Below are 57,671 nucleotides of genomic sequence, written 5' to 3'. Positions count from 1 at the left end.
GTGGCTTCTAACTATTCTAGAACACATATAGAGACGTATATCGTTGTTGAAGAACAATCAGAAAATGAGAAAAATTTTCATAAGATGATGGATGTTCTCACACACAAACGTTGTGTAAATTGTCATCCAAATGATAACATTCCGAAACAAGGCGAAGATAGTCACCCTCACTATTTTGGCATCTCTGGCGGACAAAATAATATGGGTTACCAAGCTACAAAATGTACTACTTGTCATCAATCAGAAAATAATGATTATGCTGGCGTTCCTGGAAATCCAGAATGGGCCTTGGCACCACATAGTATGAAGTGGGAAGGTCTAGACCGCTATGAAATTGCAGCGTCAATATTAGACTCTAAACGAAATGGTGGTAGAACAAATGAAGAAACCATGCATCATTTAACAGAACATTCTTTGGTTTTATGGGCTTGGAATCCGGGTATAAACGCAGCAGGTATTCCTCGTGAAAAACCACCTGTACCTCTAGAAGAATATAAAAAAGTAGTGAAACAGTGGTTTAAAGACGGTGCAATTATTCCTCAAAAAAAATAACGCTAATGACAATATCATTCTCTATAAATAACAAACCATCAACTATAGAAATTGAAGATGAAAACACACCACTACTTTGGGTAATACGTGACGTACTAAATCTAAAAGGTACTAAGTTTGGTTGTGGTAAAGCCGCTTGCGGCGCATGTACGTTGCATGTTAATGGGCAAGCTGTTCGGTCTTGTTCCTATGCTATAAAATATGCTCAGGGCAAGAATATTACTACCATAGAAGGTTTAGGAACTCCAGAAAATCCTCATCCTGTACAACGAGCTTGGATTGAAGAGGTTGTTCCTCAATGTGGTTATTGCCAACCAGGTTTTATGATGGCTACAGCTGCTTTATTAAATGAAATCCCAAATCCAACAGACAAAGATATAGACAACAATATTGTTAATATTTGCAGATGTGCTACCTACTACAGAATACGTAAAGCCATACATAGAGCAGTAGATTTGCATAAAACCAACTCTAAAACTGATAAAAATGACTAAGAAAATATCTCGCAGAAAATTTTTAGTTAGAGGTGGATTAAGCACTTTGGGTGTTCTTGCCATAGGCACTTATGCATTTAGAAATCCTCTTAGAAGAAAAGTTTTGGGTATGGTAGAAACCTTACCTCCCACTTACGTGGGAAGCGGAACTGAACCCAATTTATGGTTTGAACTCACCGCAAAAAACACCCTTATTTTCCATTCTCCCAAAGTAGAAATGGGACAAGGTGCTTTTACAGGCTTTGCTCAAATGATTGCTGATGAAATGGATTTGAGAATAGACCAAATAGAAGTTATTGGTGCAGCAACAAAAACAGGAATTGTAGATGCTTTAGCCACAGGCGGTAGCTTATCTGTAAGTAGTTTATGGACACCACTTCGAGAACTTTCTGCCACCATGAGAGAAATGTTGAAAATTGAAGCCGCTAAAAAATTGAATACTGATATTGCATTACTAACTACAAAAGAAGGGCAAATTTCTAACGGAAAAGAAACCATTGCCTATGCTGCAATTGCCAATGGAATTACGGAATGGGAAATACCAGACACACCTGATTTAAAACCCGTAAAAAACTATAAATTTATTGGTAAACCTATTAAACGTATAGATTTAAATGCAAAAGTTTTTGGTGATCCTATTTTTGGTTTAGATGCAACAATGCCAGAGATGTTATACGCTAGTATAATTAGACCAAGTGTTGTAGGTGCTACTTTTAAAAAGGCAAATTTTTCTGCTGCTAAATCTATGAGTGGTGTTGTACAAATTGTTCAAATTGATGATTGGGTTGGTATTATTGCTAAATCGTATCCGCAAGTTTTGGCTGCAAAAAGAACTATAGAAATAGATTGGAACATTGAAAAACTTTGGACAGAAGAAGAATTAAGAGAAATGCTTAAAGTAGGTAAAGGCAAACAGATGATTACCCAAAAAGAAGGAAATGCACTAGACATTAATGATAAAGATACCACAAGCATTCAATTTACAAGCCCTTTAGGTGCACATGCTCAAATAGAACCAAATGCAGCTGTAGCCAATTATAATCATGGCAATATTACAGTAATTTTATCTACTCAAGTTCCTGGTTTAACACAAAATGCAGTTGCAAAAGCATTAGATGTAAATAAAGAAAATGTAAATATTATTCCTACTTACCTCGGTGGTGGTTTCGGAAGAAGGTTAAATACCAATCATGCAATACAAACCGTACAGCTTTCTAAAGTCGTGGGTAAGCCCGTAAAATATATCTTTAGTAGAAAAGAAGAATTTCAGAACGATTTGTTTAGACCTCCTACACATCATATCGTTAAAGGAAAACTTAACAAAGAAGGCTTTTTAGATACTTTAGAACATCATTATGCTAGTGGAGATGTTTCTGTCAATTCTATTATGATGCCTAAAATTGCTACTACTGTTTTGGGTACAGATATTGGCGCCATGCGTGGTGCACATATTATGTATGACAAAATACCCAATTATAGAGCTGTTCAATGGCATCAGACCTTACCTTTTGCAACAAGTTGGTGGCGTAGTTTAGGGTTGTTGGCAAATACTTTTGCTATAGAAAGTTTTATAGATGAAATGGCTATAAAAGCAAATAAAAATCCTATCCATTTTCGTTTGGCTAGTATTGATAATAAAGGCAATCAGAAAAGACTGTATAATGTTATAACATTGGCTTCTGAAAAAGGAAATTATAACGATAACATTACAAACGGAAAAGCAATGGGTTTTGCTGCTTCTATAGATACAAACTCGCCTGCCGCTCATGTTGTCGAAGTTTCTATAGAAAACAATCAAATTAAAGTGCACAAGGTAACTTGTGCTTTTGATTGCGGTGTTATTGTCAATCCAGATCAGGTTAAAGCGCAATGTGAAGGTGCCATAATTATGGGAATGAGTGCTGCCATGTTTGAAAAAATGACACTTAAAGATGGTGCGTTACATCCAACCATATACGGGCCTTATGACATGGCACTAATAAAACATGCGCCCAAAGAAATAGACATCCATTTTATTCAAGGAAAAGATATTCCTTTACCTGTTGGAGAGCCCCCTATGGGACCAATTGGAGCAGCCATTGCTAATGCAGTGAGAAGATTAACAGGAAAAAGATTAACCAATTTACCATTACAATTACATGAATAAAAAGATAGGTTTAGGTACAGCTGCTTTAGGAAGACCTCAATACATAAACATTCGTCTTGAAAATTGCGATAATTCTGATGTTTCAGCATTTAGAGCACAAAGTTTTTCTGTCTTAGAAGAAGCGTACAAAGCAGGCGTACGATATTTTGATACTGCACCTGGTTATGGTTTAGCAGAAGAATTGTTATTAGAATGGTTACAAACAAAAAATGACAACAGCATACAAGTAGCTACAAAATGGGGATATACATATACAGCAAACTTTAACGCCAACGCAAAAGTACACGAGGTTAAAGAACATAGTTTGCAAAAACTAAATGAGCAATGGCATTTTTCTAAACAACTTTTGCCTTATTTAAAGGTATATCAAATTCACTCAGCAACATTAGACACAGGAGTTTTAGAAAATTCTGAAGTTTTAAAACAATTGGCATTTTTAAAAAAAGAGTACAATTTAAAAATCGGCATCACTACTTCTGGATCAAATCAAGTAGAAATCATAAAAAAAGCATTAGAGGTTCTAGTAGATGAATCTCCTATTTTTGACGTTTTTCAAGTTACTTACAACTTTTTAGATCAAAGTTTTTTAGCTATTGCTAATGAATTGATTCGTCAAAAAAAGTCGATAGTGATTAAAGAAGCTCTAGCAAATGGTAGAGTTTTTCCGAATACAAACTATCAAAACTACACAGCTATGTATGGCAAGTTGAAAGATTTGACATTAAAATACAATGTTGGTGTAGATGCCATTGCATTGCAGTTTTGTTTGCAAAGCATACCAAATGCAACTGTATTGAGTGGTGCAAGCTCTACAAAACAGTTGCACCAAAACTTAAAAGCATCTTCTTTGTTGCTTTCTGATGAGGATATGAAAACATTACAATCTTTTAATATTTCTCCAGAATTTTACTGGTCAGAAAGAAAACAATTGCAATGGAATTAACTAGAATTGCTTTTGGAGGAGGTTGTCATTGGTGCACAGAAGCCGTTTTTCAATCTCTAATTGGTGTTGCCAAAGTAGAACAAGGTTGGGTAGCTTCTTTACATGATAACGCTACTTTTTCTGAAGCAGTTGTAGTACATTATAATGAAAATATAGATTTAAAAACATTACTGCACATCCATTTATTAACTCATAAAAGTACTAGCAATCATTCTATGAGAAACAAATATCGTTCTGCAGTTTACTATTTTTCTGAGCATCAAAAAAAAGAAATTGAACCACTTCTTAAAGCATTTCAATCAAAATTTTCTAACAAAATTATAACTCAAATATTGGCTTTTCATCAATTTAAACCCTCTACGGAAGAATTTCAGAATTATTATTTAGCCAATCCTAAAAAACCTTTTTGTCAAAATTATATAGATCCTAAGCTAAAATTATTACTTCAAAAATTTTCATCAAAAATAGATACTAGTAAAGTAAGTCATTTGATTTCGACTACGTAAAAAACCAACCTTATGAATACAATTAGACTTGAAATTGAAAACAAAAAAGGACTAAAACTAAGAGCTTATTTAGAGTTACCTGCCAATCAAAAACCAAATCATTTTGCAATTTTTGCACATTGCTTTTCTTGCAATAGTAATTTTAATGCTGTAAAAAACATCAGTCGTTCTTTATCTAATCACAGTTTTGGGGTTGTAAGGTTTGATTTTACAGGTTTAGGAAGAAGTGAAGGTGATTTTTCTGACAGCCATTTTTCTGCCAATGTAGATGATTTACTAGCTGTAAATGACTACATAACAAAACATTACAAGTCTCCTAGTTTATTAGTAGGGCATTCTTTAGGTGGTGCTGCAGCTATTGTAGCTGCTTCTAAATTAAAAAATATTAAAGCAGTGGCAACTGTTGGTGCGCCTGCAACTGTGGGGCATGTAACGCATTTATTTTCTCATGCAGTAGAAGAAGTTGCAGAAAAAGGAGAAGTTGAAGTTACAATTGGTGGAAGACCCTTTGTTATAAATCAAGATTTTGTAAAAGATTTTCATAAAACAGACTTACCAAAAATTATAAAAGAACTTAGAAAACCTATTCTGGTCATGCATGCTCCTTTTGACAATATCGTGGGTATAGAAAATGCACATCAAATTTATCATAATGCAATGCATCCAAAGAGTTTTATTAGTTTAGACGATGCAGATCATTTGCTTTCTAAGAATTCTGATAGCGTATACGTGGGCAATTTAATTGGTACTTGGGTAGATAAATACTGTGAACCCGAAGAAAATGAAATGTTACAAATAAACGGAGAACAATTGGTAGCGCATTTAAATATACAAGAAGATAATTTTACAACTTCTATACAAACCAAAAAACATTCTTTTATTGCTGATGAACCTGCTACCATTGGAGGTGATGATTTTGGTCCGTCTCCATACGATTATCTAAGTGCTGGTTTAGCGGCTTGTACAGTTATGACCTTAAAAATGTATGCAGAACGTAAAAAGTGGGACTTACAAGAAGTATTTGCTTACATAACCTATTCTAAAAAACATAGTGATGATTTAGGGATAGAATTAGACAAACCTACACGTTTAGATCATCTTCAAAAAAAGTTAAAATTAGTAGGCAATTTAGATGAAACGCAAAGAAAAAGACTTAAAGAAATTGCATCTAAATGTCCAGTTCACAAAACATTATTAACCACTACTATTATAGACACAGAATTGATTTAAAAATAATATCTTCGTAAAAAGAGTTTTTGAAGAAACAGTATGTTTTTCAAGAAATAAAGATGTAGTTTTTAATGATTCATGAACTTAAAGAAATACTAAAGCAAAGTGTTATCAATCAACAAAAAGGATTGAAAAATGTGTTGGCTTCTGTGGTTCATTTAAATGGTTCTTCTTATCGAAAACCTGGGGTTAGAATGTTAATTTCTGAAGATTTAAACTATGTAGGAGCCGTTAGTGGTGGTTGCGTAGAAAAAGAAATCATACAAAGAAGCACCTCTGTTTTTTTAGATGGAAAATCAAAAATTATTACTTATGATGGCAGATATAGATTGGGTTGCGAAGGAATTCTATATATTTTAATTGAACCTTTTTTTGTTACTGATAATTTTTTAGCCTCGTACTCTAAAGCAATTTTAAATAGAGAAACTTTAAAAATTGAAAGTTGGTACGCATTACAGGATGAAAGCTTTGGAACTTTTGGTTCTCAAATTACTTTTAACAATAAGCAACAATTTACATTTTCTAACAAATTTGAGCCTAAAAAAAATACAATCTCTTTTACACAAATAGTACAACCTGCTTTTAGACTTATTATTATTGGTGGTGAGCATGATGCTGTTAAACTTTGTAAAATTAGTGCAAATTTAGGATGGCAAGTAGACGTAATTACCGCTGCAAAAGACAGCAAACAATTGCATGATTTTTCTGGAGCAACTACCGTAGTTGGAGAAAGTCCAGAAACTATTCAGTTTTCTAATATAGATAAACATACGGCTATTGTAATTATGAATCATAGTTACGTTCAAGATCTAAAATATGTTATCCAATTGGCTAAACATCAAGCAAAATATATTGGTATTTTAGGTGCTCCTAAACGTCGAGAACGTTTATTCTCTGATCTTTTTGATTATGTACCTGATATTTCTGATGCTTTTTTAGATACAATTTATACTCCTGCTGGTTTACATATTGGCGCTCAAACCCCAGAAGAAATTGCCGTTTCTATTCTAGCAGAAATCTTATCTGTAGTTAGAAAAAAAGAACCTTTTTCTCTAAGAAATTTGAATGGAAAGATACACAGTTCTTAAATGAAAGATATTGCTATTTTACTTTTAGCCGCAGGAAAATCATCAAGAATGAATGGTATTAAACAACTTCTTAAAGTAAACCACAAAACGCTTTTAGAAATTACTATTGATAAAGTAAAAGCACTAAAAAACAGCACCGTGTTTTGTGTTTTAGGAGCAAACGCAAACCGTATCCAAAAAGAAATTAACACAAATGAGCTAAAGTATATTATAAACCCTAACTACAATGAGGGCTTAAGTTCTAGTATTATAGCTGGTCTACGTCATGTAAATACTAATACACATAGTTATAAAGGTATTTTTATCATTTTAGCAGATCAACCCGCAATATCTTCAACCTATTTAGCTAAAATGATAGCTATCTTTAACAACAATACTTCTAAAATTGTTGCCTCAAATTATCAAGGTAAAGCAGGTGTTCCTGCTATCTTTCCGTATACATACTTTAAAAAGTTATTGAAAATTACGGGAGATAAGGGCGCTAAAGAATTACTAAAAAAAAACGAAAAAGATATTATTTTCTGTAACTTGCCTACAAATTTAGTTGATATTGATACTCCTGAAGATTATTTAAATTACCTAAATAGTATTTAACTTATGAAACTACACAAACTTCTCTTTTTTATCACTATAACAATTTTATTTGTTTCTTGTGCAACCCTTAAAATGCAAGTTGTAAATGATCATCAGTTTACACCAAAAAAAGATAGTTTAAATGTTTTACATTCTTTCTATTTAATAGGTGATGCTGGTAACTCAGATTTATATAAAAAAGATTCTGCATTAGCTTATTTAGATAAAGAAATTTTAAAGGCCAAAAAAAATGCTACACTAATTTTTTTAGGAGATAATGTATATCCTAAGGGAATTCCCGATAAAAATTCTAAAAATTACAAACTTGCCAAACATAGGTTAAAAGTACAAACCGATATTGGTAAAAAATTCCCAGGAAAAACAATTGTAATTCCCGGAAATCATGATTGGTACAATGGTTTAAAAGGGTTAAGAAGACAAGAAAAGTTAGTAGACAAAGCACTTGGTAAAAATTCTTTTCAACCAGAAAAAGGGTGTCCTTTAGAAAAAATTGAAATTAATGATGAAATTAATGTCATTGTTGTAGATTCTCATTGGTATGTTACCAATTGGGACAAACATCCTGGAATAAACGATGATTGCGAAATAAAAACAAGAAAAAAGTTTTTTGAAGAATTTGAAAGTTTAATCAAAAAATCTCAAGGAAAAACAACGTTGGTTGCGCTACATCATCCTGTTTTTACAAATGGTCCTCACGGTGGGTATTATTCTTTAAAAAGTCATATGAAACCGCTACCTATTCTAGGCTCTATCCAAAATATTTTGAGAAAAACATCTGGTGTCACAAATACCGATCAGCAAAACTTTAAGTATAATGATTTACGAAAAAGAATTATTACCATTTCTCAACAAAACGAAAAAGTAATTTTTGTTTCTGGTCATGAGCATAGTTTACAATACATTGTTAAAGAAAATTTACCACAAATTGTAAGTGGTTCTGGCTCTAAACTTACTGCTGTAAAAAATGTTAATGGTGGTGTTTTTGGTTATGGAACCCAAGGTTTTGCAAGACTAGATGTTTATGAAGATGGATCTTCTACAGTGCATTTTTACACTGCAAAAGAAAGAAAAATTGTTTTTGAAGCCAATGTGTTTGATAAAGATAGTGTAGCCAAGTTTTCAGATTTCCCTAATGTAAATCTTACACACAAAAAAGCCTCCGTTTACACTCAAAAAGAAGTAGATAAAAGCAAACTCTATAAACTTCTTTGGGGTAAGCGTTACAGACAATATTTTGGTACAAAGGTAAACGTTCCTACAGTAAGTTTAGATACGCTATATGGAGGGTTAACTCCAGTAAGAAGAGGTGGTGGGCATCAATCTAAATCATTACGATTAAAAGATAAAAAGGGACGCGAATACGTTATGAGAGCATTGCGTAAAAATGCGGTTCAATATTTACAATCTGTAGTTTTTAAAGATCAATATGTAGAAGGTCAGTTTGAAGGTACTTTAACACAAGATTTACTTATGGATGTTTTTACGGGCTCTCACCCTTACGCTCCTTTTACAGTTGATAAATTAGCAGAAGCTATAGATATTTATCATACAAAACCAGTTCTGTTTTATGTACCAAAACAAAAAAAATTAGGAGAGTTTAATTTAGATTACGGAGATGAATTGTACATGATTGAAGAAAGAACTGATGAGGGTCATGGAGATAAAAAGAATTTTGGATACTCTAACAATTTGATTAGTACAGACGACTTAAGAAAAAATTTAAAGAAAGACGAAAAATATATCTTAGATGAAGAAACCTACATAAGAGCTCGTCTTTTCGACATGCTTATTGGAGATTGGGATAGACATCAAGACCAATGGAGATGGGCAGAATTTAAAAAAGGTGATAATATAGTATACAAGCCTGTACCAAGAGATAGAGACCAAGTATTCTCTATTTTTGGTGATGGTTTTTTACTCAATTTTTTAACTAATGCTTTACCAGGTTTAAAAGGATTGCGTTCTTATCAAGAAGATTTAAAAAATCCAAAGTGGTTTAGCTACTCTGCTTATCCGTTAGATATGATGCTAATAACAAGATCTGGAAAAGAAGTTTGGAAACAACAAGCTATTAGAATTCAAAACCAAATTACAGATGATGTTATAGATAGCGCTTTAGCAAAGTTTCCTAAAGAAGTACAAGATGAAACTATTAATGATATCAAAAAAAAATTAATAGGAAGGAAAAAAAATCTAAAAAAAATTGCCGAAAGATATTTTAAATACCTTAATGATTTTCAAGTTGTATTAGGCACTAACAAAGACGATTGGTTTGATATAGAACGTTTTGAAAATGGAGATACCAAAATAACTGCATACAGAATTAAGGATGGAAAAAAAGCAGATGTTTTACTGCAAAAAACATACTCTAATACCATTACTAAAGAAATATGGATATACGGTCTAGACGATGATGACATTTTTAACGTGAACGGAAAAAAAGGTAAAAACGCAATTAAACTAAAAATTATTGGTGGTTTAGATAATGATACTTATGAAGTAAATGTAAAAAACAAGGTTAGGGTGTACGATCATAAAACCAAAAAGAATACATTTAAAACCAAGCGTATTCATAAAAAATTAACAGACAATTACAAAACAAATACATACGATTATACCAAGACAAAAAGTACTACAAATTTAATATCGCCTGCAATTGGTTTTAATCCTGATGATGGAGTTAAACTAGGGCTTAAAAAAACAATTTTAGTAAATAATTTTGAACGAAACCCCTTTACCTCTAAACATGTTCTTTCTGGTTTCTATTATTTTGCTACAAGAGGATATGAATTGAAATATACTAGCGAGTTTGCTAACATTTTTGACAAATGGAATTTAGGCATAGCATCTAACTACACAAGTCCTAATTTTGCAAGAAATTTCTTTGGTTTTGGAAACGGATCTATAAATACAGAAGCAAATAAAGATGACCCTAATTTAGATTTCAATAGAGCAAGAATTAGACGTTTTAATGCGGGTTCTTTTATTAAATGGAGAGGAGATTTAGGTGCAAAAATTAAAATTGGTATTCAATATCAAAATTTTGATGTAGAGAGAACTCCTGGTCGTTTTATAGACAATCCTCAGTTTCCTGCAAAAAATAGAATATTTTCTATTCAGCAGTTTTTAAATGCAGAGGCAAGTTATACATATGAGCACTCAGACAATGCATCTTTTCCTACTTTAGGAGTCTCTTTTACTTCTAAATTAGGCTTTACCAATAACATACAAGAAGCAAGAAGTTTTGCTTATAATATTACCTCATTAGCCATAACTCATAAACTAATTCCTAACGGTAAATTAGTCTTAGCCTCAAAAGCAAAAGGGCATTTTATTATTGGTAGAGATTTTGAATTTTATCAGGCAGCAAACATTGGTGCTAATGAAGGATTAAGAGGTTTTAGAAATGAACGTTTTAATGGAAAAAACTCTTTTGTACAAACTACAGATATAAGATGGAATGCTAGTAAACTAAAAACAGCATTGTTACCCTTAAATCTTGGTTTTTATGGCGGGTTTGACTACGGTAAAGTTTGGGGTACACCAAACTCATTATCTGCAAACGCAATAAATAGCACTACCCTTCATACTTCTTATGGTGGTGGATTTTTTATAAATGCTGCAAACATGTTTGGAGGAACAATAGGTTATTTTGGTAGTAAAGATGGCTCTAGAATAGAAATAAGTTTAGGTTTTGATTTTTAATTATAAATGAATACAATTGCATTAGTTTTCGGTGCTTCTTTCGGCACTTTATCAGTCATTTTTGGAGCTTTTGGAGCCCACTTATTAAAAAAGAAATTAACAACAGCACAATTACAAAGTTTTGAAACTGGTGTAAAGTACCAAATGTATCATGCTATTGTTTTAGTGTTACTTGGGTTTCAATTAAGTAAAGATATAGCAATAAACAATTATATTATTTGGAGCTTTATTGTAGGAGTTTTACTATTTTCCTTTTCAATTTATGGCTTGGTGATTTCTTCTGCTCAAAATAAAAAATTAAAATTTTTGGGTCCTGTTACACCCTTAGGTGGTTTGTTTTTAATTTTGGGATGGGTCTTATTGCTTTTTAAATATTTATAATCTATTCTAAACTTAACTCATACAAATTACCTCCAGAATTTCTCGCAAATTCATCTGTTACTAAAAGAGTATTGTTATCTTTAAAACAAACACCTTCTTTCTGAGAGCGGTATGATAATTTAATTTCTTTTACATCACCTGAAAAAAAATTATCTCCTCTAAAATTAGAGAATACAAGAATATTTTGTTGTGATAATAAAACTACTTTATCTCCATTTGGAGAAATATCTGCAGAAGTTATCCAGCAATCATTATCCTCACAATTGTCATATTCTCCAACCAATTCAGCAACATGTTTCCCTTTTTGAGCAGGAATCTTGTATAAAAAAGTTTTTCCAAATTTATTTTTTACCCTACTTTTAGTAAAAATGTAAAAGTTATTCTTAAAATAGAAAAAAGATTCTGTATCAAAGAAACGGTTTTTCTTTTTGGGTGGAAATTTTTTTTGATTTGGATAACTAAATTCAATTTTTGTTACCTCAGCACTATTTGTGGTTAAATACTGTTGGTCTACTTTTAATATTCGTAAATTTTTTCTTCTGTTTCTATTATTTCCAAAATCACCAATATAAAGATTACCTTTATTATCAGAAGTTAAATCTTCCCAATCATGGTTTTTGGCCTTAACATCAACCACTTTTATAATTTTTCCTTTTTCTGAAACTAAGTATAATTTAGACGAATTACCTCCATCATTATGCACCCAAATAAGGTTAGAACTACTCACAAATTCTACACCAGAAACCTCTTTCAAGTCACTGGGTAAATCTCCAAGTATTTTAAGTTGACCAAAGTTTTGACAACTAAATAAAATTAATAAACCAAATAGTACTGCAACCTTTTTCATAATTATTCTTTTATAATTTACCATCCACCAGAGGCACCACCTCCACCAAAACTTCCACCACCAAAACCGCCACCAAAACCGCCACCAAAACCACCACCTCCAAAACTTCCGCCACCAGAAGAACTTCCAAAGCCTCGTCCGCCTCTACCTGCATTACTTAAAATAATGGTTTCTAAAATACTGCCTGCTACAGAACCTCTTCTATAACCTCGTCCTCCTCCTCTATTATTTTTATTTCCTTTAGAGATTAACCAAAAAAGAATAACAATAAAAATAATGAAGACAATAATTCCAGGGTCAAAACCTTGTGCATCTCTTTTTCGAGTTCCTTTAAACTCTCCGTTTAATGTTTTAAAAATATAATCTGCTCCGTTATTTAAACCTGCATAATAATCATTGCGTTTAAAATCTGGAATGATAATACTTTCTATAATTCTTTTAGATTGAAAATCTGTAAGTAAATGCTCTACACCTTTACCCGCTTGAATAGTTATTTTTCTGTCGTCTTTTGCCAACAACATTAAAATTCCGTTGTCTTCCTTTGCTTGACCTATACCCCATTTTTCTCCCCAGTTTGCGGCTAAATATGCAATATTTTCACCTTCGGTTGATGCGATAATTGCGACAACTATTTGGGTTGATGTAGTATCTGAATAACGAATCAACTTATTTTCTAAACTCTTTTTCTGAGCACTAGACAACAGGTTTATATAATCGTAAACACTAGTTTCAAACTTAGGTTTTTCAGGAATTTTATATCCTTGAGAAAAGAGCGCTATTGAACATAACAGAGTGAGTAAAAAAATATTTTTTTTACCAAAAACCAAAAATTGAACATAACTCTTTTTTTTGAATATCATCCTTTTGAGATTTCATTAGAAAGTTCATTTATATCATCAATTTGCCAAGGAAAATGAACCTTTAACTCTTCACCCGCTTTTAAAATACCGTCTATAAGACCTTTCTTAAAATCTTTGTGCTTAAAATGATTTTGCATTACATCTTTAGTTGCATTCCAAAAATCTTTAGAAACTACTTTATTGATGCCTTCATCTCCATAAATCACAAATTTTTTATCATGCACTGCTACGTATATCAAAACACCATTTTTATCTTTTGTATTGTTCATTTTAAGCAAATGAAATACTTCTAACGCACGTTGATAATGATCTTTTTCTGAAGAAGATTCTATATGTACACGTATTTCGCCAGAAGTATTTTGCTCTGCAATTCTAATAGCAGCAATAATCTCTTCTTCTTCTTGTGGAGTAAGAAAGGCTTCTACTTTAGACATTTATTGTTTTTTATTAAAATCAAAATTAATGTCTGGTGCATTCTCCGAACCAGGATTTGATTTGTAGCGAGACATTTCATCAAAATTAAAAATACCTGCTAAAAATGAGTTTGGAAAAACTTTAATATGCTTGTTATATTTGTTTACACCCTCATTAAAACGATCTCTGGCAACATTAATTCTGTTTTCAGTACCTTCTAACTGGCTTTGTAACTCTAAAAAGTTTTGATTTGCTTTTAAATCAGGATAACGCTCTACAGAAACTAATAACTTAGATAAAGCCCCTGTTAAACCAGATTGTGCTTGTTGAAACTGCGCCATTTTATCTGGAGTTAAATCACCTGCATTTATGTTTACAGAAGTTGCTTTAGCTCTTGCATTAATAACATCTGTTAGCGTACTTTTTTCAAAATCTGCTGCTCCTTGTACAGTTTTTACCAAGTTGCCTATCAAATCGTTTCTACGTTGGTAAGCACTCTCTACATTAGACCATGTTGTTTTTGCATCTTCTTGCAACACAACAGCTTCATTATTAAACCCTTTAGCCCAATTGTAAATACCAAATACAATAACTGCGATGACAATTACTGGAATTAACCATTTTTTCATAATTTCTAAATTTAATTTTGTTGATTTTCTGTTACACAATATTACCCAATAATCTTGAGAAAGTAAAACATATTTACGTATACCAATCTATTAGTAGTATAATTTACGTTTTGTTACAGTTGATTTTTAATTTTAATCAACTCTGCTTTTACAGCCTCTAACCTATTGATGATTTCTTGAGTATCATAAATAGAGTCTGGGTTTTTCTTTAATTTTTGTTTGGCCCCATCAAGCGTAAATCCGCGTTCTTTCACCAAATTAAAAATCAACTTGAAATTATTGATATCTTCTTGTGTAAAAAGACGATTTCCTTTTGCATTCTTTTTAGGTTTAATGATGTCAAATTCTTTTTCCCAAAACCGAATTAATGATGCATTTACCTGAAACGCTTTGGCAACTTCTCCAATTTTGTAGTACCTTTTTTCGGGTAAATCTATATGCATTTTTAGTTGATAAAAGTTAGTTGAAATACAGCTATATAGAGCTTATAAAGCTATTTAATCGTAAGATTGTCCTTCTTCTTCTGCTGCTTTTTGCATTGCTGCAAATTCTTCTGGAGTTAAATCTCCGTAATAAAAATTAATAGGATTTAATGCTCTATTGTTTTTATGCACCTCATAATGCAGGTGAGAAGAAACAGACCTACCTGTATTGCCTACATAACCTATTAAATCTCCTCGTTTTACTTTTTCTCCTCTTTTGGCTTTTATTTTACTCATGTGGGCATAAATAGTTTTGTACCCATAACCATGATCTATATATACTACTTTTCCAAAAGTAGGACTTCTTTGTGCTCTAATTACAGTTCCGTTTCCTGAAGCATAAATTGGTGTGCCTATAGGGGCTGTAAAATCCATCCCCTTATGAAACTTTCTTATTTTTAAAATAGGGTGCATTCTCCATTTATAACCAGAAGCCATCCTTGTCATATCTTCTAATTTAACCGGTAAAATTGCAGGAATAGAAGCTAACATTTTTTCTTTTTCTTTAGCCAATTCAACAATTTCATCTAAAGATTTAGATTGTACAACCAATTGTTTAGAAAGTACATCTATATCTTTGGTTAACTTTTTAACCATGGTAGAATTATCAAAACCGTCTAAATACTTATACCTGTTTACACCTCCAAAACCAGCTTTTCTTTGCTCATCAGGTATTGGGTTTGCTTCAAAGTATGTTCTATAAATATTGTTGTCTCTTTCTTGTAGTTGTGCTAAAATCTCATTACTCTCTTGCATTCTTTTAGACAATAGTTCATAATGCAATTTTAAATTTTCTAGCTCTCTTTTTTGAGCACGTTCTGTAGGAGACATGATAAACTGACTAAATACAATAAAACCAATAAATGCAATTAAAAACACCCCTAAAATACCAAAGATGGTTTTCTTATAATAAGCACTCTTTTTTACAGTAATTTTTCTGTAAGAAAGGGTATCTGCATCGTAATAATATTTTACTTTCGCCATAATAGGATTTATACTATTTTTGCTCTATTATTTATGATTTAAGTTTAAAAATCATTTTTAATAACTCACAAATTTACAAAATGTTTTACAACTGCATTTTTAGAGCAGTTTTTATTAAAATAAATTAACATCATCCAACTTGTTGGAAACTTCTTTTTTATGAAATCACAAGATATTCGTTCCACATTTTTAAATTTTTTTCAAGAAAAAAAACATCTAGTTGTTCCTTCTGCTCCAATGGTAACTAAAGATGACCCAACTTTGATGTTTGTAAATTCTGGTATGGCACCTTTTAAAGAATATTTCTTAGGTAATGGAAAGCCAAAAAAAAATAGAATTACAGATACACAAAAGTGTTTACGAGTTTCTGGAAAACATAATGATTTAGAAGAAGTAGGTTATGATACCTACCACCATACGTTGTTTGAAATGTTAGGCAATTGGTCTTTTGGAGATTATTTTAAAAAAGAAGCAATTGCTTGGGCTTGGGAATTGCTGACCGAAGTCTACAAAATTGACAAAGACATTTTGTACGTTACTGTTTTTGAAGGAAGTGATGATGCCGATAATTTAAACATGGATACTGAAGCGTATGACATTTGGAAGCAATACATTGCAGAAGATCGAATTTTAAAGGGTAATAAAAAAGATAATTTTTGGGAAATGGGAGATCAAGGACCTTGCGGACCTTGTTCTGAAATTCATGTAGACATTCGTTCTGCTGCAGAAAAAGCTAAAATTGATGGAAAAACCCTAGTAAATGAAGATCATCCTCAAGTGGTGGAAATCTGGAATTTGGTGTTTATGCAATACAACCGAAAAGCAAACGGAAGTTTAGAAGAATTGCCTAACAAACACATAGATACAGGAATGGGTTTTGAACGTTTGTGTATGGTTTTACAAAACGTTACCTCTAATTATGATACAGATGTTTTTACACCAATTATTAAAGAAATTGAAGCCATAACAAATAGCAAATACAATACTGATGAAAAAGTTGACATTGCTATTCGTGTAATTTCAGATCATATAAGAGCTGTTGCATTTTCTATTGCAGATGGCCAATTACCAAGTAATAATGGAGCAGGTTACGTAATTCGTAGAATTTTAAGACGTGCTGTACGCTACGGTTTTACTTTTCTTGATAAAAAAGAGTCTTTTATATACAAACTAGTTGCTGTTTTGAGTGAAAAAATGGGAACTGCGTTTCCAGAAATTAAAGCACAACAGCAATTGATTGAAAACGTAATTAAAGAAGAAGAAACTTCTTTTTTAAGAACATTAGATCAAGGATTGGTACTGCTAGATGGTATTATCTCATCTGCAAAAACAAAAGAAATTTCTGGTGATAAAGTTTTTGAACTCTATGATACTTTTGGTTTTCCTATAGATTTAACGGCCCTTATTTTATCTGAAAAAGGTTATACGCTTGATGAAAAAGGATTTGAAGCAGAATTGCAAAAACAAAAAAATAGATCTAGAGCGGCTAGTGAAATGAGCACTGAAGATTGGACTGTTTTGATAGACAATGCTACCGAAAGTTTTATAGGTTATGATGCTTTAAAAAGCAAATCTAACATTATAAGATACAGAAAAGTTACTTCTAAAAAGGATGGAGAATTATATCAAATAGTTTTAGATGCGACTCCTTTTTATCCAGAAGGCGGAGGTCAAATTGGTGATAAGGGTTTTTTAGTTGATGAAAATGAAAACAAAACATTCGTTTTTGACACTAAAAAAGAAAACAACGTTATTATTCATTTCACCAAAAACCTACCAAAGAACTTATCAAATTCTTTTGATGCTATTGTAGATGCCCAAAATAGGTTTAATACAGAATGTAATCATACAGCTACACATATACTACACCAAGGTTTAAGAACAATTTTAGGCACACATGTAGAACAAAAAGGATCTTTGGTAAAAGCAGATTATTTGCGTTTCGATTTTTCTCACTTTTCAAAAGTTTCAGCTAACGAATTACAAGAAGTAGAAGATTTTGTAAATACTCGTATTGCTGAAAAAATTGCTTTAGATGAAAAAAGAGACATTAGCATGCAACAAGCAATAGACGAAGGTGCAATGGCATTATTTGGCGAAAAATATGGTGATACCGTTAGAGCTATTAAATTTGGAGAATCCATTGAACTCTGTGGTGGAACTCATGTAAACAATACCGCTGATATTTGGCATTTTAAAATCAAGTCAGAAGGTGCTGTAGCTGCAGGTATTAGAAGGATAGAAGCAATTACCAATAATGCAGTAAAAGATTTTTATTTTAAAAACAATAAAGCGCTTTTAGAAATTAAAGAAGTGCTAAATAATACCAAAGAACCTGTTAAAGCCGTTAAAGTTTTACAGGACGAAAACACATCACTCAAAAAACAAATTGAGCAATTACTAAAAGATAAGGCTCAAAATTTGTCTGGTGAAATTAAAAGTCAACTGCAAGAAATGAATGGTATTCAATTTTTAGCTACTAAAATAGATTTAGATGCAAATGGTATTAAAAACTTAGCATTTGGTTTAGGAAAAGAATACGATAATTTATTCTTATTATTTGCTGCAACTCCAAAAAAAGACAAAGCACTTTTAACTTGTTATATTTCTAAAGAATTAGCAAAAGAACGTGGTTATGATGCTGGTAAAGTAGTTAGAGAATTGGGTAAACTCATTCACGGTGGTGGAGGTGGCCAACCTTTCTTTGCTACTGCTGGAGGTAAAAATCCTGGAGGAATTCCTAAAGCGTTAGAACAAGCAAAAGAATACCTAAATTAAACTTTTCTATTTTTCTGTGGTCTAAAGAATTGAAATACATTGTTGTATTTATTTTCATATCTTTAGAACGTGGCTTATTTAGATACTTATTCCGGAAATTGGTCTGCAGAAAAAGCAAGACATTTATTAAGAAGAACTTCATTTGGTATTACTCCAGATTTAGTTGCAGAGTCTGTAACATTAGGTTTGTCTGCAACTGTAAACAAATTATTTGAAGAAACTCCTTTACCAGAACCTCCCTTAAAATATGAACTTGATGGTACTGGTAGAAATGAAGTAAATGACCCAGATGTAAACTACGGAGAAACTTGGGTAAATGCGCCTATTTATCCTGATTTACCAACCTCGCAAGAAAGAAATCGTGTTTTTAGATCTAGAAATAGATCTTTGTATGCATGGTCATTTTTAAACATGCAAAATTCTGGAATTTCAATAAGAGAAAAACTTACCCTATTTTGGCACAATCATTTTGTTTCAGAAAATACAAATCCGCATAGAGAGTTTTACTATATGGATATTTTGCGAAAAAATGCTCTAGGCAACTTCAAAGAGTTAACCAAGCAAATTACAATAGACCCGAATATGTTAATTTACTTAAGTGGTAACGAAAATCAAAATAATGCGCCAAACGAAAACTATTCAAGAGAATTATTAGAGCTGTTTACTATCGGTAAAGGAGCAACCGCAGGTAGCGGAGATTATACCTATTACACAGAAGAAGATGTTGTAAAAATAGCCAAAGTTTTAACAGGATGGAGAGCTAGATGGATTAGACATGAAGATGCATTAAATGCTTATTTTACCGATAACAGACACACAAAAGGAGCTAAAACTTTATCACATAGATTCAACAATACTGTTATTGCAGAAAATGGAGATGAAGAATATAAAGATGTAATAGATCTAATTTTTCAACAAGAAGAATGCTCTCGTTTTATAGTAAGACAATTTTATAGATGGTTTGTAACTGCAGAAATATCTGACGATATAGAAACCAACATTATAGAGCCCTTAGCAAAAACAATACGAGATAATGATTATGAAATTGCACCCGCTTTAAAAGTATTACTCTCATCAGAACACTTTTATGAAAATACATATTGTATGATTAAAAGCCCTATAGACTTAATGCTATCTGCTACTAAGTCTTTATTATTCTCAGCTCCTAAAACAACAATTAAATTAGAGTACGATTTTGCATATTTATTGTATTTAGCATGTACAGATTTAGAGCAATCTATCTTTCATCATCCAGATGTTGCAGGCTGGAAAGCCTATTACCAAGAACCTTTATTTTATAAAACTTGGGTAAACAGTTATACCTTACCTAAAAGGTTAGCGTTTTGCAAAGTAATTGTAACTGGTGGTGAGTTATTGATAGACAAAAGAAAATATAGAGTTCCTCCTTTGGTACCTGTTTTGTTAATCGCTACAAAAATTACAAATGCAGAAAACCCAAATGCTTTGGTTACAGGGTTGGCTAGTCAGCTTTTTAATTATGAAATTTCTCAGGATCAGGTAGATAGTTTAAAAGAGTTTTTAATTCAAGGATTGCCTGATTTTGAATGGACGGTAGAATACTCAGACTATTTGGCAAATCCTACAGACCTAGCATTAAGAGCTTCTGTAGAAAATAAATTGAGAAATTTGATAGGAACAATGGTACAAATGTCTGAATTTCAAATCATGTAGTTATGAAAAAGAATCAGAAACTTAACAGAAGAGATTTTATAAAACTAAGTTCAATAGCCTCAGCTTCTTTGCCTTTGGCTTTAAGTGGTTTTCCAATTTTTGCAAACCACAAACCAAAAGAGTATAATTTTTCTGAAGATAATGAAAATGTATTGGTATTGATACAATTGCAAGGTGGTAATGATGGATTGAATACAGTTTTTGATTTAAATCAATATGCCAATTTACAAGCTGTACGTTCTAATATCATTATTCCTGAATCAGATTTATTAACTGTTAACGGAACAACTCGTTTTCATCCAAATATGACAGGAATGCAAGATATTTGGAATGATGAAAAACTAGCTGTCATACAAAATGTAGGGTATCCTAATCAAAATAGATCGCACTTTAGATCCACAGATATCTGGAACTCTGCTTCGGATGCAGAAGAGTTTATTTCTTCTGGTTGGATAGGTCGTTTTTTTAACGAAAATCATCCTCAGTTTCCAGAAAGCTATCCAAATGAAAACAATACAGACCCTTTTGCCATAACCATTGGTAGAATTGTTTCTGAAACTTGCCAAGGAACTTCAGCAAATTTTTCTATGGCTTTAGAAGACCCCGATAATCCTGGGACTGCCCTTGTAACTAGCAACGGAGAAATACCTGAGAATTGTTATGGTGATGCCTTAAGTTTTGTAAACGATACCATTAGCCAAACCAATGCTTACGCAACTGTTATAAAAAACGCATCTAATTCAGGCAACAATGTCTCTCAAAAATATATAGATTCTGGTTTGTCAGAAAAACTGAGACATGTTGCTAGATTGATTTCTGGCGGCTTAAAAACCAAAGTTTTTATTGTACAATTAGGTGGTTTTGATACACATGACAACCAAGTAATAGAAGGAGATAAAAAAACTGGTAGACATGGAGTACTATTGCAAGAACTATCTGATGCAATTGCAGCGTTTCAAGACGATATTGAATTGTTAGGTATTGACAATAAAATTATTGGAATGACATATTCTGAATTTGGAAGAAGAATTCGTTCTAACGGAGGTTTAGGTACAGATCATGGTACAGCTGCACCGTTATTTCTCTTTGGTTCTTGTGCTAACAATACTATTTTAGGAGATGCACCAGAAATAGACACTCAGGTTGATGATAAAGAAGGTGTACAAATGCAATATGATTTTAGAAATGTATACAGTACCATTTTAACAGATTGGTTAGGGGCTACAAAACAAGAATCTAACACCGTTTTGTTTGATGAATTTGATGCACTACCCATTTTTAAAAGTGGTTGTTCTGCAGCATTATCTATTGATGATTTTTCTTTAGATAAATTAGATATAGAAGTCTATCCAAACCCAACAATACATTCTATAAAAATTCGCTTTTACGGAAATAATGAAAACGTAAAAATTACTTTATATAATAGTATTGGTGCTGTAGTTAAACAAATTACAAATAAAAAATACAGCTCTATACAGCATGCAATTGAAGTTGACTTGCAATATTTGGCTTCAGGAAATTATTTTGTACACTACCAATCTAAAGGAATTTCTAAAACAAAGAAGTTGTTGAAGTACTAATTTTATTCTAAATTTACATTAGAACTAGACAGACTTCTAATGAAACTTCAAACCAAGATTCCTATTACAAAAGTGACACACAACCAAATAGATTATACGTCTAAAATTTTGGTGTTAGGATCCTGTTTTTCAGAAAATATTGGTAAAAAACTCGGTTACTTTAAGTTTCATGTTACTCAAAATCCGTTTGGAATTCTTTTTCATCCAAAAGCCATAGAAAAGATGGTTTTAGATGCAATAAATACCAAAGAATATTTAGAGAAAGATATTTTTTTTCATCAAGAACGTTGGCACTCTTTTTATACACATTCAACTTTAAGTAGTCCTAATAAAACTAAATTTTTAAGCGATGTAAACACCGCATCACAATCAGTTTTTTCTACATTAAAAACAGCAAATCATATAATTATTACCTTAGGAACATCTTGGGTATATAGACATATTGAAAGTGATACCATTGTAGCCAACTGCCATAAAATTCCGCAAAAAAAATTTTTAAAAGAGCTACTTTCTGTTTCTGAAATTATAGAAAGTTTAGAGGCAACTGTACAACTCATAAAATCTATCAATACAAAAGCAACTATCTTATTTACAGTATCTCCTGTACGTCATCTAAAAGATGGTTTTGTAGAAAACACACAAAGTAAGGCTCATTTAATTGCTGCAATTCATCATCTTATAAATGTTAGAAATAACATTCATTATTTTCCTAGCTATGAAATTATGATGGATGAGTTAAGAGAATATCGTTTTTATGCAGAAGACATGATTCATCCCAACCAAATTGCAATACATTACATCTGGGAGAGATTTGTAGAAACCTGGTTTTCAGAAAACACAAAACCAATACTTAAAGAAGTGGATAATATTCAAAAAGGAATGCAGCACAAACCTTTTTATAAAGACTCTAAAGAGCATAAACAATTTTTACAAAATTTAGAAGCTAAAAAAGAGCGCTTGCAAAATCAATTTCCGTCTATTCGATTTTAAAATAAGGCATTTGGCGTATTATAAATGTCTTTTTAAAAAGTGGCATTTACGCTTTTAAAATCATTAGTGTGTTCAAAAATATTTTTTATCCAACAACACAAAATGTGTTCATTTGGTTAGGTGCTATTTATTTACTTTTTTTACTTTATATTGGTAAAGCATCTCCTATTATTATTCTCTTTGCTTATTTTTTAGAAACCATTATTATAGGTCTTTTTACCACTTTAAAAATGTTGTGGAGTATTGTATTCGGAAAATCTAAAGGCTTTAGTTTGCTTCTTATTTTTACAATTCATTATGGTTTTTTTGTAGCCATCCAATCTATTTTTGGGTTCGCGCTGTTTAGCATAGAAAATACTTCTGTTATTAAAGAACCTTTTCATATTCTACAGAATTACGGAATCATAATTAATCTAGAGGGTATTCAATACGCATTTCCTGCTATTTTTCTGAATCATATAGGTAAATTTATTTCAGATTTTTTGCACCATAAAAAATACTTAGTTTTTAGTGCTAAAGATTTAATGTTTAAACCTTACGTACGCATTTTTATACAGCAGTTTGTTGTAATTATATCTTTCTTTTTTATCGTTTTTACAAACATTGGCTTTGTCTCAGCGATACTGCTAGTGCTTTTTAGGTTAATTGTAGATCTATCTTTGGAATCAATTAAAAAAAATTCTAAGACCTTAGATGCTTTGGCACAAATACTTGCCAACAAAAAAGTGTCTATAGAAGAAATTAAGAAACAACTCATTTTATTTACAGAATAAATATAAAATATACGTCATTTGCCGTATTGTAACAACTTTTCAATTTTTACAATTTTGTTGAGTAATCTTAAAAAACAAAAAAATGAAAAGTTTAAATTTTGTCCTATTAATTTGTGTATTCACTTCAATACATCTTTTTTCTCAAGATTTAGGGGAAATCAACGTAAAAAATCAATTTTACGGTGTAAAAACGATGAAAAAAGCACCTAAGAAAATCTACATCAACTCTTTTAATGTAAATTATGAATTTTATAAAGAAGCTGTAGATTTTAAAAATGGTGGAAACGGTGGTAGAATTGGTGGTAATAAAGGAAGTGCAACTGCAAGAGCTGCCATTGGTTTAGGGGGTATACAAGCAAATTTAATGCAAGAAAAAACCAACAAATTATACACAAACTTTGTAAACAGATTGAAAAGTGAGGGCTATGAAATTATAAGTGCAGATGAAGCCGGAAAAACAGAATTATACAACGATTGGAAAAAAACTACAGGGCCTTCTATTGGCGAAAGTTTTTCAGGAATTATTAATACCGTACCAGAAGGATTTTCTTTCTTTTACAAGAGAAAAACAGACAAAGGTGAAATTAAAAAAGGTTTTCTAGGAGGTATTGGTAATCAGGCAAAACTATCTAAGGCCCTTGGAGAAGCTACCATTGCAGATGTAAATCTTTTTGTAATGTTTACAGAAAATGGAACCAACTTATTTAAAGGAAGTGCAGCCAAAGTAAAATTAAAAACCAATTTACGTTTGGCAAGTAACTACCTAATTTCTGTACCTGTAAAACCAAAAAAGAAAAAAGGGATAGCTGGTAAACTTTTGGGCTCTGTAAGTATTAAAGGAGCAACCAATGATTATCCTGCAAGTTCAAATATTACGTTTATGCAGGGTAAAGTAGGTTTAGGTTCTAAAGCCTCGTTTACAGGAATACTTAAAGAAGATATAGAAATTAATGGTGTTGTAGAAAAACAAAAAGTAGTTGCATACCAAAAACAAGGGTCTTTTGTACCTACCTCTTTTAGTACGTATTCTGGTTATTTAAGTGCTACTGCAGACCGGTTTTCTACCACTACAAAGTGGATAGATGTTGATGCAAAAAAATACGCCGAAGGATACTACAATTCATGTAATACATTTTTAACTAAACAGTTAGATGCTTTTTTTGCTAAGATGAAATAATAATTCAAATTTATTTTCTTCGATAATTTTTCTTTTAACGATACTATTATGAAAATTACAAAATATGTCTTTGTACTACTTTTTTCTGTATTAATATTGAGCTGTATTGGTTACGGAGACAGACTAAAATATGATAAAACAGACGTTTATTATACCATGAAGGTAGAAAAAACTGATGCAGAAAAACTTGGTAATTATTTGGTAAGTTCTGGTTTTACAGATGGTAAAGAAAAATCTGTTCAATTATCAAAAAATGATGAAAACGGAAACTATCAATTTAAAATGGTAACCTCTAAAGAGGCGACAGACAGCAAAAGTTATGAAGTAATTTTTAGATTGTATGCTCAACAAATTTCAGATTCTGTTTTTAACAAACAGCCTGTAGAATTTCATATATGCGATAATACTTTTAATACACTAAAAGTAATTTATTTACACAAACCTAAGTCTACAGAATTATAGAAATAAAAAATATAAACTTTGTTTTTTAGGATTACAAATGGCTGGTGTTTACAAATCGGCATCAGTCATTTCCTTAAGAACAACAGCCAAAAAAAGAGAACCGTATGCGACAATTATTAATACTATTATGGATTACAGTTGGTTTTTATTTCAACAGTTTTGGTCAAACTGAAATTTATAATTTAAAGTCTCAAAACTTACATAAAAACGTAAGAAAAGTAATTTCACATTATTACGGTTATGACTCCTATAGTGGTGGTTTTGTTAAAAGATCGGTAGACATTAAACGCTACAATAACCAAGGAAATCTTGTAGAAACCTATTACTTGTACAATGGTAGTTATTCTGAATCTACGCCTGTAAAAAAACTATATAATTACAATACAGAAGGATTATTACTAGACACAAAAGACATCAGCGATAAAAAAGGAAAATACACAAATAACTTCTTATTTTCTTATGACAAAAAAAATAATTTGATCAAAAGAGAATCTCTTTATAAAGATGGTAGCAAATACTTTATTCAGTATTCAAATGATAAGAGAGGTAACACAGTTCATCAAAAAGAATACAACAAATCTAACAATTTAATAGCAGAAGTTAATTATACATATAAAGGCAGTAAAAAAACAACAAGTAGAAAAAGTTTTAGCAGTAAAGACGGTAGCATTATAGGCACTTATACTACAATTTTTGAAGATGGTAATAAAACCTTGTACAAATCTAACAGCACCTATGGCAACTCTACGACTACTTATAAATACGATAGAAAAGGAAATCTACTACAATCTAATTCAAAAGGAAAAACAGACACTAGCATAAAGTACGATTACATATATGATAAAAAAGACAATTGGATTAAAAAACACTATAGATCTGGTAAATATCAATATTTTTATTTTAGAGAAATCCATTTTGAAAATGGCGATGTTACAGGAAGTACTAATTTTGACCCAAAATTTGTTAACGGTTTAGGCAACTTCCCAAATACGGATGTTGTTCCGCTAAAGAAAAAAACAAATACAACAAACAACAATACTTCTAATAACGTAGAAACCAATAGTTCTTACATAACAAGTAAGTTTTACAATTTTAACTATGTATATTCTAAACAAAAAGTTAAAAAATTATCTGGTACTTTAAAAATGAGCAGTACAGACGGCTCTGTAATTAAATATGGAAGCAATGTTGATGTAAATATAAAATTTAATGGTGAAGAGTTTAATTTAAAAATGACTGTAAGCTCTTTTAAAACCACAGATAAGGGAAATTACGAATGGAAAATGAAAAATAAATACAATGATAGTGCACTCTTTAGAGTATATAAAACTACTAAACTTCTTAGAGACAACCCATTAACCGTAAGTTTTAATGTAAATGGTTTTTTTAAAGTGGTAGATCAAAAAAACGTTACTACCGGATTTTATTTAAAATAGCGTTCATAACATGGCCATACAAATCACTATTTTTATTTCTGTTTTTATTCGTTTATTTTTTGTTTTAGGATTGTGGTTGGTTGTGGTTCATCAAAAATTTAAGAAAACTCAGAAAAATCGTTTGCAGTCTCTGGTAATTGAAGTTGAGAAAGAGAAACATCAACAAGAAAACCTAAAAAGTGTTTCTCAACAAATTATTGGTTTTGAGAGTAATACTGCTCTGAAATTTAGAAAGGTAAATCTTGCTATTGTAACTATTGATTTTTCGTTAAGAGAGATTTTTTGAGTACTTTTTACTATATTTCTAACAATAAACTGTTTAAATTATGAAAAATAAGCTTCTATTTAGTTTGTTTTTATTTCTATGTTTTTTTAAAACTATCTTTTCACAAGATAGTTATTTGAGATCTCAATCTGAATTTGAAACAATATTAAAAAAGGCAAAAGAGAATTTAAAAAATAATAATGAGGATAGTATTATTAATTATTTAGAAAAACTTAAACCTTACTCAAAATCTAAAAATCAATACAATGACTACATTAGGTACTTAATAAACACGATTCACTTTTTTGATACTAAAGGTAGTTTTGAAAAAAGCATTAAAGTTGCTCAAGAAGGAATAGATATTGCTGAAAGATACAATGATTCAACAATAATATCAGAAATATTGGCTGATATGTCTCACTCATACCGTCTATTTCAAGATTACAAAAAAGCTATAGTTTATGGTAAAAAAGCGGTAGAAGTATTACCAGATAATGAGGAAAAAGAAAACCTTTTGCTAAAAGCAAACGCATTAAATATGATAGCTGCTGCCCATACAGAAAAAGGTTATCCTGATAGTGCTATAGTTTTTCAAAAAAAGGTTTTAGACTTTTTACCAAAAGTAGATTCATTTGATATTAAAAATACATTTGTAAATATTGGCTATGCATTTATGGAAACCAATAGGTTACCAGAAGCAAAACTGTATACAGAAACTAGCTTAAAGCTTTATAGACCAACAAAAAGTGATTATGCAATGGCTTCTATTTTTACCAATTTAGGCATGTATGGACGAAGAGCAAAAGACCATAAATATTCTTTACAAATGTTTGACTCTGCTATTTATTATGCAAAAAAAAGTAAATATATTGAAACTTTTGAATGGATTTATGAAGAGAGGGCACAAGTGTATCAAGCATTAAATAATTACAAAAAAGTTTCAGAAGATTTAAATAATTTACTCATCATTAAAGACTCTATGTTTACAAAACAAAGAGATAAAAATGCACAAGAAATAGAAGCTGTTTATCAAACAGCAAAAAAAGAAAAACAAATATTGAAACAAAGAGAAGAGCTTTTAGCACAAAAGCTAGCCATTAAAAACAGAACAGTATATACTATTTTGTTAGCTTCTTTATTAGTTATTTTTGGTGTTAGCTTCTTTGCCATTTATAAAAGAAACCAACTTAAAAGAAAACAACTTCAAAAAGAAATTGACTTAAAAGATGCTTTGGCTAAAATTAAAACACAAAACAGACTGCAAGAACAACGTCTAAGGATTTCAAGAGATTTGCATGACAATATAGGTTCACAATTAACTTTCATTATTTCTTCTATTGATAATTTAAAGTTTTTATCTAAAAATGCTGACGTAAAATTAAAGGATAAGCTAACAAACATTAGCACTTTTACAGGAGATACTATTCACCAACTTCGTGATACGATTTGGGCAATGAACAAAAACGAAATCTCTATGGAAGATTTACATTCTAGAATATTGAGTTTTGTTGAAAAGGCTAAAATTGCTACACAACATATTGAGTTTTCTATCAATAATAATATCCATACAGATTTTAGTTTTTCATCCGTTCAGGGAATTAATATTTTTAGGGTAATACAAGAAGCCATTAACAACGCTATAAAATATGCAGAAGCCAAAACAATTTCTATTGATATTGATATTGATATTGATATTGATATTGATATTGATATTGAACAACAAAAAAATGACCTTGTTATTGTTGTAAAAGATGACGGAATCGGATTTTCTATTGCAGAAGTTACTCTAGGTAATGGCTTATCTAACATGGAAAAACGCATGAGTGAAATTGATGGAAAAGTTTTAATTGATTCTAAAAATACCTTAGGTACTAGTGTTACACTAAAAATTAAAATAAATACGACAGATGACGTATAGTTTATGTCTTCAATTCTTATTTTCTTTATTAAAAAAATAAACTTATGAAATTAAAAGTTTGTATTGCAGAAGACAATTATTTTTTAGTAAAAACTATTAAAGAAAAACTTTCTTTTTTTGATGATATTGCTGTAAAATTCCATGCTAATAATGGTGCTGAACTAATAGGTAAATTGGAAGAAAATCATAATATTGATGTTGTTCTTATGGATATTCAAATGCCGCAAATGGATGGTATTAAAGCTACAGAAATAGTAAAGAAAAAGTACCCTCATATAAAAGTAATTATGTTGACAGTTGTTGATGATGACGAATGTGTTTTTAATGCTATAAAAGCGGGCGCAAATGGATATTTATTAAAAGAAATTGATGCAGAAAAATTGTATAAAAGTATTTTAGAAGTTACAAAAGGTGGTGCGCCAATGACGCCAAGTATTGCTTTAAAAACCCTAAACCTATTAAGAAACCCTAAATTAGCAGACACAAAAATAGACGATCAAGAAGACATAAAACTATCTAAAAGAGAAACAGAAATTTTAATACAATTAAGCAAAGGGTTAAATTATAATGTAATTTCTGACAACTTAATTATCTCTCCTTCAACTGTTAGAAAACATATTGAAAATATTTACAAAAAATTACAAGTACATAGCAAAATGGAAGCTGTAATAAAGGCTCAAAAAAGAAATTTAATTTAATACAAAAAAAATTGTAATTTTATAAGGATGAACTCCCCCTCAAAAACATGATTCAAAAAATAAGTATAGGTGTTTTTTTTGCTACCATTTTAGGCATGTTCATAACGTCTATGTTTGTAAGTAAAGACGCTTCTTTATCAGAATTAATTTTTACAAAAATAACCGCTACTACTATAATCACTGGTGTTTTTTGTGGTATATATGCATCCTTTTCTAAATCTAAATTGCAGATATTTTTAATTTCAATAGGTATTGGTCTTATTGTTTTTTATGCAAAATATCTAATTACTGGTCATCATTTTGATCCAGTAACTATGGGTGCTTTTGTGGGTGCCATCTTAGGCACTATCTTTGCAGGAATAAAAAAAATAGCACAATCTATTACCCTTTATAATAGCGTTCAAAAACTTAAAAGAGTAAGAAAAAGATTTAGCAATTAGTTATGAAACGTATTGATTTACGTTTTGCCAAGGCCCCCCGTTAATTACATCAATTCCGTTTTGAGATAAAAATTGAGTTGCTTGCCCGCTTCTTGCACCGCTTCTACAAACTGCAATAACTGGTTTTTTCCAAGATTTTACTTTTTCTACTTCTGTAGGTATCTCGTTTAATACAATATGTTCTGCCCCTTCTACATGCCCTTCATCCCACTCTTCTTGAGTTCTTACATCTAAAACTACTGCACCTTTTTCTAAATATTTTTTAATTTCTCCCGATTTGTCTTTTTCACTAAAAATACCAAATAAACCCATTTTTTTATTTTTTATTGATTGCACAAAGCTAATCCATTTTCAATTAATTTTGTGTAGCTTTTGTTACATTTTAACCCCTCTAACTTTTCTAAAATTAACGAGGTATTCTTATATTTATAATGCAAAGTTAATTCATATAGTTCTAATAACAATAACCAGTCTGATGGAAATTTACGGTTTAACTCTTTAAAGATATCTTCAATTTTACGTTCAGATACTGTATTGTTTTCTCTCATTTCTCTAACCTCTTTATACAAAGCATACAAATCTTGTTCTGAGGCAGAATAACGTATTTTCTGAGTTTTAGTTTCAGAAACTTTTCCCAGTTCTAGAAAAGAGTTAACGTCTGCAGGACCTGAATAAGCAGCCACAACTTCTTTACCTATTGCCATATCATAAATTCCCCATTCGGGTTGAAATAATATTTCATTTAAATAACGAACAGTACAATTTTTAAAGGTAATTAACTGAATTCTTCCTCTTAAATCTCTTGTTCCTGTTATAACTTCACCTTCAACATATATACCTCCTTCAAATTCTAGATTAATTTGTTTTCCTTCATAAATTTGATATGCTTCTAAATCTCTTGGGCTCATGTTTTCTATAGGAATATTAATACCCTTTAATTTTCCTATTGGGCTTCCAAAACCGTCTTTATGATTTTCAACTCCATGACCAATTAATTCTTTATCTCTATTTGATAATGCCGTTTCTCCTGTAGTTTGAAAATAAATAGGTTTTCCGTTTTCATCTGCAATTACTTTGGTAAATACACCAGAAATTTGAACTCCTGTACTCAACTCTATGGTTCCTAAATTTTTAGAATCAATTAATTTTTGAAGTCCTTGTAAACCTCCTGTTCGTATCCCCATTTTATTTGCAAACTGTTCTAAAACTAAACTTAAATGCGCAAAATCTGGAGTTACAAATAATTGTGGTTGCGGTTTTGTAATATCAAAATTAACACGAGCAGCTTCTATAGAATAGGGTACTTTTTTTACCTCATCTTGCATGCACCACTTACTTTCTCCTATAGAAGATAACAAACCAGCTCCGTATATTTTTGGTTTTTTAATATTACCAATTAAACCATATTCTACGGTCCACCAGTGTAAGTTTCTAATCTGAGCCATCTCAGAAAGTTCACCCATATTTTCTTGTAAAAATGCTACTTTTTCTTCTGCTTCTTTAATTGCCTTTTCAGATGAGTTTGGATTCTCTTTTAGGATAGAAAGTAGTCTAATTGCTTCATACATTTCATAATCTTTAGCAGATGAAATGGCTTTACTTCCTATTTCTCCAAATCTTCTTAAATATTCTGCATATTCTGGATTTGCAATAATTGGAGCATGACCTGCTGCTTCATGAATAATATCTGGTGCAGGTGTATATTCTATATGATTTATAGTCCTCATATCTGAAGCAATAACAAGTACATTATAGGCTTGAAATTCCATGAAGGCATTAGGAGGAATAAAACCATCTACTGAGACTGCCGCCCAACCAATTTCTTTCAAAATTCTATTCATTCCTTGCATGTACGGAATTTGAGCAATAGAAATACCTGTTTTTTCTAGGCCTTCTAAATAAGAACCATGAGCAACTTTACTCAAATATGCTACATTCATTCTCATTACATACCTCCACACAGCTTGGTTTTGGGCTGTATATTCATTATAAGGTTGCTGTATTACAAACTTATGTAAATGCTTTGGTAATTTTTTTGTTACCTCATTCAATTCAAAATGTGGGCTCATAGTTTATATTGAATTATCCTCACAAAAATAAATACAAAAGGATTAAAATTTATTTAAATGATGTTAAAAAGAAGTATTTTTATAATATCCATAAAAAAAGACCATCTTACTAGCTGTCAGATGGTCTTAATTAAATTTCTTTAGAGTAATTAATTCAAATAAATATCCAAAGTCGTATATTAAAGTTATATGGTTGTTTGTTTAATAATACACTATTATAAAGACGTTCAAATTTTAGTTTTGTTACATCATTTTAATTATTTAGCAATTAATTAACAAAATAATGATTTTTGTTACAAAATAAACTTAAAAAAACACCATATTACTATAAAACAAAAAGAATTGCACCTTTATAGTACAACTCTTTTTTTAGTTGGGGGGGATAAAATATCTTAGTTCTTCGTAGCTTTATTAAGAATCTTAATCGCATCTACCGCCTTAGATCTTTTTGCCATATCTAAAGCTGTCATTTTGTTACTACTACATTTTGCGTTAACATTTGCTCCGTTGTCTATTAATAATTGTACAATTTTAGCTCTGTTTTGTCTTGCCGCAAACATTAAAGGCGTTAAACCATTAGATCTCTGATTTACATTTTCACCAGCTTCTATAAGTGCTTTAACAGATTCATATTTCCCTAATTGAATCAGCTTACAGAATGCACTAACGTCATAAGTAATATCGCTAACTATTACTTTACGTGTTGGTTCATCATTAATTGATGTTGCATTAACTGTAGAAAATGTAGTTGCAAAAATGGCTAAGGTTAAAAATAATTTTTTCATGATTTTAAAAATTTAATTTAGGTTAAAAAAGTTGTTTGTTATGCTTTATAGACTATTGCATTTTAATTATGTTTCAGTAAAACCAGTTCTTTAACACAGATTTAACAATAAAACCTACCTTTATTTATCAATTTAAGAATATCAAATAGCGCTATCGGTTTCGTAAAAAAATTAAAAAAACAAGAAAATCTTTACTATTTTTACGGTATAATTCAAGACAATGAACAAGAAAGTTATCCTTATGATTTTAGACGGATGGGGTATTACACAAGACCCAAAAGTATCCGCTATTTACAATGCAAAAACACCATTTATTAATAGTTTATACGATAAATATCCGAATGCAGAATTAAGAACTGATGGAGAACATGTTGGACTTCCTGAAGGTCAAATGGGAAATTCTGAAGTAGGACACATGAATCTTGGTGCAGGAAGAATTGTTTACCAAAATCTTGCTCGTATAAATAAAGCTGTTAAAGAGAAAACTTTGGGTAAAGAAAAGGTTTTGTTAGATACTTTTAAATATGCCAAAGAAAACAATAAAAATGTTCATTTATTAGGATTAGTTTCTAACGGAGGAATACATGCTCATATAGATCACTTAAAAGGTCTTTTAGATGTTGCTAAAGAAAATAAAGTAGAAAATGTTTACCTACATGCTTTTACAGATGGTAGAGATTGCGACCCAAAATCGGGTACATACTTTATTAACGACATTCAAGAATACATGAAAGAAAGTACAGGAGAATTAGCTTCTGTAACTGGTCGTTATTATGCAATGGATAGAGATAACAGATGGGAACGTGTTAAAGAAGCATACGATGGTTTAGTAAACGGTGTAGGTACCCAAACTACAGATGTATTAGCAACTATCAATAAAAATTATGACGATGGTTTAACAGACGAATTTCATAAACCAATTATTGTAACCAACCAAGATGGTTCTGCTAAAACTAAAATACAAGAAGGTGATGCTGTTATCTTTTTTAACTACAGAACAGACAGAGGTAGAGAGTTAACAAATGCTTTATCTCAAAATGATTTTCCTGAATTTGGAATGAAAAAATTAGATTTATACTATACAACTATAACCTTGTATGATGAATCTTTTAAAGGTATTAATGTAATTTATAATACCGATAATATTAAAAATACTTTAGGAGAAGTACTTTCTGCTGCGGGTAAAAAACAAATTAGAATTGCAGAAACAGAAAAATACCCACACGTTACATTTTTCTTTTCTGGAGGACAAGAAGAGCCTTTTAAAGGAGAATCTAGAATCTTAAGAAATTCACCAAAAGTAGCTACTTACGATTTGAAACCAGAGATGTCTGCTTACGAATTAAAAGATGCATTGTGTGCCGATTTAGAAAAAGGTGAAGCAGATTTTGTCTGTTTAAATTTTGCAAATGGAGATATGGTAGGACATACAGGAATTATGGAAGCTGCTATAAAAGCATGCGAAGCTGTAGATAATTGTGCTAAAAGTGTTATAGAAACAGGTTTAGATAACGGATATTCTATTTTAGTAATAGCAGACCACGGTAACTGCGAAACTATGATGAATCCTGACGGTTCTCCTCACACAGCACATACTACTAACCCTGTGCCTTTTATTTTAGTTGATAAAGAAATAAAATCAATAAAAAGTGGTATCTTAGGTGATGTAGCGCCTACTATATTAGATTTAATGGGTGTAGAGCAACCAAAAGAAATGACACAACATTCTTTATTATAATTCTATAAAAATGAGAAACCTATTTTTACTAACCTTTATCTCTTTATTATTTTCATGTACAGTGCAAAAAAAAGTAACTGCAGTTAAAGATAAAGCTGGTAACTTAATTGGTGTAATTAATAAAGAAGCATTTTATCAAACCCCATATAGTTCTTGGTTTGCTGAAAACTATGAGAATTACAATCCTAATAAAAATATTATCGCTTCTTTACAAAAAGAATTAATAGGGGTTTCAATTAAAGGGTTTATGGGTACCTGGTGCGGAGATAGTAAAAGAGAAACACCTCATTTATACAAACTATTAGAACTAACAAATTATAACTTAAAAAAGTTAGAACTAGTTGCGGTAAATAGAAGTAAAAAAACTCCTAATAATTTACAAAAAGGATTCAATATTATTAGAATACCTACATTCATCTTTTATAAAGATGGAAAAGAGATAGGAAGATATGTAGAATACGCTAGAGAATCTTTAGAAAAAGATATTTTAAAAATTGTTACAGGGCAAGACTATAAACATTCTTATATTAAATAATGCTACCTAATAACCCTTTAATTATAGCTGTCGATTTTGATGGTACCATTGTAGAAGATGCGTATCCAAAAATAGGGAAAGAAATGATTTTTGCCTTTGATACGTTAAAGAAACTTCAAGGTCAAGGTCATCGTCTTATTTTATGGACCTACAGAAGTGGAAAAAGGTTAGATGAAGCCGTTACTTTTTGTAAAGAAAACGGACTTGAGTTTTATGCTGTAAACAAAAATTTCCCAGAAGAGGTTTATAATGAAAAATACAGTAGAAAAATTCATGCAGATTTATTTATAGACGACAGAAACATTGGTGGTTTTTTAGGGTGGACAGCCATCTATAAATCTATATTCAATTATGAGCCTCCAATAAAAAAGAAAAAAGGATTTTTTTCTTTTTTCAAATAAAATTACCTTTCTTTTTATAATCTAAAATATAGTAACTTTGTGGTTCAATTTTTTCAAAATGATTAAAATTAAAACCAGAGAAGAAATAGAAATTATGCGCGAGAGTGCATTAATCGTTTCAAGAACTTTAGGTATGCTAGCAAAAGAAGTAAAGCCAGGAGTTTCTACTTTGTATTTAGATAAACTAGCTGAAGATTTTATAAGAGCAGAAGGCGCTATTCCTGGATTTTTAGGGTTGTACGATTTTCCTAACACGCTTTGTATGAGTCCTAATTCTCAAGTAGTACATGGCATCCCTAATAAAGAACCTTTACAAGAAGGTGATATTATTTCTATAGATTGTGGTGCTAAAAAGAATGGCTTTTACGGAGATCATGCCTATACTTTTGCTGTTGGAGAAATTGATGTAACAACTCAAAAACTGTTAGATATAACTAGAGAAAGCTTGTATGTTGGTATTAGAGAATTTAAAGCAGGAAACCGAGTTGGAGATGTAGGGTATGCTATACAAAACTTTACTGAAAAACACGGTTATGGGGTTGTTAGAGAATTGGTTGGTCATGGTTTAGGAAAAGAAATGCATGAAGACCCAGAAATGCCAAACTATGGAAGAAGAGGTAGAGGTAAAAAATTTACAGAGGGTATGGTAGTGGCTATAGAGCCAATGACCAATTTAGGAACTCATAAAATTAAACAACATACAGATGGTTGGACCATTACTACTTTAGACAATAAACCTTCTGCACATTTTGAACACGATGTTGCGATTGTTAACGGAAAACCAGAACTTCTTTCCACATTTAAATATGTGCATGAAGCCTTAGGTATTGTTACAGATGAAGAAGATGAGTTTAGACAATAGTTTTAATTTCATTTTTAAAAATAACATTTTCATTAACAGCATTAAAATTTGTGTCGCTATTTAAATCTATCTTAAACACCATTCCAAGACCTTTGTTAATCAAAGTAAGTTATGTGGTACGTCCCATAATAGCATTTTCTTTAAAAGGAAATAAATACACAGACCCAATAGATGGTAAAAGTTTTCGTAAATTTTTACCTTATGGATATGGGAAACAACGTAAAAACGCTTTGTCTCCATCTACATTATCATTAGAAAGACACCGTTTAATGTGGCTATTTTTGAAAGATGAAACCAATTTTTTTTCATCAACAAAAAAACTAAAAGTATTACATATTGCACCTGAACAGTGTTTTTTGGACATCTTTAGAAAACAAAAAAACCTAGAATATATTACATCAGATTTAGAATCTCCTATTGCAGATGTTAAGGCAGATATATGCTACTTACCTTTTACAGATGATGAATTTGATGTTGTTTTTTGTAATCATGTTTTAGAGCATATTCCAGATGATACCAGGGCTATGCAAGAATTGTATCGTGTCTTAAAAAAAGGAGGTTTCGGTATTTTTCAGATTCCACAAGACTTATCTAGAAAAGAAACTTTTGAAGATGACACCATTACTGACAGAAAAGAGCGTGCTAAGATTTTTGGGCAATATGATCATGTAAGAGTATATGGTAAAGACTATTTTAACAAACTACGTTCGGTTGGTTTTACTGTTGATGAAGTAGATTACACAAAAAAAATTGCCCCAAAAGAATTAGAACGATTTTGTTTGATGAAGAATGAGATTCTTCCCGTATGTTATAAAAAATAGCTTATTTATGAGATCTTAAAAAATCTACTTGTTTTTCTAATTTTTCGCCTCCCAGAACAATAAATTGACCTTGCATAATTTGATATTTTCCATTCTCTAGTTTTACAACTTTAGAATTACCTGTATATTTACCAGATTCATCTTTTGGAGCAGTAACCTTTGTTCCGTTTTGATTTATCCAAATTGTTTTATTTCCTTTTACTGCTTGAGATTTGTTGTTGTAGAAAAAACCTATATTTTGATAAGTAGAATTTGCGTTTAAAACACTACCGTCTATTGAACATAAAAATGAATTAACTTTATACTGGTTTGGTAAATATAAAGGATGAATACCGCCACCTAAATGACCTCCAAAACGATACCATTCTTTAGCTATCTTAACTTCTCCATCTTTGTTAGATTTATCAATAACATCATTTCTTTTTAAATCTTTCAATAATTCTTCTTCATTAGCTACTTTAACAAATTTTCTGGCATTTAAATCGTAAACCATAGGTTTGTAAGAATTATTTGGATAAGTCACTAACCTACCATTTCCTCTAGGTAACATTACTTTTCCGTAATGTGTAGAAAGAGCATTAAACTCTGATGGGCTTGGTAACATATAACCAGAATGAGAACTATTTATGTATGCAAAAATCTTTGTAGGTGCTTCTTTAGTATTTTTAAGAATAAAAAAACCATCAAAATGTAAGGCATCTTGATAAGTATCTGCTTTAACCAATATTTCTCCACGATCACTCATTACTCCAAAAAATCCTTTAGCTTCAAATAAAGCCAAATTATCTTTATTAAATGTATAAATACTATCTACCTTTAGAGAAAGAGCTTCAGATTTATTTCTCCACATAGTCTTTAAAGAATCTATTTTTCTTAATTCCTTTTCTTTTTGTAAACGTGCTAAGGCTAGTTGTTTTTCTTTTTGTTCTAAAGTTTCTATTTCTTCATTTATATTGACAAAAAGCTCTAAAAAGTCTTGATATTCCTCTGACTTTTTATTTTTAGCTAACAAAAAATATTGTTTTGCATAGGCTTGAGCTTCTTTAAATCTATCTAACTCAAAATGAATATAGGTACCCAATCTTGCTATTCTATGTGAAGTAATAGTATCTATATACTTCATAGCTTTATTGAAGTGATCTAAAGATTCTTCAATTTCTAAATTACCAAGACTTTCTTCAGATCTTTTTATGTAAACGTTTGCAATATCTTTTTTTGATTGTCCAGAAATTGTCGTAAAAGCTACCAAACAAATTAGTACAAAAAGTAAGTTTTTCATAGTTATAAATTATCCCCAATTAAAGACTTGCAATATACAAAAATACCTAACATAAATTATGCTAAACCACCTACTTATAGGTATTTGTAACATATTCTTTTAAGGTACCCTTTTTATCAGAAAAAAGTAAAATTACATCTATCTTATTGTGTTTTTCTAAAAATTCTTTTGTTTTTTCTAATCCCATAGCCATAAATGCTGTAGCATAGGCATCTACATCTGCACAATCTATGTTGGCAATTACAGAAGCACTTAACAAATTACTTTCGGTTGCATAACCTGTTTTAGGATTTATTGTATGTACATGTTTTTTTCCGTATTCATCTATTCTAAATTTTCTATAATTACCAGATGTAGCCATAGATTTATTAGATAAGTTTAATTTTTTAAATTTATCTAAATCATTTTTATGTAACGGATTTACCAATTTTATTGTCCAATCAGAATTGTCATTCTTTTTCCCTCTAGAGCGTATCTCTCCTCCAATTTCTACGAGGTAATTTTTAATGTTTTTTGATTCTAAAAAACGTGCTACAACATCAATTCCGTAGCCTTTTGCTATAGAATTAAAATCTAAAAAAATATTTTTATATTCTTTAATAATCTTTCTTCCTTCTAAATGAACCTTATTAAAACCAACTAATTTCATTTGCTCTTTTACCTGTACATCTGTTAGGTTTCTTTTTTCATTTTTAGGCCCAAAGCCCCAAGCGTTAACCAAATTACCAACTGTTGGGTCAAAATAACCATTTGTTTCTTTGTAAATTCTCTTTGATTTTTGAAAAACTTCAACAAAAAAGTCATCAACAATTACAGCAGTATCTCCGTTATTAATCTTAGAAATATCTGATGAAGGAATATAGGTTGATAACGATTTATTGATTAAAAAAAACAAACTATCTATAGCACTTTGGTAGTTCTTTTCTACGCTTACATATTTGATGTTATAAGTAGTTCCAAAAACAGCACCTCTTAAATTATAATCTTGTAGAATAGGTTCTTTTTTACACCCAAAAACTAAGGTTATTAGAAGTAAGAATAGAAGTTTTTTTTGCATTCTCATTAAAATAATTTTAACACAAACAAAAGTAGTATTTAAATTTTTCACAAAAAATGGTTATGTACTGTTTTTATTGATTGATTTTGTTAAATTTGAAGTTCAAATTAACGATTTTAAACCATGAAAAAACTATCAATTGCATTATTGTCAATTATCTTGGTGAGCTCTTGTGTTTCTAAAAAAGAATACGCTGCTCTAGAGACTAGAAACAAACAAACAGAAAAAGAACTTGTTGATGTAAAGGCCAATTTACAAAAATGCTTAGTTGAAAAAGAAAAGGAAGATGCACAGGTTTTTGCTTTAAAAGAGCAAGTTAAATACTTAAAACAAGACAAAAAAACAGCTTTAAAACAAGTAGAAAATTTAACTGTTTTAACACAATCTTCTTCTGACAATATTAAAAGTGTTATTTCGCAGCTTAGTGAAAAAGACAAGTATATTAATGGAATTAGAAAAGCTATGACGCAAAAAGATTCTATTAATTTAGCTATTAAATACCATTTAACTAAAAACTTAACAGATGGTATACAAGATGAAGATATTGAAGTTAACGTAGAAAAAACAGTGGTCTTTATATCTATTTCTGATAAATTACTATTTAAAAGCGGAAGTTATAACGTAACAGATAAAGCTTATAATGTTTTAGAAAAAATAGCTAAAGTTATCAAAGGACAACCAGAAATGGAAGTGATGATTGAAGGTCACACAGATTCTAAACCAATTAAAACAGAGTTTTTACAAGATAACTGGGATTTATCTGCAAAAAGAGCTACTTCTATCACAAGAATATTACAATACAAGTATGGTGTTAAGCCAGAAAGATTAATAGCTGCAGGTAGAAGTCAATATGTGCCTTTAGCGCCAAATGATACTGCAGAAAACATGTCTAAAAACAGAAGAACTAAAATTATTATTATGCCTAAATTAAATCAATTCTTTGATTTACTAGAGCAAGATGCTAAATAATTAATTTTTATTTAAAAACAAAAACCATCTCTTTTGAGATGGTTTTTTTATATCCTTTATTTGTGTTTTTTTTAAAATCTCCAACCTACATTAAGTCCAAGTCTTGGAACTAAAACAGGAGAATCTGTACCAAATAAGTTTCTTCCTAAACCTCCGTACAAATCTATAACTAAGCCACCATTAGCTACATATTTTGTACCTACAGCAATCCCTAGAGCTCCATCTGTGTATTTTACATCGTATACACCAGAGTCTTCTATAGACTCTATTTTACCTGAATTTATACCTACAAATCCTTCTCCAAAAAAATTCCACTTTTCATCTGCAGTAAAATAATGCCTATAATATGGTGTTATCATGACATTTTCATTGTACCGAAAACTTACATCTTGTTTTGCCAAATTAAATAGTGCAGAAATACCGAAAGATGAATCTTCTGAGAAGTAATTTTCATAAGAGAATTCTAAACTTCTTATTACCAAAGCGTCTCCAAGATCTAATTTAATTTCTTGTTGAGAGTAACCTAAAGAGGTAAATGCTAAACCTAAAACTAGTAGTATTTTTTTCATATTGTTATTTTATGGGTAAATTTTTAAACTACACCACAAACATAACAAATAAAGATTCATTAAAATCTATACCCTAAAGAAATTCCACCTCTTGTAACCAATTCATTCTCTAAAAATCCATCAGCAGTATTTCCAAATATATTTCTACCAACACCTATAGAAATCTCTGCTACAAAACCAGATTTGATAATAAACTTACCTCCTACAGAAATACCTATAGCAAAATCGGTTTCTTTTACTGTTTCAAAATTACCATTAGTATCAAATGAATCAAAACTGTAAACTTCTTCCTCAAATGTATTTAGCATACCAAAACCTTCTACAAAAAAACCTCTTGCAAATCTAGTTTCTGTAAAAAACCAACGATAAAAAGGAGTTAAAGAAAACTTTTTGGGGAAATACAAATCACTATCTATAGTATTAAAATTGTAAAATAAAGAAACTCCGTAAGAAGAATCTTTGTTTACCAACCTTTCATAAGTAACATCAAAAGAAGAAAATACAATTAAACTAAAAGCATCTATTTTAATTTCTTGAGTTTTACCTGTGTCTTGAGGATACTTATTCTGTTTTTCTTGCGCAAAAAGTATAGCGCTAAAAAGTAATACTGGTAAAAATAATTTTTTCTTCATCTTTATTTTTTTAATTGGATTAGTTGTAGGGTAAAGATGCTAAAAAAATAGAAAGGTTGCGTGAGTTTAACGTTAAAAAATTGCTCTTAATTGAATACTACCTGTATGTATGGCTTTTGAGTTTTCACTTTTTCGACCTAAATAGGCTAAATTTAGGTTTAAAAAGGAATTTAATTTTTGGTTAAAAATCAAATTCCAAGTAAAATTTGTTCCTGCTTGCAAGCCTTCTAACATTTGGTAGGCTACAGGTGTATTTGTATTACCCACAAAATCATTCAAAAACACATTAATGTTTGCAGAAATTTGATTCTGTTTTTTGCTGATGTAAAAATACTCTAGACCAAATTTTTGCTGATTTAAAGTTTCAAAATCTTGCAATTTATTCTCTTTATTTTTAAAATGATAAAAAGCAGAAAAACGATTGTTCTGATTGTATAAGAAACTTATTTTTGGTTGAATTTCATTAGACAAAATCTTATAATTTCTGTTGGTAAAGTTTTCTGTTTGTAAATCATTCTCTGAGGTTTTACCTAACAATTCAAACAACCAAAAAGTTTTAAATTTATGTGCAAAATCCACTTGATGTAGTTTTACTCTATTCTCTTGAGCACCAATTAAAAATTGTTGTCTATTTCTGTTTGTACCATAAGTATACGTTGTGCTATAATTTTGTAAATTTTTATTAAAAAACAGACTATTTTTAAAATTAAAATTAAGGCTTACAAGGTTGTCTTCATCAAACTGAAAAGGATTAAAATTAAATGAATCTTCAACTCTTTGTTGTTCATTTTCTACACTTAAGAAACTTTGATTGGTAAATTTAGAAATGGTTTTTAAAACGTTTTTCTTAGATACCCATACTCTAGGGTTTATGGTTATATTTTGGGTAAGTTTAGCTCTTTGTGTTGGTATAAACCTTAAGTTTGGTTTAGGCAAACGCAAATACTCTGCTTGATCTTGAAATTCTGCAATTTCAAATTCATCAAAATCTTGAATGCCATCTTCGTTATAATCAATCCATGTGTAAAAACCAAGCCCGGGTTCTGTTTGTACATAAAAAAATTCTTGTCTTGCCACGTTACCAGAAGAGGTTTCGTAAACTGTATTTAGATTGATAAAGTTTTGAATTAGTTTTTGGCTAAATTTTACTCTAGAATTCAGCGTTTTTTCATCTTCGATAAACTGGTTTTCTGTAACTCTATAATTGGCAAAAATACTTAGATTGGTATTTTTATTCTTAAGTAGTCTGCTGTTGATATAAAACGTTTTTCTGTCATTAATTTCTGTAAATGCGTTGGCTCTTATACTGTCGTTATTTCTAAGATTAATCCCAACTTTGGCAAATACTTTTGTTGAGTCTCCCACTCCAAAATAGGTTTCGTATTCTTTAAAACGATGACTGGTGTTTATAAATTCTTTAGTGATGATATTTTGCCTGCTATTTGTTTCAACATTAACAAGTGCACCCAACCATTTTTTATTAAAATCATGTTCTACCTTACCTCTTGCCACTAAAAAAGAGTTATCTTCTATTGTTGATGTGTTTTCTAAATAACTTGCATCTACAGAAAGAATTGTTTTTTTTAGGTTAAATTTAGATTGAAATTCGTGCTTGTTTCCATTAAATGTATTTGGATAGTTTAAGTGATTGAACCGATACAATACAAAATCATTTTTTTCATTTTGTAAGCTAAATTCTGATTGAAAATAATTTTTGGTAGCATTGTTGGTTAAAATATTCCAATCTCTATTAAATTCTACCGGCTCCCAACGCATTTCTATATTGTAGTTTTTCTGAACAAATTCATGAGAAATTTTGCTTTTTAATTGCCACTTTTTATCAATCAAAATCTGTTGCCAATTTACTTTAACAGCTGGCGCAACGTTATTGGCATCGTCTATAGACGAAAACAAATTTGCATCATTATTACTAACAGCAACCTCTAAATTTAACTTGGTTTTGTCTTTAGAATCATAATTGGTCTTAAATACAAAAGCTTGAAATCTATTAGGAGCAGTTAAGCGAATAATAGGACTAAAGTTACCTTGATTTACCCCAACAAAGCGAAAAATATTTCCAATAGCAGTACTTCTATCCAAGACGTAATCTCCATTATTTTGCCCAACATTGGTAAAGGTTACAAAAAACAACTGATCCTCTGGATTTTCAGAAAATTCAAAAACCTCAACTGAGCCTTGAAACACTTTTTTGTACAAAATTTTATTTTCATCAAACGTATCTTCAAAAGCACTTTCTGCAATCATTAAATCTGGATTGTTTCCAGCATTTGCTAAAATTTGCTTCTGTTCATCTGTTAAAACCTGTTGTATAGGTTGATTTTTAGCATCATTTTCATTAAAAAAATACCCACTAATATTCCATTTATCTGATTTATATTCTACTTCTTCATAAGTTAAAAAACGTGTGTAATTTCTATCTGCATATTGAAATTCTACAGCAATCCTCATATCATTAGTTATAGGAAACGTAGTCGTAAATGTTATTTCCGCCAAATTATAGTCCATCACATAATCTTTGTCTGCACCTCGTTGAATTTGCACCCCGTTTATATACACTTTTTCACTACCTTCTATAATTAAAATAGCCGGCTCGTTATTTACCCCAAAAACCTTGTAAGGACCTTGATTACCTTCTCTGCCTGTTATTCTAAAACTGTTAAATTTACCACGCACAACGGCACCAGAAGCGGCAACTTTTAGTTTGTCATTAACATTGGCTTGCACTCGCAAACCTGCTATTTGCTTACTAATTGGCATAAAATAACTTTCTTTATTTTGTAATGAGATATCACCTGCTCTAATTTGCCAATTGTCTGAAAATAATTCTATAAAAACTCTATCAAAATCGGTTAAGTTTTGAGAATATCCGTTCTGTTGAATAGGGATATTGGTATCAAAAATATTAGCTCTTAAAGTAACTTTATTTGATAGTTTACCTGATATTTCTAAATCTAAAGCAGAATTTGTTACCGCATTTTGATTGTTTCCTGAGGTAAGACCCCTTGTTATAAAACCTCTTGTTTCTAACCCATCAAACAACTTAATATCTGATGCTTTTTTATTAGTTGTTAAACTATATAAGGTACCTGTATTGGTTTCATTGGGTAAAATTAGTTTTTCATCAAAAGGGGTGTATACTTTGGTAACAAAATCTGGTAATCTAAAATATTCGACTGTAATTTTTGGATATTTTTTTGCATCAATAATAAGTGTTGCATTGCTAAAATCTACTTGATATTCTGTCTTAGAAATTAGTTGTAATTGTGCATCTTTTAGTGTAAATTTTTGAGAATTTATAGCTACAGAATCTAGTTGAATAGTATCCTTTTTAACTTCAATTTTCCGTAATCTAAAATCTTTAGATATGGTTTGAGATTGGATGGAAAACCCAATACACAGTAACATAAAAAAAAAGAATTTTTGAAGCATCTAAACACTAAACGTAGCTAACGTAAAAATAGTTTTTTTAATGAATGAATTCTAGTAAAATATTAGAAAAGAGTATGTTGTTTTACTGGATTTTCATGCGCCAATAACCATTTTTTAAGCCAAATACCCCCAGCGTAACCCGTTAAAGAACCGTCTGAACCAATAACTCTATGACAAGGTATAATAATCCAAAGTGGGTTTTTACCATTTGCAGCAGCAACAGCCCTTATGGCTTTGACGTCTCCTAAGGCTTTACTCTGTTGCAAGTAGGTACTTGTTTTTGCGTAAGGTATTTTTAAAAGTGATGCCCATACTTTTAACTGAAAAACAGTTCCTTTTGGGTTTACAGTTAGGTTAAAACCAGCTCTTTCTCCTTTAAAATATTCATCTAATTGGGTAACACAATCTTGTAAACATTGAGGTACTTTTTGGTTTAACAATTCTAGAGAAATTTTATCATCATCTAAAATAGAAACAGATTGTATTCCGTTGTTATCACCCGTAATTTTTGCAATGCCAATAGGTGTTTTGTAATATGTTGTTTCTATATTCAATTATATTCCAAATACTTCTTTAGAATTCTGGGTAGTTATTTTTGCAATTTCATCAAAAGACACTCCATAAATATCTACTAACTTATCTACAACGTTAGTAATGTAAGCAGATTCATTTCTTTTACCTCTGTATGGTGTTGGTGCCAAATAAGGGGCATCAGTTTCCAAAACTATGTGTTTTAGGTCTATTTCATGTAAAAATTTATCAATCTTTCCGTTTTTAAAAGTAGCCACTCCTCCAACACCTAATTTCATGTTGTATGAAATCGCTTTTTCTGCTTGTGCTTTTGTACCCGTAAAACAATGAAAAATTCCGAATAAATCATCTCCTTTTTCTGCTTCTAAAATTTCAAAAATCTCATCAAATGCTGCTCTACAATGTATTACAATTGGCAGTTTTTTTTCTTTTGCCCATTTAATTTGCGTGCTAAACGCTTCTTGCTGTTGTGCTAAAAAAGAAGTATCCCAATATAGATCTATTCCAATTTCCCCTATGGCATAAAAATTACGTTTGTCTATCCATTCTTTTACATGCGCTAACTCTTCTTTATAATTTTCTTTTACAGATGTTGGATGCAAACCCATCATCAGATACACATCATTAGGATAATTTGTTTCTAAATCTATCATTCTTTCCGTGTAAGAAGCGTCTATCGCGGGGATAAAAAATCTAGAAACTCCAGCCTTTTTTGCACGTTGTATCATAGCTGCTTGGTCTTCATCAAACTGACTAGAATAAAGATGTGTATGTGTATCTGTAATCATTGTTGTTCATAATTTTACACTTGCAAAACTACTAAAATAGGACTGATTAAATCTTAGATTTCAAAATTTAGAACTCAAAACTTTAAACGTACCTTTGTAGAAAATTATTTAGAATGACTTTTGAAGATTTAGGTATCTCTAAGCAATTGCAATATGCTATTGACGACTTGGAATTTGTACACCCAACCCCAATTCAAGAACGTGCTTTTTCTGTAGTAAGATCAGGTAAAGATGTGGTAGGAATTGCCCAAACAGGTACAGGTAAAACCTTTGCATATATGATGCCTATTTTGCAAGATTTAAAGTTTTCTAAACAACAACATCCTAGAGTTTTAGTACTGGTGCCAACCCGTGAGCTTGTTATACAAATTGTTGATGAAATAGAGAAATTGGCAGCCTATATCAATGTGCGTGTTTTAGGAGTTTATGGCGGCACAAACATCAACACTCAAAAACAAGCCATTTTACAAGGTCAAGATATTATTGTTGCTACTCCTGGGCGTTTGTATGATTTGGCTTTAAGCAATGCTTTAAAGTTAAAATCGATTCAAAAATTGGTAATTGATGAAGTTGATGTAATGTTAGATTTAGGTTTTCGTTTTCAGTTGATGAATATTTTTGACGTGATACCTGAAAGACGGCAAAATGTATTATTTTCTGCAACAATGACCAAAGATGTTGATGCATTGATTTATGATTTCTTTAAAAATCCCACAAAAATCTCTGTCGCCGTTAGCGGAACACCTTTAGACAATATAGAGCAAGTTGCTTACAATGTGCCCAACTTTTTTACCAAAGTAAATTTATTACACCATTTATTGAGCGATAAAGAAACGTTTACTAAGGTGCTTATTTTTGTAGCATTTAAAAGAAGTGCAGACTTATTATTTAAGCATTTAGAAGAAATCTTTGGAAGCGAAACTTGTGTAATTCATTCTAATAAAACGCAAAATTATAGAATACGTTCTATTAGACAGTTTGATGAAGGCAATAATCGAATTTTAGTAGCCACAGATGTTATGGCACGTGGTTTAGATTTTGATGAAGTTTCTCATGTTATCAATTTTGACACCCCCGATTTTCCTGAAAATTATATGCATAGAATTGGTAGAACTGGTCGTGCAGAAAAAGCAGGAAAAACCATTTTGTTGTCAACAGTAAAAGAGCTAGAAGCAAAAGAGAACATAGAGCGTTTGATGAATTATCAAATTCCTGTTTTAGAAATGCCAGAAGATGTTGCAATTTCTAAAACATTAACAGAAGATGAACGTCCTAAAGAAGACGGAGAACAATCTAAAAATAGAACAGGTTTAGAATACGTTCCAGGGCCAGCGTTTCATGAAAAAAGTGAAAAAAATAAAAAAGTAAATTTAGGAGGATCTTACAGAAGAGAAATTGCTAAAAAATACAAGAAACCTAAAACTAGAGGAGACAAAAATTACAATAAAAGAAATAAGAAAAAATAGCGTATGCAGGTTTTAACAGCACAAGAATTGCACAATTTAGCAATGAACATTGTGGGTGAAAAATTAACCCAAATGGGGTACGAATTTCAGGCGATAAATAGTCAATTAAAAAGACATCCTCAATTTGTACTATTCAAAAAAGGAGAGCCTACAATTTTTGTTTTGGTAAAAGCTACTAGCAATCTACAAAACCCCAATGCAGAATATGATACCATTTGGATGGAAACCTTTAAAAATCATGCACTAAAAAACAATGCAAAAGTTTGGTTTGCTGGTGTAGGCATTGCCAATGCAGAAAGCGTTGAAAGCCCTGTTTTTAAAGACCAACCTTACTATGTAGCTTTTGAAGATTTCGTAAAAATTATTGAATAACTTATTTTACGATAAGCTCAAAATTGTATTCCAAATACTCTCGTTTACCAGTACGCCTTCTTTTAACTGTTTAGCTCTAGTTTGTGCAGTACGTTCTCCAGGGTAATAGGTTTTTTCACCAGGTTTTATGGGAGTTACGTCATGCGTAAAATCAATAATTTCTTTTATCAGTTTTTGCGATAATCCATCGTCATAAAATACCTCGGGATAAATACAAATATATACTTGAGAAATTCCGGTTTCTATTTCTTTTTTACTAATTCTGTAGGTAGAATTTCCTGCAGATAATATTGTGGCTAACATATCTAACACCATAGAAAGTGCAGAACCTTTCCAATACCCTATGGGTAAACCACGTTCTTTTTCTAAAATTTTTTCTGGGTCTTTAGACAGTTGATTATCATTATCCCAACCCCCGTAATATGGTAATTTTTCTCCTTTTAACTTGTAATCGTTTATTTTACCAAACGCAAATTGTGATATAGCCATATCTAACACAACATGTCCTTTCTTTCTAGGAATAGCTACCACAAAAGGGTTGTTTCCAATACGACTGTCTTTTCCACCCCAAGGTGGCATATTAGGTTGGGTGTTTGTAAATAGTATAGAAATACAACCAGCATCTGCGGCTTGTATGCCATAGCTGCCGCCTCTCATCCAATGATTGGTATTGCGTAAGGCAACCAACCCCATTCCGTATTCTTTTGCTAATTCTATAGCTCTATTTGTACAGGTTTTTGCATTTAAAATACCGGCACCAAAATTACCATCCCAACGTTCTATATTACCAAAAGAAGCTACTTTTTCTGCATCTGTATTAATATCTACAACTCCTTTTTTTATATAATCGATAAATAAGGGAACTCTATTTATACCATGAGAACTAACACCATCTACCGTACTTTCTGTAAAAACCTTAGCTAATAATGCTGCTTTTTCTTGAGTAAAATGATACTTTACAAAAAGAGCATACAGTTTTTTTTGTATTTCTTCTACTTTTATTTTCATGGTTACTTAGGTATTTCAGTATTATATGAATAACTAATATGGTACACTAGTAAAATTAGTTTTATAAAGCTTAAAAATACATAAAAAACTATACCTGTCTATACTCAAATACTATACAAAAAAAGCAGGCTTAGAGCCTGCTTTTCAAATTATTGAAATTAGTTTTAGAAACTATACCCTGTCCAAGAAAACACAGATGCATCTGCACCTCCTGATGTTCCTGATGTTAAGTTTATAGTTGCTCCACCAGTAGTTGTATTTTTTACATCTGTAATATCTAAAGCATTTGCTGTGTTAGCTACTCCTGTTACAGAAGTTGCATCGTCTGCATCTGTTTTACTATCTTGTAAATCTACTACATCTCCAAAGATTGCTCCAGTACCTAAAGCCAAGTAAGCGTTTGTAATGGTAGCTCTTGCATCTCTTCTTACTTTAATACCATCAGACATTTCTACACCTGCAGCATTATTAATAATAGTTACTCCGTTTATTGTAAAATTAGATTCGTTAATATCTGAAGGAGAGTTTCCATCTAAGTTACCATCTGCCTCAATACCTCTTGGATCTGACGTTACAGCTTCGTATCTATTTTCTCTGATACCATATAAGTTTGTACATGTACCTGCATAACCTTGAGTAAAATCGAACATATCGTCTTTAGCATTTACAACTAAAATATTAGAAGCGTTAACTGTACCTCCAAAAAATTCTATAGCATCATCATCTCCAAAGAAAATAGCAATATTAGAAAGTGTAGTGCCAGAACCAACTCCATTTAATGTTAATCCGTTGTGTTCTGCTTCATCGTCAATTCTTGCTCCAGAATATTCAATAATTACATGGTCTAAAATTCCTGAATCATCAGCGATGTCTGAACCTCCAAAGAAAACACCGTTGTTTACCTCTGTAGCGGCATTACTTTCTGTGCCTTCTTGACGACTTAAAGGTGCATTACCATTAATTATGATTCCACCCCAATCTCCTGCTCTTGGAACAGTTGCATTAGATGTAAATTTAATTGGATTTTCTGGTGTACCATCAGCAATAATTCTACCGCCTTTTTCTACTAAAATATATACATCTGTACCACCTGCTAAAGCATTAATAGTAGTACCAGCATCTATAGTTAATGTAGCACCATCTTTTACTAATAAAGCACCTATTAAGTTATGTGAAACACCAGATTCTAATCTTAAATCTGTTGTTAAATTACCTGCTAAATTTTGAGAAGTTGCTTCTACACCACCTCCTATTACTACTTGGTCATCATCGCTTAAGGAACATCCTGTAAAGATTAAAGAAGCAATTGCTGCAAAGGTTAAAATTGTTTTTTTCATTATTGTTTTAATTAGATTTTATTGTTTTGTTCACCACAAAATTATATTGGTTTTGTTTAATTTATTTTATCTTAATTTTAAAGAATTGTTACGAATTAGAGCGTTTTTTAAAAGTCGTACGTAAATCCTAAGCTAAGGTTAACACCTTTTTTATAATTTCTTAACACTACATTCTCACCCCCATTAAAACCAGCTCTTTCTAGTTGAAAATCAGGATTTAATAAGTTTGTTGCTTTCAATTTAAAACCATAGTGTTTGCTTAATTTATATGAAGAAACAATGTCTAATGTTGGAATTCCTTTTTCAATTACGTTTTCAAAACCCCTTGTTCCAACAGAATATACTCTTTCACTGAAATAATTAAAAACTATTGAAGAAATAAATGTATTATCATTAAATTTTTTATTTAATGATATGTCTGCATTTACCAAAATTGGTGTTGCACCTTCTAAATCACTAGAAGTGTTGGTAAATTGAGCTACAGAATTTTCATCTAAATTAACGTTAGACACCAATAGTGACGTATTTAAACCAGCAAAAATTTCTAAATCTTGCTCTTCATTATTAACAATTTTCTTTCTTGCTTCTAACTCTATACCATAAACGCTAGCATCATCTCCTACATTTAAATAAGTTAATGTATTACCTCCAGAAGGAATTTCACTTCTAGAAATTGGATCTTTAATATATTTATAAAAACCTGTAACAGTAATTAATTCTGATGATGAAAAATAATACTCATACTTTGCATCTAAATTGTAGTTGTCTGATGGTCTTAAATTTGGATTACCCTGGCTAGAGAAAGTAATGTCTTGGTATTTAAAAGGTGCTGTTTCTTTAAATTGAGGAAAAGTGTACGTTTGACTTCCTGCTAACCTAACAATACTGTTTTCATTAAAGTTATATTTAATATTAAAACTTGGTAATACATAAGTTTTATCTAAAAAAGAAGGTCCTTCTACAAATGAATTAGCAATATTGGTATTAAACGTAACTCTTTGTTGAATTTTTTCGAACCTCGCACCAAAAGAAGCTATTAAATTAGAACTAAATTGATATGCCAAATTACCGAATGCACCAAATATTTGTCTTTTTCCTCTATAAGTAAATGGTACAAAAGCATTAGGATTATTTCCTCTTCCTCTACCTGTTTGCAGGTCAAAAATATTATTATCGATTGAAGATTGATTAAAAATTTCATCTGGATTATCGATATCTATTGGTATTCTGGTAGAAAAATCATGATTGAAAATTGTAGCAGAAAACAAACGCTCTGTGTATCTATAATCTCCTCCTACTTCTAGTACGCTAATATCCTCCTCGTCTTCTTTTAATTTATATGTAAATTTTCCTTTAGCTGCGTAGTCATTTTCTTCTAATTTAGAGAAAAAACGCTCGTTTTCTCCTGCAGAACTTGTTTGAGGACTAAAAAAATCGTCTCTTAAAAGATACTTGTTAGTTCTTCTATCTGGTTCATTACCTCTAATAAAATTTAAAGATCCTTTAGCATCAAAGTTTAATCTTTCAGAAAACTTGTAGTTTGCTAAAAACTGATTTACATAAACTTCATTATTATTAGTTTGTTGTCTTCTTTGAAATTCTAAATCTCCATCTTGCTCTGGATTTACCTCTCCAAAGTAATCTCCTATAGATTGTTTGTTATTATGAATAAATAAATGATTGTAAGCTATGTTATGACCTGCATCAAATTTATAATTCAGGTTTGCCATTAGTATTTGAGATACATTAAAATCATATTTAGAGAAATCTTGATCTAAAAAGATAGCACCTGCGCTTGTGGTTTGTTTGATGTTTCCTTCTAAGAAATTATATCCGGCATCAAATGCACCAACCACAAAGAAACTAAATGTATCGTCTTTAATATCGTATTTTCTTCCTCCTGCAAAAGAAAAGCTATTGTCAAATTGAAAATCTTGGCTACGTGGTCTAAAAGAGTTGTTAAACGAATACTTATTTAAATCGTTTACAGGTATAGATAAATTTTGTGTACCAAACCTATTTGTGCCATCTATTGTTAAAAACTCTTTAGATACAGTTTGTGTATTTACACCCAAAGAAGTACCAATATTAAATAATTTTTTCTTAGAAAGTTCTTTAGAAGAAATATCAATATTTGCTCCACCTACATCACCATTAATTTCTGAGGTAAAAACTTTGTTAATTCCAATGTTTTTAATGATGCTCGTATCAAAAAAATCTAAAGATATATTTTTGTATTCTGGATCATCAGAAGGTAGTGGCAATCCGTTTAAAGTTGTAGAATTGTATCTATCACCTAAACCCCTAACCACAATATTTTTAGAACCTTTAGACACACCAGCTGTTTTAGTTACGGCTCCTTCTGCATCAGACACACCCTTTATAGATAACTCTTGTGCTCCAATAGAAGTTTTTATAGCTACGGCTTTCTTTTGTTCTAGAATCAATGCACTAGATTTTTCTTTACTTGTAGTAGATTTTACAACAACCTCATCTAAAGCAACACCTTCTTCCGCAGACATTTGTTGATTGATGGTTATGGTTTGTCCTTTATTTATGGTAAACGTTTTTTCAATGGTTTTATACCCTAAAAAACTAAACACTACAGTATGTGTTCCTGCAGGTACGCTAATTGAGTAGTTTCCGTCAAAATCTGTTGTAGATCCATTTGTTGTGCCTTTAATAATAACGTTAGCAAATGGTAAAGGCTCATTGCCTGCCTCTTTATCTGTTAATAAACCTCTTAAAGTACCGTTGCTTTGTGCAGTTATAAATTGACTTAAGGCTAAAAAAATAATAAATAAAATTTTCTTCATTTTAGTGTTTAATTTACTGCCGCAAAAGTCTATTACTTTTGTAAAGTCTATGTTAGTTATAAATTATGCTTCTGTTATTAGGTTGTTAAGAGAATGTTACCAAAAATGTTTTACTTTTGATTTTTAAATGTTTAATAAGTTTTACTTTTTAAAGTAGTTAATACAGTACTTTTAATACGTGAACATTTCATAACATTAAAATAACATTATCAAATTAATGAGTATTTAACTTTGCTCAGTTAAAAATAAAGACAAAAAATGGGAGATCCATATATCTTGATGCTAGTAGCTTTGGCTGTTTTAGCTATTGTAGATTTAGTAGTTGGTGTTAGTAATGATGCTGTTAATTTTTTAAATTCTGCCATTGGTTCTAAAGCAATATCAGTAAAAAAAATCATGATCATTGCAAGCGTTGGCGTTTTTTTTGGTGCGGTTACTTCTAGCGGAATGATGGAGGTTGCCAGAAAAGGAATCTTTAACCCCAGCATGTTTGTTTTTCAAGATGTAATGTACATTTTTATGGCTGTTATGATTACTGATATTTTACTGCTAGATATTTTTAACTCTTTAGGCATGCCAACTTCTACAACAGTATCTATTGTTTTTGAATTGCTAGGTTCTGCAGTTGTTATTGCCCTCCTAAAAATTGCTTCTAATGATGCAGAAAGTATTTCTGCTATATGGAGTTATATTAACTATGAAACTGCAACTCAAATTATTTTAGGAATTTTACTCTCTGTAGTTGTTGCTTTTTCTGTAGGAGCTATTGTGCAGTATTTTTCTAGATTGATTTACTCTTTTAATTTTGAAAATAAACCTACATACATCAACGCTCTTTTTGGTGGTTTTGCCATTACTGCTATTACCTATTTTATCATTATAAAAGGTTTAAAAGGAACTGAATTTTACGAAAACATAAAGGGTATTTTAGAAGGTAGCACATTACAAATTATTACCGTTAGTTTTTTGATTTGGACAGGTTTATCTTCACTTTTAATCAAGTTTTTTAAAGTTAATATTTTAGTACTTATTATTGGTATTGGTACTTTTTCTTTAGCTATGGCTTTTGCTGGCAATGACTTGGTTAATTTTATTGGTGTACCTATAGCTGCCCTAAATTCTTACGAAGCTTGGAGTATTTCTGGTATAGAACCCACAGCATTCTCTATGGGTAGTTTGGCTAAAAGGGTACCATCTAACATTTGGTTGCTTCTACTAGCGGGTGCAATTATGGTTGTTACTTTATGGACCTCTTCTAAAGCAAAATCTGTAATAGAAACAGGTATTAATTTATCTAGACAAGGAGAAGGACATGAAAAATTTAGACCTAATAACTTATCTAGAGTTACGGTAAGATTTGCTATGTTTTTAAACTCTGGAATCAACTTCATTATTCCTAAAAAAACACAAAATTATATCAATTCTAAATTTGAAAAACCATCTATTAAATTACCAAAAGATAAAACTTATGAAATGCCTGCTTTTGATTTGGTAAGAGCTTCTGTAAACTTAATTATGGCAAGTGTTTTAATTTCTATTGCTACCTCTATGAAATTACCACTTTCTACTACTTATGTTACTTTTATGGTAGCCATGGGTACCTCTTTAGCAGATAGAGCTTGGGGACGAGAAAGTGCTGTATACAGAGTTGCTGGTGTGCTTAATGTTATTGGTGGTTGGTTTTTAACTGCTATTATAGCGTTTACTGCTGCAGGAGTTATTGCCTACATTATTAGCTGGCACATGGCTATGATACCTGTATTACTAATAGTAGTTGGTTTCTTGATTGCAAGAAATACCATTAGACACAGAAAAAAATCTAATGAGGTAAAAAAGAAAACACATATAGAAAGAGCAGAATTAATAACAATAAATGGTGTTATTGAAGAAAGTGCAGATCATATTTCTGGGGTGGGTACTAGAATAGAAAAATTATATACTAATGTTGTAAATGATTTGGCAAATCATGACCTTAATAAACTACGTAAAACTGATAAGCATGTTGAAAAACTAAATGATGAAATTGATGGTTTAAAAGATGGCGTTTTTTACTTTATTAAGTCTTTGGACGACACCTCTGTTCAAGCCAGTAGATTTTACATTATGGTTTTAGGTTATTTGCAAGATGCTGCTCAATCTATTAGTTATATTTCTAGGGCTAGTTATAAGCATGTAAACAATAATCATAAAAATCTTAAAAAAGGACAATTAAAAGATTTAAAAGAAATTAATAATGAGTTGTCTTCTTTACTCTATGAAGTAAGTGACATATTTAAGAATAGGACTTTTGATGATTTGAACGAAATATTAATCAAAAAAAGAGAATTATTAAACAAGGTTTCTTTGTCTGTAGAGAAACAAGTTGCTAGAATTAGATCTGACGAAACTAGCCCAAAAAATACTACGCTATATTTTAGTATTTTACTAGAAACTAAAGATTTAATTGCAGCGCTTATGAACCTTTTAAATACTTATGAAGAGTTTTATTTAAGTACAAAACAATAAACTAAAACCAGAAACCTAAATTAAACAACCAATACTGTTGTTGGGTTTCTGGAGACCAACTGTACTTTAGTTCTACTGGCCCAATAAAAGAATTGAAACTATACCCTAGTGCATATCCTGATTTGATATTTTGAAACAAATCTAGATTTCTAAACACGTTTCCTTCTAATCTGGCATAATTAGCAATAAAAGAAGCATAATGGTTCTTTGCTAAACGATATCTAAAATTAAATTCTGATTTTATGAAGGAGTTGTTAGACAATTCTGCAAAATCATATCCATAAAAAGACACAAAAGTATTGATGTAGTTTTGATTATATCCTCCTAAATAATAATCAAACACATCAGATTTTGGGGGTTCTAAAGTAAAGCCTGCCTCATTGGTTAACTGAAAGGTGAGCTTGTCAAAAAAAGTTGTAGCAAAACCTAGTGTTCCTTTTGTTTGTGCAAATTTTGAAAAATCATTATTAAAATCTGATGATGCCAAATACCATCTAAAACTTAAATCTGCAAAATAACCTTTGGTTACAAAATATTTTTTATCATACGTATCTAGTTTTATGTAACCATAGGCATTCAAATAATTACTATTATCAAAAGTAAATTCTTCATCATCATTAACATTTTCAGATACAATGGTCTCTGTAGTAGCATTAACAAACTTATGTTCTACACCTAAACCTATTGCAAATTTTCTGTTGAACGTTGTTTGAATGAACAATTGGTTGGTAATATCTGTGTATTTTAAATTAATACTATTAATGTTAGGAAACATAGATACTATAGGATTGAACTTAGTACTTGCTCTAAAATTATTATATCTAGATGTTAACCCATAACTTATGTAAAAGCCATTGTCTACAAAGTAGTTTAAATTATACCTAATGTTGTCACCAAGTATTACATCTACAGAAAATAAATCATTTTTTCTAAGTAAATTCTTTTGATTGTAGTTTGCTAAAATTCCTGATTGGTACAACAAATCATAGTGAATACCTAACTTTAAACTAGCATAATCTTTAGATTCTATCAACTTTAAATTTAGAGCATAAGCGTTACCTTCAATATTTTCTAGAGTATACTCTATACGTTCATAATTTTTTGTTGCAGATAATAAGTTAATTCGTTTAGTAATTTCTTTTCTGCTTATCGTATCTCCATATTTAATTTTTAACTTACCAAGAATAAAAGACCTTGTATAATATTTAGCACCAGAAATATTCATATCAGATATCAAATATTGTTTTATTGTTTTTTGTTGTACTTTTTTTGGTTTTTTATAAGTTTGTAAAGTCGCTAGCTCTTTAAAAGTATCACTGTATTTTTTTCCTTCTGCTTTACCAATTTCTAAAATCTTTTCTTTTTCATTAAAGTCTACAACATTGTATTTATAAATTTTAGGATGTATATAAAAATCTGCACCTTTTTTTTGAAGATTACTTTTATTATACATCTGATAACTCATAATTTGCCCCATAATAGCAACAACAGAGTTTAGCTTTTCTTTTTCATACAATCTTCCTTCAACATCTACACCAATAATAATATCGGCACCTTTTTCTCTCATTAAAGCAATCGGAAAATTATTTGCAATACCACCATCTACCAATAATCTGT

The 57,671-nt window shown here is 30.7% G+C and carries 51 protein-coding genes (2 of these 51 cut by a window edge); 31 read left to right on the top strand and 20 right to left on the bottom strand.

The genetic code is table 11. The annotated features are described in order from the left end of the window. The 10 genes from DUT90_RS11285 to DUT90_RS11240 form a co-directional block, all read left to right on the top strand. Positions 1 to 552 carry the 3' portion of a hypothetical protein gene (locus DUT90_RS11285; RefSeq protein ID WP_114427291.1) on the top strand. It extends 57 nt beyond the left edge of the window, so the window shows 552 of its 609 coding nt (coding positions 58-609); its start codon lies off the left edge, out of view; its stop codon occupies positions 550 to 552. 5 nt (positions 553 to 557) lie between these two features. Further along, positions 558 to 1,046 carry a (2Fe-2S)-binding protein gene (locus DUT90_RS11280; RefSeq protein WP_114427290.1) on the top strand — a complete coding sequence of 163 codons (489 nt, stop codon included), beginning with the start codon at positions 558 to 560 and terminating at the stop codon, positions 1,044 to 1,046. After that, positions 1,039 to 3,192, top strand: a complete 2,154-nt coding sequence (locus DUT90_RS11275) for a molybdopterin cofactor-binding domain-containing protein (protein WP_114427289.1) — start codon at positions 1,039 to 1,041, stop codon at positions 3,190 to 3,192. The genes DUT90_RS11280 and DUT90_RS11275 overlap by 8 nt, the downstream gene beginning before the upstream one ends. Further along, positions 3,185 to 4,135 carry an aldo/keto reductase gene (locus tag DUT90_RS11270; RefSeq protein ID WP_114427288.1) on the top strand — a complete coding sequence of 317 codons (951 nt, stop codon included), beginning with the start codon at positions 3,185 to 3,187 and terminating at the stop codon, positions 4,133 to 4,135. Before DUT90_RS11275 ends, DUT90_RS11270 begins: the two co-directional genes overlap by 8 nt. Continuing rightward, positions 4,126 to 4,641: a peptide-methionine (S)-S-oxide reductase gene (locus tag DUT90_RS11265; protein ID WP_114427287.1), complete on the top strand. Its 516-nt coding sequence runs from the start codon at positions 4,126 to 4,128 to the stop codon at positions 4,639 to 4,641. The genes DUT90_RS11270 and DUT90_RS11265 overlap by 10 nt, the downstream gene beginning before the upstream one ends. A gap of 12 nt (positions 4,642 to 4,653) precedes the next feature. Further along, positions 4,654 to 5,871, top strand: coding sequence for a bifunctional alpha/beta hydrolase/OsmC family protein (locus tag DUT90_RS11260; protein WP_114427286.1), 1,218 nt, complete (start codon positions 4,654 to 4,656; stop codon positions 5,869 to 5,871). A gap of 71 nt (positions 5,872 to 5,942) precedes the next feature. Beyond that, positions 5,943 to 6,959 carry an XdhC family protein gene (locus DUT90_RS11255; protein ID WP_114427285.1) on the top strand — a complete coding sequence of 339 codons (1,017 nt, stop codon included), beginning with the start codon at positions 5,943 to 5,945 and terminating at the stop codon, positions 6,957 to 6,959. After that, the gene (locus DUT90_RS11250; protein WP_114427284.1) at positions 6,960 to 7,553 is read left to right on the top strand and encodes an NTP transferase domain-containing protein; all 594 of its coding nucleotides are present in this window, start codon (positions 6,960 to 6,962) and stop codon (positions 7,551 to 7,553) included. A 3-nt stretch (positions 7,554 to 7,556) separates the two neighbouring features. After that, positions 7,557 to 11,258 carry a metallophosphoesterase gene (locus tag DUT90_RS11245; protein WP_114427283.1) on the top strand — a complete coding sequence of 1,234 codons (3,702 nt, stop codon included), beginning with the start codon at positions 7,557 to 7,559 and terminating at the stop codon, positions 11,256 to 11,258. Positions 11,259 to 11,264: 6 nt separating this feature from the next. Beyond that, entirely contained in the window at positions 11,265 to 11,639 is a 375-nt protein-coding gene (locus DUT90_RS11240; protein ID WP_114427282.1) for a DUF423 domain-containing protein, read from the top strand. Between the two features lies 1 nt (position 11,640). On the opposite strand, the gene DUT90_RS11235 is transcribed toward DUT90_RS11240, so the two are convergent. From DUT90_RS11235 to DUT90_RS11210, 6 genes are all read right to left on the bottom strand, one after another. Then, positions 11,641 to 12,486 carry a hypothetical protein gene (locus tag DUT90_RS11235; protein ID WP_258848549.1) on the bottom strand — a complete coding sequence of 282 codons (846 nt, stop codon included), beginning with the start codon at positions 12,484 to 12,486 and terminating at the stop codon, positions 11,641 to 11,643. 17 nt (positions 12,487 to 12,503) lie between these two features. Continuing rightward, positions 12,504 to 13,346: a YgcG family protein gene (locus DUT90_RS11230; protein ID WP_114427281.1), complete on the bottom strand. Its 843-nt coding sequence runs from the start codon at positions 13,344 to 13,346 to the stop codon at positions 12,504 to 12,506. Next, positions 13,343 to 13,780: a TPM domain-containing protein gene (locus DUT90_RS11225; RefSeq protein WP_114427280.1), complete on the bottom strand. Its 438-nt coding sequence runs from the start codon at positions 13,778 to 13,780 to the stop codon at positions 13,343 to 13,345. Before DUT90_RS11225 ends, DUT90_RS11230 begins: the two co-directional genes overlap by 4 nt. Next, positions 13,781 to 14,389, bottom strand: a complete 609-nt coding sequence (locus DUT90_RS11220) for a LemA family protein (protein WP_114427666.1) — start codon at positions 14,387 to 14,389, stop codon at positions 13,781 to 13,783. It lies immediately after the preceding gene. 113 nt (positions 14,390 to 14,502) lie between these two features. After that, positions 14,503 to 14,832 carry a MerR family transcriptional regulator gene (locus DUT90_RS11215; RefSeq protein WP_114427279.1) on the bottom strand — a complete coding sequence of 110 codons (330 nt, stop codon included), beginning with the start codon at positions 14,830 to 14,832 and terminating at the stop codon, positions 14,503 to 14,505. 54 nt (positions 14,833 to 14,886) lie between these two features. Beyond that, positions 14,887 to 15,855, bottom strand: a complete 969-nt coding sequence (locus tag DUT90_RS11210) for a M23 family metallopeptidase (protein WP_114427278.1) — start codon at positions 15,853 to 15,855, stop codon at positions 14,887 to 14,889. Positions 15,856 to 16,014: 159 nt separating this feature from the next. On the opposite strand from DUT90_RS11210, the gene alaS reads away from it, so the two are divergent. The 12 genes from alaS (at position 16,015) to DUT90_RS11150 (ending at position 30,064) form a co-directional block, all read left to right on the top strand. Continuing rightward, positions 16,015 to 18,633, top strand: a complete 2,619-nt coding sequence (gene alaS / locus DUT90_RS11205; RefSeq protein WP_114427277.1) for an alanine--tRNA ligase — start codon at positions 16,015 to 16,017, stop codon at positions 18,631 to 18,633. A 69-nt stretch (positions 18,634 to 18,702) separates the two neighbouring features. Next, on the top strand, positions 18,703 to 20,325 hold the full coding sequence (locus tag DUT90_RS11200; protein ID WP_114427276.1) for a DUF1800 family protein: 1,623 nt from the start codon (positions 18,703 to 18,705) through the stop codon (positions 20,323 to 20,325). 2 nt (positions 20,326 to 20,327) lie between these two features. Then, positions 20,328 to 21,905: a DUF1501 domain-containing protein gene (locus tag DUT90_RS11195; protein WP_114427275.1), complete on the top strand. Its 1,578-nt coding sequence runs from the start codon at positions 20,328 to 20,330 to the stop codon at positions 21,903 to 21,905. Between the two features lie 39 nt (positions 21,906 to 21,944). Then, on the top strand, positions 21,945 to 22,895 hold the full coding sequence (locus DUT90_RS11190) for a GSCFA domain-containing protein (RefSeq protein WP_114427274.1): 951 nt from the start codon (positions 21,945 to 21,947) through the stop codon (positions 22,893 to 22,895). A 68-nt stretch (positions 22,896 to 22,963) separates the two neighbouring features. Beyond that, the gene (locus tag DUT90_RS11185; RefSeq protein WP_114427273.1) at positions 22,964 to 23,668 is read left to right on the top strand and encodes a DUF6498-containing protein; all 705 of its coding nucleotides are present in this window, start codon (positions 22,964 to 22,966) and stop codon (positions 23,666 to 23,668) included. A gap of 82 nt (positions 23,669 to 23,750) precedes the next feature. Beyond that, the gene (locus DUT90_RS11180; protein WP_114427272.1) at positions 23,751 to 24,845 is read left to right on the top strand and encodes a hypothetical protein; all 1,095 of its coding nucleotides are present in this window, start codon (positions 23,751 to 23,753) and stop codon (positions 24,843 to 24,845) included. A 48-nt stretch (positions 24,846 to 24,893) separates the two neighbouring features. Next, positions 24,894 to 25,307 (top strand): hypothetical protein, encoded by a 414-nt coding sequence (locus DUT90_RS11175; RefSeq protein WP_114427271.1) that lies wholly within the window; start codon positions 24,894 to 24,896, stop codon positions 25,305 to 25,307. Between the two features lie 104 nt (positions 25,308 to 25,411). After that, positions 25,412 to 26,743 (top strand): hypothetical protein, encoded by a 1,332-nt coding sequence (locus DUT90_RS11170; protein WP_114427270.1) that lies wholly within the window; start codon positions 25,412 to 25,414, stop codon positions 26,741 to 26,743. A 10-nt stretch (positions 26,744 to 26,753) separates the two neighbouring features. After that, positions 26,754 to 27,029 carry a hypothetical protein gene (locus DUT90_RS11165; protein ID WP_114427269.1) on the top strand — a complete coding sequence of 92 codons (276 nt, stop codon included), beginning with the start codon at positions 26,754 to 26,756 and terminating at the stop codon, positions 27,027 to 27,029. Positions 27,030 to 27,144: 115 nt separating this feature from the next. Next, positions 27,145 to 28,926 carry an ATP-binding protein gene (locus DUT90_RS11160; RefSeq protein ID WP_181858194.1) on the top strand — a complete coding sequence of 594 codons (1,782 nt, stop codon included), beginning with the start codon at positions 27,145 to 27,147 and terminating at the stop codon, positions 28,924 to 28,926. Between the two features lie 44 nt (positions 28,927 to 28,970). Continuing rightward, positions 28,971 to 29,624, top strand: a complete 654-nt coding sequence (locus tag DUT90_RS11155) for a response regulator transcription factor (protein ID WP_114427267.1) — start codon at positions 28,971 to 28,973, stop codon at positions 29,622 to 29,624. Between the two features lie 47 nt (positions 29,625 to 29,671). Then, positions 29,672 to 30,064 carry a hypothetical protein gene (locus DUT90_RS11150; protein WP_114427266.1) on the top strand — a complete coding sequence of 131 codons (393 nt, stop codon included), beginning with the start codon at positions 29,672 to 29,674 and terminating at the stop codon, positions 30,062 to 30,064. On the opposite strand, the gene DUT90_RS11145 is transcribed toward DUT90_RS11150, so the two are convergent. The 3 genes from DUT90_RS11145 to DUT90_RS11135 all read right to left on the bottom strand — a co-directional run bounded on the left by DUT90_RS11145 (position 30,065) and on the right by DUT90_RS11135 (position 32,918). Next, the gene (locus tag DUT90_RS11145) at positions 30,065 to 30,376 is read right to left on the bottom strand and encodes a rhodanese-like domain-containing protein (RefSeq protein WP_114427265.1); all 312 of its coding nucleotides are present in this window, start codon (positions 30,374 to 30,376) and stop codon (positions 30,065 to 30,067) included. An 11-nt stretch (positions 30,377 to 30,387) separates the two neighbouring features. Further along, complete coding sequence (locus tag DUT90_RS11140) at positions 30,388 to 32,133, bottom strand: aromatic amino acid hydroxylase (RefSeq protein WP_114427264.1); 1,746 nt, start codon at positions 32,131 to 32,133, stop codon at positions 30,388 to 30,390. A 392-nt stretch (positions 32,134 to 32,525) separates the two neighbouring features. Further along, a complete protein-coding gene (locus DUT90_RS11135) occupies positions 32,526 to 32,918 on the bottom strand; it encodes an ankyrin repeat domain-containing protein (protein WP_114427263.1) in 393 nt (130 codons plus the stop codon). 220 nt (positions 32,919 to 33,138) lie between these two features. Here DUT90_RS11135 and gpmI point away from each other — a divergent pair, with 220 nt between their 5' ends. Genes gpmI through DUT90_RS11110 form a run of 5 tightly spaced genes read left to right on the top strand, consistent with a single transcriptional unit; the run spans position 33,139 to position 37,275 of the window. Continuing rightward, positions 33,139 to 34,656 (top strand): 2,3-bisphosphoglycerate-independent phosphoglycerate mutase, encoded by a 1,518-nt coding sequence (gpmI, locus tag DUT90_RS11130; protein WP_114427262.1) that lies wholly within the window; start codon positions 33,139 to 33,141, stop codon positions 34,654 to 34,656. Positions 34,657 to 34,666: 10 nt separating this feature from the next. Then, on the top strand, positions 34,667 to 35,191 hold the full coding sequence (locus tag DUT90_RS11125; protein WP_114427261.1) for a thioredoxin family protein: 525 nt from the start codon (positions 34,667 to 34,669) through the stop codon (positions 35,189 to 35,191). Then, the gene (locus DUT90_RS11120) at positions 35,191 to 35,592 is read left to right on the top strand and encodes a BT0820 family HAD-type phosphatase (protein WP_114427260.1); all 402 of its coding nucleotides are present in this window, start codon (positions 35,191 to 35,193) and stop codon (positions 35,590 to 35,592) included. The genes DUT90_RS11125 and DUT90_RS11120 overlap by 1 nt, the downstream gene beginning before the upstream one ends. A 58-nt stretch (positions 35,593 to 35,650) precedes the next feature. Continuing rightward, on the top strand, positions 35,651 to 36,454 hold the full coding sequence (gene map / locus DUT90_RS11115) for a type I methionyl aminopeptidase (protein ID WP_114427259.1): 804 nt from the start codon (positions 35,651 to 35,653) through the stop codon (positions 36,452 to 36,454). 50 nt (positions 36,455 to 36,504) lie between these two features. Next, positions 36,505 to 37,275, top strand: coding sequence for a class I SAM-dependent methyltransferase (locus tag DUT90_RS11110; RefSeq protein WP_114427258.1), 771 nt, complete (start codon positions 36,505 to 36,507; stop codon positions 37,273 to 37,275). A 1-nt stretch (position 37,276) separates the two neighbouring features. Here the strand turns inward: DUT90_RS11110 and DUT90_RS11105 are convergent, their stop codons facing one another. Both DUT90_RS11105 and DUT90_RS11100 read right to left on the bottom strand, forming a co-directional pair. Next, on the bottom strand, positions 37,277 to 38,554 hold the full coding sequence (locus DUT90_RS11105) for a hypothetical protein (RefSeq protein ID WP_114427257.1): 1,278 nt from the start codon (positions 38,552 to 38,554) through the stop codon (positions 37,277 to 37,279). 70 nt (positions 38,555 to 38,624) lie between these two features. Beyond that, entirely contained in the window at positions 38,625 to 39,611 is a 987-nt protein-coding gene (locus DUT90_RS11100) for an FAD:protein FMN transferase (RefSeq protein ID WP_258848548.1), read from the bottom strand. A 123-nt stretch (positions 39,612 to 39,734) separates the two neighbouring features. Here DUT90_RS11100 and DUT90_RS11095 point away from each other — a divergent pair, with 123 nt between their 5' ends. Then, positions 39,735 to 40,580, top strand: a complete 846-nt coding sequence (locus DUT90_RS11095) for an OmpA family protein (RefSeq protein ID WP_114427255.1) — start codon at positions 39,735 to 39,737, stop codon at positions 40,578 to 40,580. 71 nt (positions 40,581 to 40,651) lie between these two features. On the opposite strand, the gene DUT90_RS11090 is transcribed toward DUT90_RS11095, so the two are convergent. The 5 genes from DUT90_RS11090 to DUT90_RS11070 all read right to left on the bottom strand — a co-directional run bounded on the left by DUT90_RS11090 (position 40,652) and on the right by DUT90_RS11070 (position 46,550). Beyond that, the gene (locus tag DUT90_RS11090) at positions 40,652 to 41,149 is read right to left on the bottom strand and encodes a hypothetical protein (RefSeq protein ID WP_114427254.1); all 498 of its coding nucleotides are present in this window, start codon (positions 41,147 to 41,149) and stop codon (positions 40,652 to 40,654) included. A gap of 59 nt (positions 41,150 to 41,208) precedes the next feature. Beyond that, positions 41,209 to 41,781, bottom strand: coding sequence for a DUF3575 domain-containing protein (locus DUT90_RS11085; RefSeq protein ID WP_114427253.1), 573 nt, complete (start codon positions 41,779 to 41,781; stop codon positions 41,209 to 41,211). Between the two features lie 72 nt (positions 41,782 to 41,853). Continuing rightward, positions 41,854 to 45,207 carry a hypothetical protein gene (locus DUT90_RS11080; RefSeq protein ID WP_258848547.1) on the bottom strand — a complete coding sequence of 1,118 codons (3,354 nt, stop codon included), beginning with the start codon at positions 45,205 to 45,207 and terminating at the stop codon, positions 41,854 to 41,856. Positions 45,208 to 45,293: 86 nt separating this feature from the next. Next, positions 45,294 to 45,779, bottom strand: a complete 486-nt coding sequence (locus DUT90_RS11075; protein WP_114427665.1) for a methylated-DNA--[protein]-cysteine S-methyltransferase — start codon at positions 45,777 to 45,779, stop codon at positions 45,294 to 45,296. A gap of 6 nt (positions 45,780 to 45,785) precedes the next feature. Beyond that, positions 45,786 to 46,550 (bottom strand): TatD family hydrolase, encoded by a 765-nt coding sequence (locus tag DUT90_RS11070; RefSeq protein WP_114427251.1) that lies wholly within the window; start codon positions 46,548 to 46,550, stop codon positions 45,786 to 45,788. A 113-nt stretch (positions 46,551 to 46,663) separates the two neighbouring features. Between DUT90_RS11070 and DUT90_RS11065 the strand changes: the two genes are divergently transcribed. Together DUT90_RS11065 and DUT90_RS11060 are read left to right on the top strand one after the other, a co-directional pair. Then, positions 46,664 to 48,016, top strand: a complete 1,353-nt coding sequence (locus tag DUT90_RS11065) for a DEAD/DEAH box helicase (RefSeq protein ID WP_114427250.1) — start codon at positions 46,664 to 46,666, stop codon at positions 48,014 to 48,016. A 3-nt stretch (positions 48,017 to 48,019) separates the two neighbouring features. After that, complete coding sequence (locus DUT90_RS11060) at positions 48,020 to 48,388, top strand: Na(+)-translocating NADH-quinone reductase subunit F (protein ID WP_114427249.1); 369 nt, start codon at positions 48,020 to 48,022, stop codon at positions 48,386 to 48,388. A gap of 6 nt (positions 48,389 to 48,394) precedes the next feature. Here the strand turns inward: DUT90_RS11060 and yiaK are convergent, their stop codons facing one another. From yiaK to DUT90_RS11045, 3 genes are all read right to left on the bottom strand, one after another. Then, complete coding sequence (gene yiaK / locus DUT90_RS11055; protein ID WP_114427248.1) at positions 48,395 to 49,396, bottom strand: 3-dehydro-L-gulonate 2-dehydrogenase; 1,002 nt, start codon at positions 49,394 to 49,396, stop codon at positions 48,395 to 48,397. 164 nt (positions 49,397 to 49,560) lie between these two features. Further along, complete coding sequence (locus DUT90_RS11050) at positions 49,561 to 50,733, bottom strand: hypothetical protein (protein WP_114427247.1); 1,173 nt, start codon at positions 50,731 to 50,733, stop codon at positions 49,561 to 49,563. 107 nt (positions 50,734 to 50,840) lie between these two features. Continuing rightward, a complete protein-coding gene (locus tag DUT90_RS11045; protein ID WP_114427246.1) occupies positions 50,841 to 53,549 on the bottom strand; it encodes a TonB-dependent receptor in 2,709 nt (902 codons plus the stop codon). A 258-nt stretch (positions 53,550 to 53,807) separates the two neighbouring features. Between DUT90_RS11045 and DUT90_RS11040 the strand changes: the two genes are divergently transcribed. Next, on the top strand, positions 53,808 to 56,054 hold the full coding sequence (locus DUT90_RS11040; RefSeq protein WP_114427245.1) for an inorganic phosphate transporter: 2,247 nt from the start codon (positions 53,808 to 53,810) through the stop codon (positions 56,052 to 56,054). Between the two features lies 1 nt (position 56,055). Here the strand turns inward: DUT90_RS11040 and DUT90_RS11035 are convergent, their stop codons facing one another. After that, on the bottom strand, positions 56,056 to 57,671 hold the 3' portion of the coding sequence (locus DUT90_RS11035; protein ID WP_114427244.1) for a patatin-like phospholipase family protein. The gene runs 595 nt beyond the window's last position; only the last 1,616 of its 2,211 coding nucleotides appear in the window; its start codon lies beyond the right edge, outside the window; it ends in the stop codon at positions 56,056 to 56,058.

Origin of the sequence: Polaribacter sp. WD7, assembly GCF_003335085.1 — a bacterium.
Lineage (GTDB): Bacteria > Bacteroidota > Bacteroidia > Flavobacteriales > Flavobacteriaceae > Polaribacter.
The sequence above is the reverse complement of the archived record's forward strand: the minus strand, read 5'-3'. Positions and strand labels throughout refer to the sequence as shown.

Bases quoted from the DNA above. Each gene is read 5' to 3' on its own strand.
- DUT90_RS11220 (WP_114427666.1), bottom strand. From the start codon at position 14,389: ATGAAAAAATGGTTAATTCCAGTAATTGTCATCGCAGTTATTGTATTT.
- DUT90_RS11085 (WP_114427253.1), bottom strand. From the start codon at position 41,781: ATGAAGAAAAAATTATTTTTACCAGTATTACTTTTTAGCGCTATACTT.
- DUT90_RS11175 (WP_114427271.1), top strand. From the start codon at position 24,894: ATGAAAATTACAAAATATGTCTTTGTACTACTTTTTTCTGTATTAATA.
- DUT90_RS11195 (WP_114427275.1), top strand. From the start codon at position 20,328: ATGAAAAAGAATCAGAAACTTAACAGAAGAGATTTTATAAAACTAAGT.
- DUT90_RS11170 (WP_114427270.1), top strand. From the start codon at position 25,412: ATGCGACAATTATTAATACTATTATGGATTACAGTTGGTTTTTATTTC.
- DUT90_RS11145 (WP_114427265.1), bottom strand. From the start codon at position 30,376: ATGGGTTTATTTGGTATTTTTAGTGAAAAAGACAAATCGGGAGAAATT.
- DUT90_RS11100 (WP_258848548.1), bottom strand. From the start codon at position 39,611: ATGCAAAAAAAACTTCTATTCTTACTTCTAATAACCTTAGTTTTTGGG.
- DUT90_RS11215 (WP_114427279.1), bottom strand. From the start codon at position 14,832: ATGCATATAGATTTACCCGAAAAAAGGTACTACAAAATTGGAGAAGTT.
- DUT90_RS11280 (WP_114427290.1), top strand. From the start codon at position 558: ATGACAATATCATTCTCTATAAATAACAAACCATCAACTATAGAAATT.
- DUT90_RS11180 (WP_114427272.1), top strand. From the start codon at position 23,751: ATGAAAAGTTTAAATTTTGTCCTATTAATTTGTGTATTCACTTCAATA.
- DUT90_RS11240 (WP_114427282.1), top strand. From the start codon at position 11,265: ATGAATACAATTGCATTAGTTTTCGGTGCTTCTTTCGGCACTTTATCA.
- DUT90_RS11230 (WP_114427281.1), bottom strand. From the start codon at position 13,346: ATGATATTCAAAAAAAAGAGTTATGTTCAATTTTTGGTTTTTGGTAAA.
- DUT90_RS11040 (WP_114427245.1), top strand. From the start codon at position 53,808: ATGGGAGATCCATATATCTTGATGCTAGTAGCTTTGGCTGTTTTAGCT.
- gpmI (WP_114427262.1), top strand. From the start codon at position 33,139: ATGAACAAGAAAGTTATCCTTATGATTTTAGACGGATGGGGTATTACA.
- DUT90_RS11255 (WP_114427285.1), top strand. From the start codon at position 5,943: ATGATTCATGAACTTAAAGAAATACTAAAGCAAAGTGTTATCAATCAA.
- DUT90_RS11235 (WP_258848549.1), bottom strand. From the start codon at position 12,486: ATGAAAAAGGTTGCAGTACTATTTGGTTTATTAATTTTATTTAGTTGT.
- DUT90_RS11270 (WP_114427288.1), top strand. From the start codon at position 3,185: ATGAATAAAAAGATAGGTTTAGGTACAGCTGCTTTAGGAAGACCTCAA.
- DUT90_RS11090 (WP_114427254.1), bottom strand. From the start codon at position 41,149: ATGAAAAAAATACTACTAGTTTTAGGTTTAGCATTTACCTCTTTAGGT.
- DUT90_RS11165 (WP_114427269.1), top strand. From the start codon at position 26,754: ATGGCCATACAAATCACTATTTTTATTTCTGTTTTTATTCGTTTATTT.
- DUT90_RS11045 (WP_114427246.1), bottom strand. From the start codon at position 53,549: ATGAAGAAAATTTTATTTATTATTTTTTTAGCCTTAAGTCAATTTATA.
- DUT90_RS11135 (WP_114427263.1), bottom strand. From the start codon at position 32,918: ATGAAAAAATTATTTTTAACCTTAGCCATTTTTGCAACTACATTTTCT.
- DUT90_RS11120 (WP_114427260.1), top strand. From the start codon at position 35,191: ATGCTACCTAATAACCCTTTAATTATAGCTGTCGATTTTGATGGTACC.
- DUT90_RS11050 (WP_114427247.1), bottom strand. From the start codon at position 50,733: ATGAAAAAAACAATTTTAACCTTTGCAGCAATTGCTTCTTTAATCTTT.
- DUT90_RS11155 (WP_114427267.1), top strand. From the start codon at position 28,971: ATGAAATTAAAAGTTTGTATTGCAGAAGACAATTATTTTTTAGTAAAA.
- DUT90_RS11225 (WP_114427280.1), bottom strand. From the start codon at position 13,780: ATGTCTAAAGTAGAAGCCTTTCTTACTCCACAAGAAGAAGAAGAGATT.
- DUT90_RS11265 (WP_114427287.1), top strand. From the start codon at position 4,126: ATGGAATTAACTAGAATTGCTTTTGGAGGAGGTTGTCATTGGTGCACA.
- DUT90_RS11105 (WP_114427257.1), bottom strand. From the start codon at position 38,554: ATGAAAAACTTACTTTTTGTACTAATTTGTTTGGTAGCTTTTACGACA.
- DUT90_RS11065 (WP_114427250.1), top strand. From the start codon at position 46,664: ATGACTTTTGAAGATTTAGGTATCTCTAAGCAATTGCAATATGCTATT.
- DUT90_RS11080 (WP_258848547.1), bottom strand. From the start codon at position 45,207: ATGTTACTGTGTATTGGGTTTTCCATCCAATCTCAAACCATATCTAAA.
- DUT90_RS11150 (WP_114427266.1), top strand. From the start codon at position 29,672: ATGATTCAAAAAATAAGTATAGGTGTTTTTTTTGCTACCATTTTAGGC.
- DUT90_RS11250 (WP_114427284.1), top strand. From the start codon at position 6,960: ATGAAAGATATTGCTATTTTACTTTTAGCCGCAGGAAAATCATCAAGA.
- yiaK (WP_114427248.1), bottom strand. From the start codon at position 49,396: ATGAAAATAAAAGTAGAAGAAATACAAAAAAAACTGTATGCTCTTTTT.
- DUT90_RS11060 (WP_114427249.1), top strand. From the start codon at position 48,020: ATGCAGGTTTTAACAGCACAAGAATTGCACAATTTAGCAATGAACATT.
- DUT90_RS11275 (WP_114427289.1), top strand. From the start codon at position 1,039: ATGACTAAGAAAATATCTCGCAGAAAATTTTTAGTTAGAGGTGGATTA.
- DUT90_RS11140 (WP_114427264.1), bottom strand. From the start codon at position 32,133: ATGAGCCCACATTTTGAATTGAATGAGGTAACAAAAAAATTACCAAAG.
- DUT90_RS11245 (WP_114427283.1), top strand. From the start codon at position 7,557: ATGAAACTACACAAACTTCTCTTTTTTATCACTATAACAATTTTATTT.
- DUT90_RS11210 (WP_114427278.1), bottom strand. From the start codon at position 15,855: ATGGCGAAAGTAAAATATTATTACGATGCAGATACCCTTTCTTACAGA.
- DUT90_RS11095 (WP_114427255.1), top strand. From the start codon at position 39,735: ATGAAAAAACTATCAATTGCATTATTGTCAATTATCTTGGTGAGCTCT.
- DUT90_RS11260 (WP_114427286.1), top strand. From the start codon at position 4,654: ATGAATACAATTAGACTTGAAATTGAAAACAAAAAAGGACTAAAACTA.
- DUT90_RS11070 (WP_114427251.1), bottom strand. From the start codon at position 46,550: ATGATTACAGATACACATACACATCTTTATTCTAGTCAGTTTGATGAA.
- alaS (WP_114427277.1), top strand. From the start codon at position 16,015: ATGAAATCACAAGATATTCGTTCCACATTTTTAAATTTTTTTCAAGAA.
- DUT90_RS11190 (WP_114427274.1), top strand. From the start codon at position 21,945: ATGAAACTTCAAACCAAGATTCCTATTACAAAAGTGACACACAACCAA.
- map (WP_114427259.1), top strand. From the start codon at position 35,651: ATGATTAAAATTAAAACCAGAGAAGAAATAGAAATTATGCGCGAGAGT.
- DUT90_RS11125 (WP_114427261.1), top strand. From the start codon at position 34,667: ATGAGAAACCTATTTTTACTAACCTTTATCTCTTTATTATTTTCATGT.